This window comes from Patulibacter defluvii, from assembly GCF_034096925.1.
In the GTDB taxonomy this organism is placed as follows: domain Bacteria; phylum Actinomycetota; class Thermoleophilia; order Solirubrobacterales; family Solirubrobacteraceae; genus Patulibacter; species Patulibacter defluvii.
The window spans coordinates 1-50,097 of sequence record NZ_JAWZSQ010000031.1; the positions used below are offsets into that span (position 1 = coordinate 1).

Consider the following 50,097-nt stretch of genomic DNA (forward strand, 5'->3'; position numbering starts at 1 on the left):
CCGCCAGCGTCGCCGCGGCCGTGCTGGTGGCGATCGCGCTGCTGCCCGGCCGTCCGCCGGCGCTGGTCCTGATCGTGCTCGCCGCGGTCGGCGGGGCCGCGCTGCCGCCGGGCGTGGCGGCGGCGCGCGACGGGGCGGGCGGGGCTTGTTCGCCGAACGGCAGGACGCCGGGGGTCGCGTCGGCGGGACGCGCGGGTCCGCGGCCCGTCCCCGGGTCGACCGCCGGCGGCTCGGCCGCGGTCGGCGGCGCGGGAGCATCGCCCTCTCCCGTGGCCGGCTTCTCGCTGGCCGGTGTCTCTCCGCCGGGGGCGTCCGCGGCTGCAGTCTCCGGGGTCGCCGTCCGCTCCGGCGTCGCCTCGGCGTCCGCGGCCGCCGCCGGTCCCGCCGGCCCCCCGACCGGATCCTCCTCCGGCTCCGGTCCCAGCAGGTCGAAGAGCGACGCCTGGCCCGGGTCGTTGGCGCGGCGGCGGCTCACGGCAGCAGCCTCGCGATCGCCGGGTGGTCGCAGCGCTGCTCCTCGCCGTGGACACTGGTGCCGGGGAGCGGCGCGATCACGCCGCCGCGCAGGCCCGAGACCGCCGCTCGGGCCTGGGCGACCGCGACGGCGAGGATCTCCTCGAGCGCGTCGAGGTCGGCCGGACCGCGGCGCCGCACGCCGTCGAGGACGCCCCGCAGCTCGAGGCCCGCCGGCGGCCGGGCCGCGGGATCGATGCCGGTCCGGGGCGCCGTCGGCTGGTAGAGCGCGTAGGCCGGCGGGCCGCCGACGCCGGTGGCCACCGCGTAGAGGTAGAGCGCCGCCTGGAGGGTCGCCGTCTCCTCCCAGCGGCCCGCCGAGACGGCCCCGCCGCTGCCGAGCTTGTAATCCACCACCCCCAGGCCCTCGTCGCCGTCCGGGAGCGGCACCCGGTCGACGCGATCGATCCGGCCGACCGCCGTCGCGCCGTCGCCGAGGTCGATCGGGGGCAGGTCGCCGTCGTCGTCGATCCGCAGCTCGGCCGCGTGCAGCCGCGCCGCCGCGTAGCGATCCGGCAGCGCCCGCAGGACCGCCGCGATCCCGGCCTCGGCCCGCCGCAGCAGCACCCGCGCCCGGTGCTCGGGCAGGCCGACCACCGCCCGCGGGCCGGCCTCGTCGAGCGCCGCCCGCCCGGCCGCGACCAGCGCCTCGGGGTCGAGCTCGCCGTACGCCGCCCCCTCCCCCGCGACCGCGTCGAGCGCCTGCTGGAGGACCGCGTGGACGAGCAGGCCGTGACGCTGGGGCTCGGTCTCCGGCGCATCGTCGCGGGCCGCCGCCAGGTGCTCGACCAGCCAGCAGACCGGGCAGCGCGCCAGCCGTTCGACCTCGCGGACGGCGAACCGCGAACGATCGAGCAGGACCCGCCGGACCGTCTCGCGGCCGACGTCGTCGAGCGCCAGCCCCAGCGGCGCTGCCGCGGCCACGGCACGACGGGCGGGCCGGACGATCGCCGACGCCGGCCGGTGGACGGTCCGCGGGCGGGCGGGCGCCAGCGCCGCCTCGACGTCGGCCAGGAACGGCGCCGCCGGCAGCGGCTCGCCGGTCGCCGCGGCCGCCGGACGCGAGAGCAGCAGCCGGGTCGTCGGCCGCGCCACCAGCTCCAGGAACAGCATCCGCTCGGCCGCCAGCCGGTCCGCGGGCAGGTCGAGCGTGACGTTGCCGGCCGCCCGCAGCACCTCGCGCGCCTCGCGGTCGATCAACGGGTCGATCGGCTCCGGGGCCGGGAACGCCGCCTCGCGCAGGTCGGCCAGCGCCAGCACCGCCACGTGGCGCCCGCGGAGCGCACCCGGGGCGGCGATCTCCAGCCGCCCGGGACCCGGCCGCTCGCCGGTCGGCACCGGCAGCTCGGCCAGCTCGTCGAGCAGTTCGGCCGGGTCGGGCAGCAGTCCGTCGCCGAACCGGACCAGCCCCGCGATCTGCTCCAGGTGGTCGTGGATCCGGGCCGCGGCCCGCCGCTCGTCGTCGCGCTCGGCGGGCAGGATCCGCGACCCCATCAGCCGCTCCAGGTCCTCGATCGCCGGGACCAGCGCGGCCGTCAGCGCCAGGGTCGGATGGAGCGCGCCGCCGCCGGGCGCCCCGGCCAGCGTGGCGTCGGCCGCCCGCCGGCGGGCGGCCTCGATCATTCCCAGGCCGACCGGCCGCGGATCGACCCGCGCCGCGCGCTCGATCGCCGCCTCGATCCCGCCGATCGCGTCGCGACGGAGCCCGATCGCCAGCCGGTCGACCGCGTCGCTGCGCTCCGGATCGGCGGCGGCGTGGAGCACCATCAGGACGTCCTCGGCGTCGGCCGCGTCGGTCACCACCCGGCCGAGGGCGACCGCCGCTCGGCCGAGCGCGGTCCGACGGGCGGCCTGCTCGCGCGGGCGGGCGACCGGCACGCCCTGGGCCCGCAGCTCGCGCTCGATCCGGGCCCCGGCCGGCCCCTCGGCGTCGCGGACCGCGATCGCCACCTGGTGCCATTGGAGCGCGTGCTCGTCGACCACCCGGCGCAGCTCGGCGACCAGCGCCTCGGTCTCGCTGCGGGCGTCGCCGCCGGTGATCAGGACCACGTCATCGACGATCGCCGGCGCGTCGCCGGGCGCGGCCTCGGGGTCGGGGTCGGGGTCGGGGTCGGGGGGTTCGAACAGGCGCCGCTGGAGCCGGGCGCGGCCGCCGTCGTCGTCGCCGGCCGCGGCCAGGACCAGCTCGCGCGGGGCGATCTCGGCCACCCGCGAGCCCTCCAGCAGCGGGCTCCCGGCCCGCAGCGGCAGCAGGCCGGTGGTGCCGAGCCCGTCCGGCGGCAGCTGTGCGGCGACCACCCGCAGCTCGTCGACGATCGCCCGCCGGCCGGCGGTGGCGATCCGGCCGTCCTCGAACGGCAGCGAGACCACCACGTCGGCCGCCCGGGCGAGGGTCCGGACCAGCGCCAGCTGATCGTCGGTCAGGTCGTCGAAGCCGTAGAGGGCGACCGGCCGGCCCTGCCACCGCTCGGGCGCGGCGGCCAGCGCCCGGCGGACGGCCAGCGCGACCGCGCCCGGCGACCGCAACGGCCCCTCGCCGGCGGTCCCGTCGGCCCCGCGGCCGCGGTCGGCCTCGGCGTCGAGATCACGGGCCGCGCGGGCACCGGCGGCGGCGACCGCGTCGAGCACCTCGCGCAGGTCGGCCACGAGCATCCGGTCGACCCCGTGCTCGGCCGGGTCGAGTCGCTCCAGCTCGTCGTGCAGCAGCGCCGGGTCGACGCCGCGGGCGGCCAGCTCCTCGAGCAGCCCGTCGAGCCGCCGTCGCACCGCCGGCCGGCGCGCGGTGCCGCCGAGCGGACGGGCCGGCGCCAGCGGCGCCAGCGCGGCGGCCAGCATCCGGTCGCGGGCGACCGGGCCGAGGGTCGGCCGCGGCACCCCGACCGCGCGACGGACCAGGTCGGCCAGCCGCTTCGGCGTCACCACCGTCACCCCGACCGCGGCGCCGCCGCCGAGGTCGAGCAGCTCGCGCCGGTAGCGGTCGGCGTCGGGACCGGTCGGGACCACCAGCACCGGCGCCCGCGCCTCGAGCGCCCAGCGCCGGACCAGGCCCAGCACGACGCCCGCCTTGCGGGCGTTCGTCGGTCCGGTGACGAGTTGCAGCGTCACCGTTCGACCGTCTCAGGATTCGCGGACGGACCGCAGGGACCGTTGCAGCGCCCGGTCCTCGGTGGTCGAACGGCGGCGTGCAGGACCGTGGTCGTGGCCACGTTCCCCCGACCGCCCCCCGACCGCGCCTCAGGCGGCGGCCGCGTCCCCGTCGCCGTCGCCGCTGTCGCCGCTGCCCGCGGCGGGGGTCGGGGTCGGGGTCGGAGGCGTGGTCGAGGGATCGGTGATCGCGATCCCGTCGCCCTCGCCCGACGGCGCCCGCAGGCCCTCCTTGGCCCACGGCTCGTCGAACTCGACCCGCCACTTGCCCTCCTCCGTCTGGTGGAGGGCCAGGCGGGCGCGGAAGTTGCGGCCGGCGCGGCTCTTGAACCCGGTCACCGCCTTCGCCGTGCGGCCGGTCTTCACCAGCTCCTTGGCGACCGCGGGCGGCAGCGTCTTGCCGGCCTTGCTCTTCCAGATCACGAAGCCGCAGCCGGGATCGTCCTTCGACCAGCAGGAGAAGCCCTTGCGGTTCTCCGTGATGTGGCGGCCGCAGACCGGGCAGGGACCGAGGTCGGCCCGCGGGATCCGGACGTCCTTGAGCTTGTCGTCGAGCGCGCGGACGGTCTTCTCGGCGTAGTCGGCGATGCTCGCCATGAACGCCTGACGGGTGGTCTCGCCCGACTCGATCTGGGCCAGCTTGTGCTCCCAGTCGCCGGTCAGCGTCGGCGACGTCAGCCCCAGCTCGGGCACGTCGATCAGGCGGATGACGTTGAGGCCCTTCTCGGTCACGACCAGCGCCCGCGCGTCGCGCTCGACGTAGCCGACGTCGATCAGCCGCTCGATGATCGCGGCGCGGGTGGCCGGGGTGCCGATCCCCGAGTCCTTCATCGCCTCGCGCAGCTCCTCGTCGTCGACGAGCTGACCGGCGGTCTCCATCGCGCCCAGCAGCGACGCGTCGCTGAAGCGCCGCGGCGGCTTGGTGACCTTCTCCTCCGCCGCCGCCTCGAGCGTCTGGACGTCCTCGTCCTGGGCCAGCTTCGGCAGCGTCTGCTGGCGGCCCTCGTCCTCGTCGTCGGAGGAGCTGCCGCCGTCGGCGTCCTCGCCGTAGACGCCGCGCCAGCCCGGCACCAGCAGCACCCGGCCGCGGGTGCGGAACAGCTGCGGACCGACCTGCTCGGTCGTCTCGTTGCCCTCGTCGTCGCGCCGGACGACCGGGACGGTGACGTCGACCGTGGTCTCGATCCGGGTGTTCTCGAACTCGGCGTCGGGGTGGAAGACGGCGAGGAAGCGGCGCACGACGAGGTCGTAGATCCGCCGGTCGTCGTCGTTCATCCGCTCCAGCACGTGCTGGGCGTTGGTCGGGATGATCGCGTGGTGGTCGGCGACCTTGGCGTCGTTGACGACCCGGCCCAGCGGCAGCGAGGCCAGCCCGGTGACGTAGGCCGCGGCCTTGCGGTACTCCGGCCGGCCCCCGACCTCGCCCGCCGTCGGCTTGATCTCGGGGATCATGTCCGTCGTCAGGAAGCGGGAGCTGGTCCGCGGGTAGGTCAGCGCCTTGTGCTCCTCGTAGCAGCGCTGGGCGGCGGCGAGGGTGCGGCGGGCGGTGAAGCCGAAGCGGCTGCCGGCGTCGCGCTGGAGCGACGTCAGGTCGTAGAGCAGCGGCGCCCGCTCCTTGCGGCGGGTCTTGTCGAGCTTGGTGATCCGGCCCGGCTGCCCCTGGACGGCGGCGGCGATCGCCTCGGCCTCGGCGGCCGTCGCCAGCCGCGGCTGGGTCGGCGCGCCGCCGGGGGTCGGGCTCTGGTGCAGGCGACCCCAGTAGACGCGCTTGCCGGTCTCGTTCTCCGGCGCCTCGAAGCGGGCGTCGACCAGCCAGTACGGCTCGGGGACGAAGGCGCGGATCTCCTCCTCGCGGCGGGCCAGGATCGCCAGCGTCGGCGTCTGGACGCGGCCGAGCGAGACGGCGCCGTCGAAGCTGGAGCGGAGCCGGATCGTGGCGGCGCGGGTGGCGTTCATGCCGACCAGCCAGTCGGCCTCCGACCGCGACTGGGCGGCCTGGGCCAGCAGCTCGACCTCGTCGGAGGACCGCAGCTCGCCGAGCGCGCGGCGCATCGCGTCCTCGGTCATCGACGACAGCCACAGCCGCCGGGTCGGCTTCTTGCCGCCGGCCTTGGCGTAGACCCAGCGGAAGATCAGCTCGCCCTCGCGCCCGGCGTCGCAGGCGTTGATGACCTCGTCGACGTCGGCCCGCGAGAGCAGGTTGCGGATCACCGTCATCTGCTTCTTCGAGCCCTCGTCGCGCTCGACCAGCTGGAAGTGCTCGGGGACGATCGGCAGGTCGTCCATCCGCCAGCGCTTGAACTTCTTGTCGTAGGCGTCCGGCTCGGCCAGCTGCACCAGGTGGCCGATCGCCCACGTGATGACGTGCTCGGGCCCCTCCATCCAGCGGGCGTTCCGCTCGGCCCCGACCTTGCCGACCTGGAACGAGCCAGGCAGCACCTTGGCCAGGTCCTTGCCGACCGACGGCTTCTCCGCGATGACGAGCGTCTTACCCACCGGCGGAGCGTAGCGAGCCCGGCGCGGCGTGCCTGCGACGGTCGGTGCCAATGCTCCGCAGAACCTGCGCCAACTTCGTGTCAGTGGCTGCAGGGACCGGGGTCGACGGCCCGTCCGGAGCGGATCTCGGTCATCGCCGCGGCGACCACGTCGTTGGGGACCGCGTAGCCGCCGCGCTGGGCCGCGCGCACCGACGAGGCGAAGACCGTCCCGACCACCCGGCCGCGGGCGTCGACCAGCGGTCCGCCGCTGTTGCCCTGCTCGACGCGGCCGCGGAAGGGCAGCACCAGCCGGGTCACCGGTCCCTGGCCGTAGGCGTCCTCGCCGCGGACCGCCTGGCGGCTGGCGATCCGGGCGGCGCGGGCCTTGAAGGGGCCGGCGAGCGGGTAGCCGAGCAGCGCCGCCGCGGTCCCCCGGCGCGGGTCGCGGACCATCCGCAGCCGCCCCGCCTGGAGCCCGGGGACGGCGAGGATCGCGATGTCCTGCTGGGCGTCGACGTGGACCGGGATCGCGCGCAGGCGGTCGCCGCCGGCCTCGGGGGTGACGGTCGTCTCCTGCTCGCCGGCGATCACGTGCTGGTTGGTGACGACGTAGCCGCGGGCGACGACCCAGCCCGAGCCGACGACGCCGACCCCGCAGGCGGTGCCCTCGACCCGCACCACGCCGCGCCGGCCGCGGCGGACGCCGTCGCCGCGGAGGACGCCGGAGTCCGGCGCCGCGAGGGTCACCGACGGCCCGGCGAACCCCGGCAGCGGGTCGAAGCGGGCCAGCAGCGCCAGCGCGTCGTCGGCCGGCGGCAGGTTCCGGCGCAGCTCGCGGAGGACGGTCGAGCGGCGGATCTCCGAGCGCCAGTCGGACGGCAGGCTCGGGGTCTGGAGCGCGATCGCAGAGACCAGCCAGGCCGCCCCGACCACCAAAGCGACGGTGAAGACGGCGCCGAGCCCGGCGTCGAGCGCGACCCCGACCCGCCGCGGGCCCTCGCCCTGCAGCCGCCGCCGCAGCCGCTCCCCGACCTGCTGGAGCAGCCCGCCGAGCAGGATCCCGAGCACGGTGGCGGCGATCAGCGCCACGATCGGCGCGTTGACGTCCTCGCTGCCGCCGGGCAGCACCAGCGGCCCCAGGCGGACGCCGGCGAAGGCCCCGGCGGCGAAGCCCAGGAAGCCGAGCGCCGAGGCGAGGAAGCCCTGCGTCGCCCCACCGACCGCCGCCAGCAGGGCGGCGACGACCAGCGCCCAGTCGAGGACCGTCATCGCCGACGAACGCTACCCGGGAGATCGATCGCGGGGGCCGGGGACGGCCGCCGAGGGACACGTTCCTCCCGCTCAGCGACCGGAACGCCGCAGCGGAGCGCCCAGCGACCGGCCGGAGGGTCGACGGACACTAGTATGTACGCCCGAATGCCCGCCCCCGGACGCAGACGTCCTCCGCAACGGAGCACCGGCGGCGCGGCGCGCGGCCCCGCCCCTCGTGGGGCGGCCGCGACGCGGGCGACCGGCGCGCGCAGCGGCGGGCCGGCCCGCTCCGGCGGGACCCGCGGTCCGGGCGGCTCGCCGATCCGGCCGGCCGGCGGGGGCGGCGGTCGTCCGCCCGTCGGTCGCCGGGGCCGCGGACGCGGTCGCCGTCCGTGGCTGCCCTTCGCGCTGGTCGCCGTGGTGCTGGCCGCGGGGATCGGCGGCTACCTGGTCCTCGACGCCCGCGCCAGCCGCCAGGCCGAGCGCGACGCCGTCGACGGCTACCTGCGGGCCTGGGTCGCCCAGGACCCGGGGGCGATGTACGAGCACGTCTCCGACGACGTCCGCGAGCGGACGACCGAGAAGCGCTTCGCCCAGCTGGTCCGCGACCCGCTGACCACCGCCACCGTCCAGCAGCTGCGGGTCGGCGATCCGAAGCGCGACGGCCAGGCGTTCGACGTCCCGGTGGTGGTCCGCACGCGGCTGTTCGGGACGATCAGCGGCACGATCCGGCTGCCGCTGGTCGGCAGCGGCGACCAGGCCCGCGTCCGCTGGGCCAAGCGCCTGACCTTCCCCGGCCTGCGCGACGGCGAGCAGCTGAGCCGCACGACCGAGATGCCGGCCCGCGGCACGATCCTCGCCCGCGACGGCGAGACCCCGATCGCCGAGGGCGAGAGCCGCAGCTCGCCGCTGCCCAACCTGGCCCAGCAGGTCCGCGGTCAGGTCGACACCGCCAAGCCCGAGGACCTGCCGATGCTGCGCCGGCTCGGCGTGCCCGACGGGGCCAAGGTCGGCGTCAGCGGGCTGGAGCGGATCCTCAACCCGCAGCTGATCGGCAAGCCCGGCGGCTCGCTGAAGGCCGGCGACCGGGTCCTCAAGCGGGTCGCGCCGCAGAAGGCCGCCCCCGTCCGCAGCTCGATCTCGCTGCCGGTGGTGCGGGCCGCCGCCGAGGCCCAGCAGGACGCCCCCCACGGCGGCGGCGTGGTGGTCGTCAACAGCCGCACCGGCGAGGTGCTGGCCTTCCACGGGCTGGCCTGGAGCGTGCTCCAGCCGCCCGGCTCGACCATGAAGATCATCACCGCCGCGGCCGGGCTCGAGGACGGCGTCGCGAAGACGACCACCAGCTACCCCTACGCGACCGAGGCGCTGGGGATCCAGAACTCCAACCAGGAGTCGTGCGGCGGCACGCTCGTCCAGTCGTTCGCCCACTCCTGCAACTCCGTCTTCGCGCCGATGGCGGTCAAGCTCGGGTCGAAGCGGTTCGTCGAGATGGCCGAGCGGTTCGGCTTCAACCAGCCGCCCGGCGTGCTCGGCGCGCAGACCAGCCAGCTGCCGAAGGAGATCGGCGCCGGCGACCTCGCCCAGTCGGGGATCGGCCAGGCCCAGGTCCAGGCGACCGCGCTGCAGGTGGCCGTGATGGCGGCCACGATCGCCAACGGCGGCCGCAAGCCGCAGCTGACCTTCGTCCGCAGCACCAAGGCGGCCAGCGCCAAGCGGATCATCGAGCCGTCGACCGCCCGCGACATGCGCCAGCTGATGCTCGCGGTGATTGCCAGCGGGACCGGCAAGAAGGCCGCGGTCCCCGGCACCACGACCGCCGGCAAGACCGGCACCGCCGAGCTGCGCGCCACCCAGGGCGACCACTGCGAGGCCCAGGCCGCACCAGACGGCAGCGGCGAGGAGGCGCCGCCGGTCGACAGCGCCTGCGGCAACAAGGACGGCACCAACACCGACGCCTGGATGGCCGCCTTCGCCCCCGCCAACCGCAGCGGCCACGACCCGATCGCCGTCGGCGTGCTGCGGATCAGCAACTTCCAGGGCGGCGAGACGGCCGCCCCGGTGGCCAGCGCGGTCCTGAAGGCCGCGCTCGACGCGACCGGCGGCTGAGCGGCCGCCGCGCCGTCACTGGTCCTGGCCGGCCCACAGCCGGTCGACGATCTCGCCCAGCTGGCGGTCGGCCTCGGCCCGGTCGACCGCGAAGGTGAACGGCTGGCCGACCGGCGCGACGCCCGGCACCAGCCGGTCGAAGGTCAGCCCGCGCAGCAGCTCCAGGCTGCTCAGGTAGTCGCCCCGGTCACTGATCCCGTCGAGCAGCGCCGCCACCCAGCGGCCGCCGCGGACGAACACCGAGTCGCCGGTGAAGAGCACCCGCTCGCCGTCGCCGGCCCGCCACAGGTAGGCGGTCGCGCCGGCGGTGTGGCCGGGGATCGGGATCGCCTCCAGGTCGTCGCCGATCCGGTGGCGGTGGTCGAAGGTGGCGCCGACCCGAGCGGTCGCGGCGACCTCGGCCGCGTCGGCGGCGTGGACGACCAGCGGCGCGTCGAACGCCTGGCCGATCCGGTCGGCGGCGGTCGTCGCCTCATGGCTGTGGTTGAGGTACTGGCGGACGATGCCGCCGAGGGCGCGAACCTCGTCCCGCTGCGGCTCGATCGCCGACGCGCCGTAGAGCAGCAGGTTGCCGGCCTCGCGCTCGAGCAGGAAGGCCCGGGCCTGGAGCGGGACGCGCCCGAAGCCCAGGTCGAGCGGGGCCGAGGCGTGCAGGCCGGGGATCACGGTCTCGATCGTCGCGGTGGTCATGGCGCCACCGTAGGACTTCGACCATGGTTGAAGTCAAGCCCCGTCGCCGGCGGCCGCCCGCGCCAGCCGCGCGGACCGCTCGCGGACGTGGGCGAGGAACTCCGGCGGCCCCTCGATCCGGTAGTCGTGCTGGAGGAACGCCAGGTGCAGCGTCAGCCACTCGAGCGAGTCGCCGCGGGTCCGGATCCGGCACGAGCGGTCGTCGATCGGCTCGACCTCGCCGCGCATCCAGGCGACCTCGCGCGGGATCGCGTCGGCCGCGGCCTCCACCGTCACCACCGCCTCGTAGCGGGCCGGCATCGAGCGGATCGACGAGCGGACGTACTCGACCGCGTCGCCGGTCGGCGGCCGCCGCGGGGCGAACCGCGAGCCCGACCCGGCCGGGTCGCTGATCCGGTCGACGCGGAAGGTCCGCCAGTCCTGCCGGCGGGCGTCCCAGGCGGCCAGGTACCAGCGGCGCTGGAGCGAGACCAGCCGGTGCGGCTCGACCGTCCGGTCGCCGACCTCGCCGTCGCGGCGACGGTAGCCGAAGCGCAGCCGCTCCTGGTCGCGGCAGGCCTGGGCGATCACGGCCAGGACCGTGGCGTCGACCGCGCTCGGCGGGCCGACGCTGGGGGCGATCGCCGCCTGCAGGGCCGAGACCCGCCGCCGCAGCTTCGGCGGCAGCACCTGCTCCAGCTTGGCCAGGGCCCGGACCGAGGTCTCCTCGATCCCCGCCACCGAGCCGCCGGCCGCGGTCCGCAGGCCGACCGCGATCGCGACCGCGTCGTCGTCGTCGAGCAGCAGCGGCGGCAGCTGGCTGCCGGCCTGGAGCTGGTAGCCGCCGCCAGCCCCGCGGGCCGCGTCGACCGGGTAGCCGAGCTCGCGCAGGCGGTCGACGTCGCGCCGCAGGGTCCGCTCGCTGACGTCCAGCTCCGCCGCCAGCTCGGGACCGGCCCAGAAGCGGTGGGTCTGGAGCAGCGACAGCAGGCGCAGCATGCGGGAGCTGGGATCGGACATCGCGGGGCCTCGTGACGGTCGGGTGCGGAGGACGATCGGGATCGTGCCACGGATAGCGGTCAAGATCTGGCCGCAATCGCTCCTAGCGTCGCCGCCATGATCAACGCAGAGGGCCTGACCCGCCGCTTCCGGGTCGACGACGAGACGGTCGAGGCGGTGCGCGGCATCGACCTGCGGGTGGCCGAGGGCGAGCTGGTGGCGTTCCTCGGCCCGAACGGCGCCGGCAAGTCGACGACGCTGCGGATGCTGACGACGCTGCTGCCGCCGACCAGCGGCCGCGCGACCGTCGCCGGCCACGACATCGCCACCGCCCCCGACGAGGTCCGGCGCCGGATCGGCTACGTCGGCCAGGGCAACGGCGCCGGCCACAGCCAGCGGGTCCGCGACGAGCTGGTGACCCAGGGCCGCTGCTACGGGATGGCGGCGGCCGATTGCCAGCGCCGCGCCGACGAGCTGCTGGAGCAGCTGGAGCTGCGCGACCAGGCGCTGCGCAAGACCTCGATGCTCTCCGGCGGCCAGCGGCGGCGGCTCGACGTCGCGCTCGGGATCGTCCACCGGCCCGCGCTGCTGTTCCTCGACGAGCCGTCGACCGGGCTCGATCCGCAGAGCCGGGCGAACCTCTGGAGCCACATCCTGCGGCTGCGCGAGGAGACCGGGATGACGATCTTCCTCACCACCCACTACCTGGACGAGGCCGACAGCATGGCCGAGCGGGTGATGGTGATGGACCGCGGGCGCGTGATCGCCGACGACACCGCCGCCGGCCTCAAGCGGGCCCTGACCGCCCGCAGCGGCCACCAGCGGCCGACGCTCGACGACGTCTTCCTCGACCTGACCGGCCGCAGCCTGCGCGAGAGCTTCCTGCCCGCCGTCGCCGCCTGACCCCGTCCCGACCGGAGCCCGAACGATGTCCTCCACCCTCACCGCCTTGCCCTCCCCCGCCGCGTCGGGGTCGACCCGCACCAGCTACCTCGACGACGTGCGGACCGTCTTCCTGCGCGAGCTGCGGCCGCTGCTGCGCGAGCCGTTCACGCTCGTCTTCGGGATGATCCAGCCGCTCTTCTTCCTGGCCCTCTTCGGCCCGCTGCTGGTCAGCACCAGCGGCCTCGGCGAGGCGGCGACGCTGCAGTGGTTCGTGCCCGGGATCCTCGTGATGTCGGTCCTCTTCGCGACCTCGACGACCGGCGCCAACCTGCTCCAGGAGATCCAGACCGGCAGCCACGAGCGGATGCTGGTGACCCCGCTGCGGCGCTCGTCGCTGATCGTCGGGCGGGCGCTGAAGGAGATCGTCCCGGTGCTCGGCCAGGCGCTCCTGATCGTGCTGGTGGCGCTGCCGTTCGGCTTCGACCCGCACCCGACGGCGCTGCTCGGGCTGCTGCTGGTGGCGGCCTTCGGCGTCGGCCTCGGCGCGCTCTCCTACTCGCTGGCGCTGGTGGTGAAGGACCAGGACTGGATCTTCTGGATGGTCCAGCAGACGTTCCTCTTCCCGCTGATGCTGCTCTCGGGGATGCTGCTGCCGCTCGACGACGGCCCGGGCTGGCTGAAGGCGCTCTCCGACGCCAACCCGCTCAAGTACCTGGTCGACGCCGAGCGGGCGCTGTTCGCCGGCGACGTCGGGGTGGCGGCGGTCGCCTGGGGCGCGATCGCGGCGGTCGCGGTCGGCCTGGCCGGGCTGGCGCTCGGCGTGCGGACGATCCGGCGGTCGGCGGACGCCTGAGCCCAAGCGGTGGATGCCAGGTGCGCGTAGACCGAGGAGGTCGCCGCCGGGTAGCGAGAGCAGTACTCAGTACTGCCGAGCGCACCAGGTGGCGAGATCCGAAGCGTCTACGCGCGCCTGGCGCCGCCGCTAGACGTCGAGGTCGATCTCCGCCTCGCCGCCGTTCGGCCCCTTGATGTGGAGCACGAGGGGGCGGTTCTCCAGCGACGACTGCGGGATCTTGAAGAGCAGCAGCTCGCCCTGGGTGGTGCTGCTGCCGGCCGGGCTGTTCGGGGGCGGGAGCACGCCGCTGCCGCTGCCGACGTGGGCCGGGACCATCGCCTGCTTGTACAGGAACGGGTTCGGCGGGTTGCGCGGGTCCTGGGCCACGAACGGCTCGAACCGCTCGCCCTGGGTGTCGACGATCTCGAAGCCGTCGGGCTTGGCCGAGAGCAGCGGCTTCTTGGTGTCGTTGTAGGCGGCGATCCAGACGCCGAAGAAGACCTCGTCGTCGATCCGCGCCTGCGGGTTCTTCTTCAGCGCGGCCTCCTGCGGGGTCAGGCCGCGCAGGTACTCGCTGTCCTCCGGATCGACCTTCTCCGGGTCGCTCTTGGCCGCGACGTTCTCGAAGTCGCCGGGAGTCAGCTGGCGCGAGATCTGCACCTGGTACTTCAGGTACGGACCGCCCTCTGGTCCGACATCGACGAAGATCGCCTCCGTCTCGCCGTGGGTGACCACGTCCGTCTTGGTTCCACAGGCGGTGAGGGCGGTGGCCGACAATGCGACCGCCAGCAGAGGGATGAGCCGCTGACGCATGAGGCGGCAGTCTAGTTCAGGCGGAAGCCGGACGCCGGCTTCCTCGCCCCGCCGGCGATCGTCACCCGCTGACCGGTCTTGGCGGACTCGCGTCCCTCCTCCAGGATCGTCCGCAGACGGCCCAGGCCCTTGCGCAGCGCGGCACGGGTGACGAGGCCCTGGGTGGCGACCGCCTCCATCAGGCGGTCGGAGGGCAGCTTCGGCTCGGTCTCGACGGTGAAGGTGACCCGGACGCTGCCGCCGGTCTCCTCCTTGACGGTGATCTCGCCGTGGACGAGCGTGCGGTCGTACTTGCCCCCGCGGCCGACGAAGGCGATCCGGTACGGCGCCTCGACCTCGGTGAAGGTGACGTCGTAGTAGGCGAAGCGGTGGAACCGCAGCTTGGCCCGGAAGCGGGCGCCGGCGCCGCGGCCGATCGAGTCCTCGCGGGTCAGGTGCCAGTCGACCAGCCGGTGGCCGAGGAACTCGGGGTGGTTGGCGATGTCCTCGAGGTAGGCGAAGATCGCTTCCCGCGGGCGCTGGATGGAGATCGAGGCGCTGACCGGGTTCACGGGCCGCAGTCTAGCCGGCCCGCCGCCCGCTCAGACGGCCGCCGCGGGCCGCCCTCAGGCGACGTCGCGGTCGGCGGCCGGGCGCAGCCGCTGGGCGCGGATCTCCTCGCCGTGGCGGACCGGCACCGACGCGATCGGCTGCTCCTTGCGGAACGGCCGGCAGAGGGCGCAGAGCTTGCGCTCGCGGGCGTAGCGGTAGACGACCTCGCCGACCAGCGGCGTGCGGCCGCAGCGGTCGCAGCAGAGCCGCTCGGCGTGGAGCGACGAAACGCCCACCCGCAGCAGGTGGCGCTCGAGGTCGGGCTCGGAGATCGGTTCGCGGCGCAGCATCGGCCTGCCTTTCGCCGGCCGCCGCCGTTCTCCTCCTCGCGGGGTGGCCGTGCCCGCGGCGGCCCTAGACTTCCGGCCCATGGCCCACCGGATCGCCGTGCTGTCCCAGAAGGGCGGCACCGGGAAGACGACCACCGTCCGCACCCTCGCCGACGCCTTCCGCCGCGTGGGGCTGCGGGTGCTGGCGATCGACCTCGACCCGCAGGGCAACCTCTCGGACTACTTCGACCTGCCGCCGGACGTCGCGCCGACGATCGCCGACGTGCTCCAGGGCCGGGCGGTGGCGGCCGGGGCGGTCCACGACGGCGTGATCCCGGCCAACCTCCAGCTGGCCGAGGCGGAGCTGGCCCTGGCCGGCAAGATGGGTCGCGAGCTGACGCTGCGCAAGGTCCTGCGCGACGGCGACGACGGGCTCGACGTGATCCTGCTCGACTGCCCGCCGAACCTCGGCCTGCTGACGGTCAACGCGCTGGTCGCGGCCAGCCACGCGCTGATCGCCTGCGAGGCCCAGTACTTCGCCCTCCAGGGGGTCGAGCAGGCGCTGCAGGTGATCGAGCTGGCCCGCGACGGCCTCAACCCCGACCTCGAGTGGCTGGGGACGGTGGTGACCAAGGCCGACCTGCGTACCGTCCACTCGCGCGAGGCGGTCGACCAGTTGCGCGAGGCCCACCCGGGCAAGGTGCTCGACGCGGTGATCCGCTCCTCGATCGCCTACGCCGAGTCGGCCGAGCGCGCGGTCTCGATCCTCGACCACCGGCCGGAGCTGGGCGCCGACTACCTGGAGCTGGCGGCCGAAATCTGCGACCGGCTCGGCGAGGACCCCTCGCGGCGGCGGCTGCGACGGCTGGCCGCCGCGGCCCGCGGCTGATCCGCGACCGCGCGCGATCGACGACCGCGGGGGTACCGAACAGCGCGCGCTCGGCGGGCGTCAGGCGGGCGTCAGGCGTGACCGACGCCGACGCCGACCCGGGCGCCGTCGGCGGCGAACGGCGCGTGCAGCACCTGGGCCCAGCCGGCCGCGCGACCGGTGGCCGCGTCGACCACCGCCGGCGCGTCCTCGCTGCGGACCCACAGCATCACCGTCGGGCCCGCTCCGGAGACCGTTGCCCCGAGCGCGCCCAGCTCGGCGTGGTCGTCGATCAGCGCCGCCGAGCGCGGGAAGAGCGCCGCCCGGTGGGGCTGGTGGAGCACGTCGCGGAGGCTGTGGGCGACGACGTCGAGGTCGCCCCGCTCGAGCCCGAGCGCCAGCGCGGCGGCCCAGGCGACGTTCTTGGTCGCGTCCTCCAGCGGCACGTGCTGGGGCAGGACGGCGCGGGCGGCGGCGGTCCGGACCGCCTCGTCGGGAACGACGAAGACCGCCTCCAGGCCAGGCGGCGGGTCGATCCGGACGGTCCAGGTGCCGTCGCTGAGCACGAAGCCGCCGTGGAGCGCGGCGGAGACGTTGTCCGGGTGGCCCTCGACGTCGACGGCCAGCGGCAGCAGCGCCTCCGGGGTGGTGGTGCCGCCGTCGAGCGCCGCCGCCGCGGCCAGGCCGGCCACGATCGCGGTCGCGCTCGACCCGAGGCCGCCGGCCAGCGGCACGTCGGTGCGGATCCGGAAGGTCAGCCCGTCGGCCGGTCGTAGCCGCTCGAAGGCCTGCACGACGGCGTTGTCGCGGCCGGTCGGCAGCGGCAGGTCGTGCTCGACCGCGAAGCGCCCGGTCTCCTCGACCTCGAGGTGCATCCACAACCCGATCGCCGCGGCCATGCAGTCGAAGCCGGGGCCGAGGTTGGCGCTCGAGGCGGGGACGGAGACGCTGACGGTACGACCCATGCGACAGGCGACCTTACTGGACGCCCGCCGGCCGCCGCAGACCCCTCGGTCGCCGCCGTCGGCGGTTCGGATCCCGCTCGACGGCCCGCGACGGCGGGCCCGTGTGACAGCCTGGCGCGATGGCCCCTCCCCCGCGCCGCCCGCCGTCGCTGCTGCCGGTGATCGCCGTCCTGGCGCTCGCGCTGGCCGGGGCGCTGGTGCTGCTGGTGACCCGCGACGGCGGCGACGACGCGCCCCGCGCGGCCGCCACCGCGCCGACCCGCACGACCGCCGCGCGCCCGGCCGGCGACCGGGCGGCCGACCCGAAGCCCCGCGACCGGACCGCCGGCTGGCCGGTCCAGGGGGCGGCGGCGCGACGGGCGCGGGTGCCGATCCTGATGTACCACCTGGTGGCCGAGGCGAAGGCGGGCACGCCCTACCCCGAGCTGTGGGTGCCGCCGGCGCGCTTCCGCGAGCAGATCGCCGCGCTCCACGGGGCCGGCTTCACCGCGATCACGATGAACGAGCTGTGGAGCGCCTGGCACGACGGCGGTCGCCTGCCCCGGCGACCGGTCGTGCTGAGCTTCGACGACGGCGACATCTCGCAGGTGATGAACGCCGCCCCGGTGCTGGAGCGGCTGCGCTGGCCGGGGGTCCTGAACCTGGCGGTCAACCACCTGGGCAAGGACGGCCTGCCGATGTGGGGCGCGCGGCGGATGCTGCGCCAGGGCTGGGAGATCGACTCCCACACCACCACCCACCCCGACCTGACCACGCTCGGCGCCGAGGCGCTGCGGCGCGAGCTGGCCGGATCGCGACGGCTGCTGAAGCGCAAGTTGGGGGTCGACGCGCGCTTCTTCTGCTACCCCGCGGGCCGCAACGACACGACCGTCCGGGCGGCGGTGAAGGCGGCCGGCTACGCGGCGGCGACGACCGTCGAGCCCGGCCTCGCCGCGCCCGGCCAGGACCCGTACCTGCTGCCGCGGATCCGGGTCGAGCCGCAGACCACCGGCGCCCGGCTGGTCCAGCAGGCGCGGGGCACCGCCGCGGCCCCGGCCGGCGGCGGGGCGGCGTGAGTCCCTGGGTCGTATGGGGCGGCGATGGTACGGTGGACCCATGCAGGTCACCATCGATGCCGCCGGTCGGATCGTGGTTCCCAAGGCGCTCCGCGACGAGCTCGGTCTGACCCCGGGCAGCACGGTCGACGTCTCGCGCTACGGGCCGGGCCTGCAGCTGACCCCCGGCGGCCGGACGGCACGGCTGGTCGAGGAAGACGGCCTGCTCGTCGCGGAGAGCGACACGCCGATCGACGACGAGATCGTGCTCTCGTTGCTCGACGCCGGCCGTCGATGAGCCTGGTCGCGCTCGACACGAGCGTCGCGGTGCCCCTGCTGATGCGGTCGCACACGCACCACGCGATCGTTCGCGGGTGGTGGCAGCGGCGGAGGGCGGCGCTCGCGGGTCACGCCTTCGCGGAGACCTACTCGGTCTTGACGCGGCTTCCGGCCGACAGCCGCTTCACCGCCGACGATGCTGCTCGTCTGCTCTCCGGCAGCGGCCTGGAACCGCCACTGCTGCTCGACGGCGACACCAGCCTGCGTCTGCCGGAGATCCTCGCCGAACGCAACATCGGCGGCGGCGCGGTCTACGACGCCCTGGTGGCGCTCGCAGCCGTCCACCACGACGTCCCGCTCGCCACCCGCGACGCCAGGGCCCGGTCGACCTACGACCGGATCGGGGCGCGCGTCGTGTTCGTCGCCGGTCCGACCGGTCCGCCGACGCCGTAGCGCCGGCCGCCCCACCCCCTCAGCTGATCAGCACCTTCTCCAGCGCCTTCAGCGTCGGCTCGCAGGGGATCACCGGCGGCGACTCGTCGAGCGCGGTCTGCGGATCCTTGAGACCGTGGCCGGTCAGGACGCAGACGATCCGGCGGGCGTCGCCGGCGCCGTGCTTCAGCAGCCCCGCGACCGAGGTCGCCGAGGCCGGCTCGCAGAAGACGCCCTCCTCGCGGGCCAGGAAGCGGTAGGCGTCGAGGATCTCCTCGTCGGTGCAGTCGGCGACCTTGCCGCCGGAGCCGACCATCGCCCCCATCGCCTCCTCCCAGCGCGCCGGGTTGCCGATCCGGATCGCCGAGGCGATCGTCTCCGGCTCCGGCACCATCTCGCCGCGGACCAGCGGGTTGGCGCCGTGGGCCTGGAAGCCGAGCATCACCGGCGACGCCCCGCGCTCCTGGAAGCCCTTCCAGTAGGCGGTGATGTTGCCGGCGTTGCCGACCGGGATGCAGAGCGCGTCGAGCTGCCCGTCGAGGTCCTCGAGGATCTCGAAGGCGGCCGTCTTCTGGCCCTCGACGCGGAAGTCGTTGACCGAGTTGACCAGCGCGATCGGGTGGATCTCGCTGATCTGGCGGACGAGCTTCAGCGCCTCGTCGAAGTTGCCGCGCAGCGCGACCACCTGGGCGCCGTGCATCAGCGCCTGGGCCAGCTTGCCGGCGGCGATCTTGCCGTCCGGCACCAGCACCACGCCGCGGATCCCCGCGCGCGAGGCGTAGGCGGCGAGCGACGCCGCGGTGTTGCCGGTCGAGGCGCAGATCACGGCCTCGGCGCCCTCGCGGACGGCGGCCGAGACCGCGCAGGTCATCCCGCGGTCCTTGAACGAGCCGGTCGGGTTCAGGCCCTCGTACTTCAGGTGGACCTCGGCCCCGACCCGCTCGCTCAGCCGCGGGGCGTGGATCAGCGGGGTCGAGCCCTCGTTGAGGCTGACGATCGGGTCGCCGGGCGCGAACGGCAGCGCGTCGATGTAGCGCTCGATCAGCCCCATCCGGCGGATCGAGTCGGCGCCGGTCAGGCGCTGCGCGGGCGCGCCGGCCGCGGTCGGACCGCCGGGCGGCGCGTCGATCTGGCCGGTCATCCCGCGAACTCCTCGTCGATCACGCGGATCGCCCGCGGCGGCGCGGTCACGAAGTCCTTGGCGGCGATCAGCTGGACGGCGCCGTAGAAGCGCGACTCCAGCACCGGGTGGACGACCAGCACCAGCCGCGCGCCGGTCCCGGTGCCCTTCTGGACGACGCTCTTGACCGAGACGCCCTGGAGCCCGAGGACCTGCGCCACCTGGGCCAGCACGCCCGGTTTGTCGGCCACCTCGACGTGCAGGTAGAAGCTCGACGTGACGTCGTCGACGAAGCCGAGCGTGTTGCGGGTCGGCGGCGTCTGGGCCGGCGGGATCATCGCGCTGATCACGTCGCCGATCACCGCGGTCGCCGTCTGCGGGCCGCCGGCGCCGGGGCCGGAGAGCGTGATCTCGGTGATCGCCGGCGACTCGATCGTGACCGCGTTGAACGGCCCCTCGACGGCGGCCAGCGGGTGGCCCTTGTAGAGGAAGGCCGGGTGGACCCGGACGGCCAGCTCGTCGCCGATCCGCTCGGCGGTGCCGATCAGCCGCAGCGAGAGGTCGAGGTCGCGGGCGTACTCGATGTCCTCGGTCGTCAGGTGGGCGATCCCCTCGTAGGGGACGTCGCTCAGGTGGACCGGGGTGTCGAAGGCCAGCCGGGCGAGGATCGCCATCTTCGCCGCCGCGTCCTTGCCGGTGACGTCGTCGGTCGGGTCGGCCTCGGCGTAGCCCAGCCGCTGGGCCTCGGCCAGCGCCTGCTCGTAGGACGCGCCGGTGGCGGCCATCTGGGTGAGGATGAAGTTGGTGGTGCCGTTGACGATCCCGTGCAGCCGCTCGACCGGATGCCCGGTCAGCGACTCCTGGAGCACCCGGATCACCGGCACGACGCCGGCGACGGCGGCCTCGAACCGCAGCTGCACGCGATGCTCGCGGGCCAGCGCCCACAGCTCCTCGCCGTGCTCGGCCAGCAGCTGCTTGTTGGCGGTGACGACGTGCTTGCCGGCCTCGATCGCGCGCGTGACGTAGGTGCGGGCGTCGTCGGTGCCGCCCATCACCTCGACGATCAGGTCGCTGGCGGCGAGGATCTCGTCGAAGTCGCCGCGGCTGCGCGTGAGCACGCCGGAGACCTCGGGCCGCAGCCCGGTGACGTGGGCGATCGCGTCGGCGCTCTCGGGCAGCAGCTCGGCGACGGCGGAGCCGACGGTGCCGTGCCCGAGCAGGCCGACGCGGAACGGGGCAGGGGGGTCCGGCGTCATCGGACGCGGATCATGGCACGCGGCCGCGTGTGCGGACGTGCCGCCCGGACGGACGTCGAAGCCGGTCCCCGCCGGGGCGGCGCCGCGTCCGCCATCATCGGCGCCCCGCCATGCCGCCGATCGCCGCGATCCTCTCCGACCTCGACGGGACGCTCGTCGACTCCACGACCGCCGTCCTGCGGGTCTGGCACGGCTGGATGGCCGACCGTGGGATCGTGCCGCCGGATCACCATCCGCACGGGATCCCCGCCCGTGAGGTGGTGGCGATGCTCGCCCCCCACCTGGACCCGGTGGCCGAGGCGGACGAACTGGAGCGGCGCGAGATCGCCGACCTCGACGGCGTCGTCGCCCTGCCCGGCGCGCGCGAGCTGCTCGACCCGGCCGCCGCCGGCGGACGGCCGCCGGTGGCGATCGTCACCTCGTGCACCGTCCCGCTGGCGGCGGCGCGGCTGGGCGCCTGCGGGCTGCCGGCGCCGCCGCTGCTGGTGACCTCCGAGCGGACGGCGCGGGTCAAGCCGCACCCCGATCCGTACCTGATGGCCGCCCGCGAGCTGGGCGTCGACCCGGCGGCCTGCGTGGTGCTGGAGGACGCCCCGGCCGGGATCGCCGCCGGCCGGGCCGCGGGGATGCGGGTGGTCGCGGTCCGCGGGACCCACGAGGACGACGGCCCGCTGGCCGCCGCCGACGCGATCGTCGACGACGTCGCCGCGTTCCTCGCCGGGCTGTCGACGCCCGCCTGAGGCCCCGGGCCAGCCGCCTGCCGGTCTGCGACGATCGCCCGGTGACCGCCCTCGACCCCGCCTACGAGCTGTCGTGGGACCGCGACCGGCTCGACGTCGACGCGATCCACGCGGCGCTGTCGGACACCTACTGGGCCAGCGGCCGCGCCCGGGCCACGTTCGAGCGGGCGCTGGCCGGCTCGATCCCGGTCGGGATCTACGTCCGCGACGGCGGCGCCCAGGCCGCGTTCGCCCGGATCGTCAGCGACCGGGCGGTCTTCGCCTACCTCGGCGACGTGATCGTCCTGCCCGAGCACCGCGGGCGCGGCCTCGGCAAGGCACTGGTGGCGGCGATCCTCGCCCACCCGGAGCTGCAGGGCCTCACCCGCTGGCAGCTGGCCACGGTCGACGCCCAGGGGCTCTACGCGCAGTTCGGCTTCACCCCGGTCGCGCGGCCGGAGATCCACATGGAGCGGGCGCCGTCGTTCGACGACGTCTGAGCGGCACCGCTCAGACGTCGCGGGCCCAGAGCTCGTCGAGCCGCTCGCGGCGCACGACCACCCGCGAGCGCCCGCCGCCGACGAAGACCACCGGCGGCCGCGGCACGCCGTTGTAGGTGTTGGCCATCGCGTAGCCGTAGGCGCCGGTGACCGGGGTCACCAGCACGTCGCCCGGGCGCGGGTCGTCGAGCCGCGCGTCGGCGACGACCACGTCGCTCGACTCGCAGTGCTTGCCGACGACCTTGCAGCGGACGCCCTCGGCGCCGGCGGCGAGGAAGCGGTCGGCGACCTGGACCTCGTAGCGGGCGCCGTAGAGCATCGGCCGCAGGTTGTCGGCCATCCCGCCGTCGACGGCGACCCAGGTCGAGACGTTGCGCTTGACCGTCTGGACCGCGTAGAGCGTGACGCCGGCGCGGCCGACCAGCGAGCGGCCGGGCTCGTCGGCGATCCGGACCCGGTCGCCGATCAGCTCGCGGACGGCGCCGACCTTGACCCGCACGTACTCCTCGACCGTCGGCAGGCCGGCGGCCTGGTCGGCGGTGTAGGCGACGCCGAGGCCGCCGCCCAGGTTGACCTCGTCGACCGCGTCGGCCAGCGGCGCGATCGCCGCGACCGCGCGCCGGAAGACGTCCAGCTCCAGCAGCTGCGAGCCGATGTGGAAGTGCAGTCCCTCGAGCCGCAGCGCCGGCAGCGCCCGGATCCGGTCGATCGTCGTCCGGGTCTCGTCGAGCCCGAGCCCGAACTTGGAGTCGGCCTGGCCGGTCGAGATCCCGTCGTGGGTGTCGCCGCGGACGTCGGGCGTGACCCGGATCGAGACCGCCTGGACCCGGCCCCGCTCGGCGGCGATCCGGGCCAGCCGCTCGACGTCGTCGCCGTTGTCGATCACCACCTGGCGGAGGCCGTGGTCGACCGCCGCGGCCAGCTCCTCCTCGGACTTGGCGTTGCCGTGGAGGTGGATCCGCTCGGGCGCGAAGCCCGCGTTGAGGGCCAGCGCCAGCTCGCCGCCGGAGGCGACGTCGCAGCCCAGCCCCTCCTCCTCCAGCGTCCGCAGCACCGCCGTGCAGGGGCAGGCCTTGGAGGCGAAGGAGACATGGGCGCCGGGCGCGTGGCGGGCGAAGGCGTCGCGGTAGGCGCGGGCCTGCTGGCGCAGGTCGTCCTCGACCACGACGTAGGCCGGCGTCCCGTGCTCGTGGGCGAGCGCGATCGCGTCGCAGCCGCCGAGCAGCAGGCGGCCGCGCTCGTCGAGGGCGCTCCCGAGCGGATAGACGGCGAGCAGGTCGTCGGCCATGGGCGCGGGATGATCGCATTCCGGCGCATGCGTCGGCCGCAACCTCGCGCGGGCGGATGCGAGGGGTTCGTGGACCGAGCAGGTCGGGGCGGACGGTGCGAGAGCCGTACGCAGTACTGCCGAGCGCCGGCCGGCCCGAGATGCGACGCGTCCGCGGACGCCTCGGGCCGCCCGCTACTTCGTCGCGCCGAGCACGTTGCCGAGCAGGTCGCCGAGCCCGCGGACGGTCCCGCCGAGCGCGTCGCCGACGCCGTCGACCACCTGGCCGAGCAGCGTGTCCTTGCCGCCGAGCTTGTCGGAGAGCCCGTCGGTGGTGGCGTTGGCGGCGTCGGCGAGGCCGTGGGTGGTGTCCTTCAGCCCGTCGCCGAGGGTCGCCTGGCGCGACGTCGAGGGCGGCGCGGGGGTCGGCGTCGGCGTCGGCCGCGGGGTCGGGCGGCCCGCCCCGGGATCGGGCGTGCTCTCGACCGGGGTCCGCGACGGGGTCCGGGCCTGCTGCGATGCGCTCTCGCGCGCGGTCGACGGGCCACCGTCGCCGCCCTGCGACCCGCGACCGGGCGGGGCGCCGGTGGTCGTGGTGCCGCGGTCGCCGGTCGTGGTCGCGGCCGCCGTGGCACGGTCGGCGCGGCCGGTCAGGTCGCGGTCACCGCGGGCCACCAGGGTGGTGGCGGCGACCGGCTGCTGATCCTCGACCACCAGGGTCCGGTCGGGCGAGCCGGCCGGCAGGCTGACCACGCCGGCGCCCTCGAGGATGCCGGCGGCGCCCGCGGCGATCACCAGCGCGGCGACCACGGGAACGGCTCCCAGGCCAGCGCCGGGCACCGCGGAGCGAAGGACGCGGTCGAGGTCCACGGGATGAGGATCGGCGATCGAGCGGCGAAACCTGAGCGAGATCCAACGAACGTCCAGACGACTGGACGCCGGGCCCCGCGCCTGCAGTTGGCTCAGGCTGGATCCACCGGTGGTCGGTTGAGCCTCGGCGTGGAGGACCAAGACGGTGGTCGGGCCACAGGTGATGACGGTCGGTGACCATCAGATCCTGTGGCGTGGCCACCGTCGCCGGTCATCCGCGGCGAGGCGACCCGAGGATCGATGGATCCAGGCTCAGGCGGGGTGCCCCGCCGGGGCCGCGGGACCGCCGCCGCTACGGTGGCTGACGGCCAGCACGGTCGCGCCGACCACCAGCATCGCCACGCTGGTCAGCTGGGCCGTGGTCAGCCCGGCCGCGGTCTCGCTGTTGTGGCGCCAGAACTCGACCACGAACCGCTCGACCCCGGCGAAGACCAGGTAGAGGCCGAAGAGCGCTGCCGGCTTCAACCGGTCGCGCAGCTGCCACAGGACGAGCGCGGCCAGGCCCATCGCCAGCGTCTCGTAGATCGGGGTCGGCTGGACCTGCTCGTTGGTCGGCACCACGCCGTCCGGGTAGGCCATCGCCCACGGCAGGTCGGAGGCCTTGCCGTAGTCGCCGTCGCCCGAGATCTGGCAGCCGACGCGGCCGATCGCGTAGCCGAGCGCCAGCGCCGGCGCGGCCGCGCCCAGCATCGTCACGTTGAAGTGCCGCCGCCACTTGGCCCACGCCAGCACCGCCAGCGTCCCGCCGAGCGCGCCGCCGTACCAGGTCAGCCCGGCGCCGCCGAAGAGCGAGTCGAGGATCCCGCCGTCCTTGTCCGGGTCGTAGGCGTCGATCACCCAGTACAGGCGGGCGCCGACCAGACCGCCGACGAGCGCGGCCAGCAGCGCCTCGGCGGCGTGGTCGGCCGGCCAGCGCAGCTCGCGGAAGCGGCGCGTCAGCAGCGCTCCCGAGGCCAGGAACGCCAGCGCGAAGCAGAGCCCGAAGGTCTTGATCGGGATGCCGAACAGGTCGATCTCGGGCTGCACGGCGCGAAGGCTAGACCACCGGCGAGCGCGGCCGGACCGCCGGACGGTCCTACAGGTAGCCCATCGGGTCGCGCGGAACGCCGTTCACGCGCGTCTCGAAGTGGATGTGCGGCCCGGTGCTGTTGCCGGTGTTGCCGCTGGCGGCGATCACCTGGCCCTTGCTGACCCGCTGGCCGACGCGGACGCCGAGCCGCGAGTTGTGGCCATAGCAGGTCGACAGCCCGCCGCCGTGGTTGATGCAGATGTAGTTGCCGTAGCCGCCGACCCAGCCGGCGATCGCGACGGTGCCCGAATCGGCGGCGTGGACCGCGGTCCCGGTCGGGACGGCGATGTCGATGCCGGCGTGGAGCCGGCCCCAGCGGGTCCCGAACGGCGACGTGAACTGACCGTTGGCCGGCCAGACCAGCTGACCGCTGCCCTGCTTGACGCTGCCGCCGGCCGGCATCCCGGAGAGCTGGCCCTGGATCTTCGACTCCTCGCGCTCCATCGCGGCGAGGTTCTTCTCCAGCTGCTGGCGCTGCGAGCGGATCCCGACGAGCAGGTTCTCGCGCTTGTCGCGCTCGTTGTCGATCGACGAGCGGGCGCTGACCAGCTCGCCCTTGACCTGGGCGATCTCGTCGCGCCGGGCCTGGATCCGCTCGGTCGCGCTGCGCTGCCGCTGCTCCAGGGTCGAGAGCTTGTCCTCGGTCGCGACCGCCTCGTCCTTGGCGATCTTGACCGCGGCCATGATCCGCCGGTCCTGCTGGCCGATCCGGCGCAGGAACTCGCCGCGCTCGACCAGGTCGGCGAAGCCGTTGCTGTTGAGGACGACGCTGACCAGGTCGGGCTTGTCGGCCTGGTACAGCTCGACCAGCCGCGCGGCGAGCACCCGGCGGGCCTCGGCCAGGCGAGTCCGCAGCCGCGAGAGCCGGGCGCGCTCGGAGCGGAGGTCGGTCTGGGTGCGGGTCAGGAGCGCCTGGCTGCGGTCGAGGTCGCCCTGGACCCCGTCCTCGCGCCGCTGGAGCACGTCGATCCGGCCCTGGAGCTGGCGGATCCGGCCGGTCTGGCGGTCGATGTCGGCGGTCAGGACGCGCTCGCGGCCCTTGCGACGGTCGATCTTGCCCTTGGTGGTGCCGATCTTGCCCTGCAGCTGCTCGAGCTTCGAGGCCGCGTCGACCGGCGCGGGACCGGCCGAGAGCGCGAGCCCCGCGGTCACGAGCAGCGCGGTGCCGGCGGCGGGCAGCGCGCGGGAGCGGGAAGGCAGGTTTCGTGGCACGGCAGGCGAAAGGGGTTCTCGGAAGGTGCGTCCGACGGACCCGTCCCCGCGAACGACGCGAGCGGGAGCGTGCGGACGTGCAGACGGCCGGGCGGCGGCACCACGACCGATAGCGACCGTACGGGCGCCACCGCCGCCGGGGAAGCGGTGCAACGAGCGTTGCGCCGCCAGGAGCGCTGCAACGCGCCTTGCAGCCCACGCACGGGATAGCCCGTGCAGCCGCGGGATCGCGGGGTCTACGGCGTCCCCCGGCGGGTGGTCGGGCCGGCGGGGCCGGTGTGCGACCATGACGGCATGGCTCGCGGCGCTGCCTTCGGCAAGGACACCGGCCTCCAGGTCCGGATGATCGGGACGCTCTTCGGGCTGGGGTTGGTCTACGCGATCTTCGCCGCGGTGATCGTGGCGGCGACCAAGCAGGCGGCCGTGGTGGTCGTCGTGCTCGGCGTGCTGCTGCTGATCCAGACCCTGGCCGCCGACAAGCTGGCGCTGCACGCGATGCACGCGCGCGAGGTGACGCCGGAGGAGGCGCCCGAGCTGCACGCCCTGATCGACCGCCTCTGCCTGCAGGCCGACCTGCCGAAGCCGAAGGTCGCCGTCGCCGACGAGCGGATGCCGAACGCCTTCGCGATCGGGCGCTCGCAGAAGAACTCGACGGTCTGCGTCACCACCGGCCTGCTCGAGCTGCTGCCGCCGGCCGAGCTGGAGGGCGTGCTGGCCCACGAGCTGGCCCACGTCGCCCACCGCGACGTGCTGGTGATGACCCTGGCCAGCTTCTTCGCCTCGCTCGCCGCGATGATCGTCCAGAACGGGATCTGGTTCGGCGGCGGCCACGACGACGATGACGACGGCCCCGGCCTGCTGGCCGTGATCGCCGTCGCCGCCCTGGTCTACGCGATCTCGTTCCTGCTGCTGCGGGCCCTCTCCCGCTACCGCGAGTACGCCGCCGACCGCGGCGCGGCGATCGTCACCGGCCGCCCGAGCGCGCTGGCGGCGGCGCTGGTCCGGATCAGCGACGGGATCAAGCGGACGCCCGACCGCGACCTCCGCGAGGTCGGTGCGGTGCAGGCCTTCTACATCATCCCGCCGAGCGTCAAGAGCGCGGCCGGGGCGCTCTTCGCCACCCACCCGCCGACCGAGAAGCGGATCGCCGCCCTCCAGCGGATCGAGACCCAGCTGCAGAGCGGGCGCACCGTCTGATGGGGTTCCTCGACTCGCTCTTCGGCCGCACCAAGACGGTCAAGCAGGTCCGGCCGGACCGGCTGTTCGCGCTGACGACGGCCGCGCTCGACCTCCAGACCGCGCACGGGATCGTCAGCTCGGGCGAGGCGGCGATCGTCTTCCAGCCGCTGGCCACCGGCGACTTCACCCAGATCGCCGACGACGTCGAGTCGGTGCTGCGCGGGACCGGCGAGGAGACGGGGACCACGATCGAGCGCCGCGACGACGAGTTCGGCTACCGCTGGATGGTGCTCCGCGACCCCGACGTCGACGACCAGGTCGTGGGCGTCAACGCGGTGATGGAGTCGCTCCAGGCCGGCGGCTACGCCGACCGCGTGCTCTGTGCCGTCTTCGCCCTGCGCGAGGCCGGCGTCGACGCCGTCCCGCCGGCGACCACCGGCCGCGCCGTGCACCTGGTCTACCTGGCCAAGCGCGGGACCTGGTACCCGTTCGTGCCCCAGCCGGGGGCGACCAAGGAGCGCGACCGCGAGCGCGAGCTCCAGCTGCGGGCGGTGCTCGACCCGTTGATGCCGCTCGAACCGGAGCTGGATCGCTGGTATCCGCTCTGGGGGGCTCCGCTGGGCTGATCGGCCGGCCCGGTCCTGGTCTCAGCCGGGGAGGCCAAGGTGGTCCGCGGGGGTGCGGTGCGCCCTCGATCGGTCGCGGCCTCGGGGGCGAGTCGCTTGCCCCCGGGGTGCGGCTTTGGCCGCGAACGTTTCCGATCTCGGGCCCACCCCACCCCCGCTGGCTTGGCGACCGGGCCGTGGGCGGGGCGTGCTCGCGGAGGGCGGCGCGCTTCGGGGGGCGAACGTCGCATGGTCCGGGCTCCCACGGGACGGCATGCACGTCGACCACCTGGGGTGGCGGGGAACGTCACACGGGCGGAGGCGGCGCTGGGGTGCGTGACGTTCGTCCCCCCCAACGACCGCGGGGCGGCCGATGGCCGCCCCGCGCAACGTGCGTCGATCGAACGACGGCGACTCAGGCGTCGGCGGGGTCGGGCACCAGGCCCTCCCCGTTGAACTCCCGGCCGGCCTCCTCGAAGGTGAGGTCGTCCGGGGGCAGCAGCACGTCGCTGCCGATCAGCTCGTCGTCGGCGAGCGGGGCGCCCTGGGCGCGGACGAACGACAGCAGCGCGTCGAAGCGGTCGCGGTAGGCCGCCTCGTCGCCCGCCTCGACGGCCGCGACGACGGCGTCGTCGAGGTCGTTGAGCGGGCCGTGCTGGTCGTCGTCCAGGCGATACTGCTGATCGCCGAAGATCCGGACGATCACGCGCCCGCTCCCTGACCCGGCCCCGTGCCGCTCTCGCTCCCGGTGGCGGCGTCGGTCGGGGCGGCCGCCGGCTCCTCGCTGCCCGCGCCCAGCTCGGCCGGAGCGGGACCCTGGCCCAGCTCGGCCTTCAGGCGCGCCAGGTCGGAGTCGACCTCGGAGCTGGTCGACAGCTGCGCCAGCTGGCGATCGATGTCGTCCTGGCCGCTGCCGAGGGTGCCGAGGTCCTCGAAGGTCCCGGCCGCCTCCAGCTCGGCCACGGCGTCGGCCCGGGCCTTCATGTTCTCGGTCTTGTCGACGGCGCGCTGCATCGCCATCCCGACCTCGGCCATCGACTCGCCGACGCCGGTCGCGGCCTCGGAGATCCGGACCTGGGCCTCCGCGGCGTTGTACTGCGCCTTGATGACCTCCTTCTTGGTCCGGAACTGCTCGACCTTGGTCCGCAGCTTCTGCTCGCTGGCGATCAGCTGCTGCTGCTGGTTCTCCAGCTCCGCGACCTGGGTGTCGAGGCTCTGCATCTCGTTCTGGATCGCGCTCTTGCGCTCCAGGGCCGTCCGAGCCAGGGCCTCGTTGCCCGCCGCCAGCGCCTGACGCGCCTGCGTGTCGAGCTTGACGAGCGCCTGCTGGTGCTTCTCGGTCTGGAGCTGCAGGCGCTTCTTCGCGGTCACGACGTCCGCGATGCCCTTCTTGACGTTCTGCAGGTTCTCCAGCTGCTTCTGGTAGCTGTAGTCGAGCGTCTCGCCCGGGTCTTCGGCCTTGTCCAGAACGCGGGACAGCTTGGCCTTGATGACGGTGGACATGCGGCCGCCGAGGCCCATATCGGTCTCCACTTTCAACGTGTTCGGGAACTCGTCGACCACCCTATCGTCCCTGGCTCAAGCCGCCGTGAATTCCCGGCGGAGGTCCGAGAACGACGAAGGCCGCGCGGTGCGCGGCCTTCGCAAGCTCAGGGGTGAGGCGCGGCCCTACAAACCCGGCGGGTGGACGACCGCGAACTTCTTGGCGTCCTTGCGGTTGTTCGGACGCCACTGCGGGCCCTTGGCGCCGCCGCGGTCGTAGGCGGCCGAGGTGTCGAGCCGCAGCCCGGCGATCACGGCGTAGGCGTGACCCTGGTTGCCGTAGACCGAGATCCACTGGCCGAGACCCTCCTCGGCGTTCTTCCAGAGATCGTCGAACTCGTAGGAGGAGAGCGGGCTCTTCAGCAGCCCGGCGCCGATCAGCGCGTAGCTGACGGTGCCCGAGCAGTCGTAGCCGGTGTCCTCGACGCGGGCGTGGCCGCCGCCGTACTTGTACGGCTTGCCGACGATCTTGTTGGCGGCGATCACGGCCTGCTGGACCTGCGCCGGCGCCTTCAGCGGGACCCGCGCGAAGTACGCGGTGCGGCCGTCGAGCGTCTTGCCCTTGTAACGCTTGGCGCGGACGCCGTTGGTGACCCGCATCCCGGCCGGAACCTGGACCGCCCCGGGAGCCGCCGGCGGAGCCGGAGCCGTCTGGGCTGGCGTCTCGGTCGTCAGCCCACCGGTCGCCGGTGAAGCGGCTGACGCGGTGCCGACGAAACCGAACGCCGCAACAGCGGTCAGGGCCATGGCTCGAGTGAAGGGGCGCAAGGAACTGCTCTCTTTCGTCGGCCTACGGGGTTAGCTGACGGGCGAGCGCAGAAAGAGCCAGCGCTTCCACCGCTATCGCGGCGAATTTGCCCCAAGGAACTAGTGGTTCCCCCGCTTACCGAGACGTCACTCGGTAATTCGGCTCCGGGCAGCGTAACAGGAGTCCCGCAAGCTCGCACCCAACCCTGCAGCGCGTCCTGCAGCGGGGAGGAGTCCCGTCGCACGCGATCCAGCGTCGCCGGGTAGCGTTCGACGGCGATGTCTCCGCACCGGGCCCTCCCCCGCCGCCGAACGGCCCTCGTGGCCGCCTGCCTGGCGCTGACGGCGCTCGCCGGCTGCGGCGACGACGACCAGTCCGGGGGCTCGCCGTTCGGGGGCACGCCGAAGGCCGCGGAGGCCGCCGGGCCGACCGATCTCGGCTTCCCGGTCGTCGCCACCCGCAACACCACCCGCACCGCCAGCGACGACCCGGTCGCCGCCGCCGCCGCGATGGCGCGCGCGATCTACTCCGGCGGCGCGGCCGAGACGCAGGCGCGCGCGATCGCGCTCGTCGACAAGCGCGACTGGCGGGCCGCGCTGGCCGCCAGCTCGCTGATGGCGAAGCCGATCGGCGCCCCGATCCTCTTCAGCGACGGCACCCAGCTGCCGGAGATCACCCAGGACGCGCTGCGGACGCTGCGGCCGGCGGGCAGCGAGCCGGCCGGCGGCGCCCAGGTCTTCCGGGTCGGCGCGGTCGGCCGCCCGAGCGGCCTGCGGACCAACGACATCGACGGGCGCGACCCGGCCGAGCTGGCGCTGGCGATCGACCGCCTGACCGCCGCCGCCCGCCGCCGCGCCAGCGACAGCGTGCTGGTGGTCAGCGCCGAGCGGCCCGAGTTCGCGGTCCCGGCAGCCGCCTGGGCGGCGAAGTCCGGCGACCCGATCGCGTTCGTGACCAAGAACGGCCTGCCGGCGGCGACCAAGCGCCAGCTCGCCGACCACCCGCGCGCGACGATCTTCGTGCTCGGCCCCAGCAGCGTGATCCCGCCGGCGGTGACCAAGCAGCTGCGCCAGTACGGGACCGTCCGCCGGACCGGCGGCTCGGATCCGATCAGCAACGCGATCGGGTTCGCGAAGTACGGCTCGGGCGCGTTCGGCTGGCACATCACCGGCGCCGGCCACGGCTTCACCTTCGCCCGCGCCGACGCGCCGCTGCTGGGGATCACCCTGGCGCCGCTGGCCGCCACCGGCCTCCACGGGCCGCTGCTGCTGCTCGACAGCGCCGACAAGCTGCCGGAGCCGGTCCGCAACTTCCTGCTCGACTTCCAGCCCGGGATCCCCAGCACCGGCGACGCGTCCGACGGCTACTACAACCGCGGCTGGCTGGCCGGCAGCGCCAGCGCGATCTCGCCCCAGGTGCAGTCGCAGATCGACGCCCTGCTGGAGATCAGCCCCGTCAACGAGCGCGCCCCCGCCGAGACCGGCGACGCGCCGCAGCCCGGCGACGCCCAGGCCGACGGCGGCGGCAGCAACACGACCACCACCGGCGCGACCACGACCACCGGCCCGACCCCGCCCGGGCGGACCACGAAGAAGCCGGACGACGGGCGCTGAGCCCGGCGCCCCCGACGAGGATCCCATGAGCGAAGCCGAACGCCCCGACCGCCGCACCCGCGGGACCGCGGTCACGATCGACGACATCCGCGAGCTGACCGGGGCCGCGACGCCCCACTTCGCCCAGCAGATCCGCAACCGGGTCGCGCGCCTGATCGCCGACCTGCCGGCCGATCACCCGACCCGCCGCGTCGGCGAGGCCGAGATCGCGCGCCTGACCGCCCTCGGGCGCAGCGGCGAGCACCGCGGCCAGGCGGCCCAGCCGGGCATGCCGGTGATGCCGTCCGCCGCCGTCCCGGAGCAGTGACCGGTGGCGCCGGCGCAGCAGCGACTCCACCGTCTGCTGCTCCCGGCGCTGCGCGAGCGCGGGCCGGTCGTGGACGGCGGCTGGATCGAGCTGCTCGGACCCGGCCGGACGACCGCCGGCGGTCTCGGCGGCGCGCTGCTGCAGGCGCCCGGCGCGGAGCTGGCCCACCAGCGCCTGGCCCGGCCGCTGCTGCGGCGGGCGGCCAAGGGCCCGCTCGGCCCCGGCGCGACCGAGGAGACGCGGCTGCTGCGGGCGCTGCTCGGCGCCCGCCCCGGCGACACCGTCCTCGACCTCGGCTGCGGGCCGGGGCGCCTGACCCGGCGGCTGGTCGCCGACGTCGGCCCGGAGGGGCTGGTGATCGGGCTCGACGCCGCGCCATCGGCGCTGCGGCGGGCGATCCGCGACACGCCCCGCCGGCGGTTCCCGACCGTCGCCTACCTGCGGGCCGACGCCAGCGCGCTGCCGCTGGTCGACGACAGCGTCGACGGGATCGTCTGCTTCGCCGCCCTCGACCTGCTGCACGACCCCGAGGCGGCCCTCGCCGAGGCCGCCCGCGTGCTCCGACCCGGCGGCCGGATCGCGCTGCTGACCTCGGCCGCCCCGCCGCTGCCGCTGGCCGCCCCCGCGCTCCGCGCCGGCGGGCGACTCGGTGGCGTGCGGGTCTTCGGCACCGCCGAGCTGGCCACGCTGCTGCGCGAGCGCGGGTTCGCCGCGATCCGCCAGCGCCGCTTCGGCGTCGTCCAGCTGGTCGGCGCCCGGCTGGCCGACTGACCACCTTCCTCCCCGCCCTCTCCGAACGCGAGCCACGCATGACCGAGACCGTCGCCCCGCCCACCCCCGGCCCGACCCTGTGGTCGGTGATCCAGGACCTGCCGCTGCGGATCGAGGCGGTCGCGCTCGAACCGCTCGAGCGCGAGACGCCGTTCTTCCTCCGCCGCACGACCGTGGTCCGGCTGTCGGGCGGCGGCCACGACGGCGTCGGCGAGGACGTCACCTACGACCCCGACGCGCACCCGGCGTTCCAGGGCTGGGCCGGGCTGCAGGATCTGCGGGGGACGTGGACGATCGCCTCGCTGGCCGAGGCGCTGGCGACCGCCGAGCTGTTCCCGGAGCCGCCCGACCACGCCGTCTACCGCAGCTACCGTCGCTGGGCCTTCGAGTCGGCCGCGCTCGACCTGGCGCTGCGCCAGGCCGGCCGCGCGCTCGCCGACCTGGTCGAGCGGCCGGTCGCGGAGATGACCTTCGTCTCCAGCCGCGCCGTCGGCGACCCGCCCGACCCGGCCGTGATCGCCGACCTGCGGCGGCGCTCGCCGGGGCTGCGGATGAAGCTCGACCTGGGCGAGGCGTGGGACGCCGACGCGATCGCCGCGCTCGCCGCCACCGACGCGGTCGCGACCGTCGACCTGAAGGGCTGGTACCGGGGCACGACCGTCGACACCCCGGTCGACCCGGAGACCTACCGGCTGCTGCTGGAGGGGCTGCCGAACGCGCTCTTCGAGGACCCCGGCGTCACCGAGGAGACCCAGACGCTGCTGCTGGCCCACGCCCGGCGGGTGACCTGGGACGTGCCGCTGCGGACCGCGGCCGACCTCGACCTGCTGCCGTTCCCGCCGGTCGTGGTCAACGTCAAGCCCTCGCGGATCGGCAACCTGCGCGAGCTGTCGGCGGTCTACGCGCTCTGCGGCGAGCGCCAGATCGGCGTCTACTCCGGCGGCCAGACCGAGCTCGGCCCGGGCCGCGGCCAGGCCCAGCTGCTGGCGGCGCTCTTCCACCCCGACGGCCCCAACGACCTGGCTCCGACGGTCTTCAACGACGTCGAGCTGCCGGCCGAGCTGCCGTCGTCGCCGCTGCCGCTGGTGCCGGCGCCGCACGGCTTCCGGCTGGCCGGCGACTAGCGGCGGCCGGGGGCGGCCGGCATCGGCGGGGGTCCGGCCGCTAGCGTGCGGCCCGCGCCGTGGACCCCCCGGCCGGGGGGCGAGCGGTTGCGACTCCCGGTAGGCTCCCGCGCCTTCCGTCAGCCAAACCCTGGATGCAGATGTCTGAGACAGTCGCCATCGCCGGCTCCGGCACGATCGCCACGGGCCTGGCCGTCACGGCCGCCCGCCACTCCGACGTGATCCTCTGGGCCCGCTCCGAGGCCAGCGCCGCGCGCGCCAAGGCCGCGATCGAGAAGCAGGCCGCGAAGCTCGAGGTCGACGTCTCGAACGTCGCCGTCGTGACCGATCTGAAGGAGCTCGGCCGCGGCACGATCCTCGTCGAGGCCGTGGTCGAGGATCCGGCGACCAAGGCCGTCGTGCTCGGCGAGCTCGTCGCCGTCGCCGGCCCCGACGCGATCCTGGCCTCGACCACCTCGTCGCTCTCGATCGAGCAGCTGGCGCAGGCGACCAGCGCCGCCGAGCGGTTCGTCGGCCTGCACGTCTTCAACCCGGTGCCGAAGATGAAGCTCGTCGAGCTGGTCTTCCCGGCCGCCGCCAACGAGACGACGAAGGAGCGCACCCGCGCGCTCTGCGAGCAGTGGGAGAAGGTCGCCGTCGAGGTCCCGGACACCCCCGGCTTCGTCGTCAACAAGCTGCTCTTCCCGTACCTCTTCTCGGCCGTCGAGCTGAAGCAGGAGACCGGTCTCGACGCGAAGGCGATCGACACCTGCATGACGCTCGGCTCCGGCCAGCCGATGGGCCCGTTCGCGCTCCTCGACTTCGTCGGCCTCGACGTCTCGAAGGCGATCGGCGAGGTGATCGGCGCGCCGATCCCGGCCGAGCTGGAGCAGCTGGTCGCCGAGGGCAAGCTCGGTCGCAAGAGCGGCGAGGGTTTCCTCGACTGGAGCCGCTGAGCCCGCTCCGCGCAGGTCTTACCACCACGAGAGCGGTGCTTTAGCGCCGGTTGAGTGGCACGGGGCAGAGTGACGGCTGCGAACGACGCAACCAGTACCTCCTCCTCATAGAACACCCGTCGCGGCCCCCGGAGATCCGGGGGTCGCGGTCGTTCTGGGGCCGTTTCGGAGGACACGCCTCGGCCGGTTCCGGTCCGCGTCCCGGTCTTTGCGCACCCGATACGGACCGGACCCGGCCGAGAATACGAGCGACCCCGCAGAGCGAACTCTGCGGGGCCGTCGTGCGTGTGTGGTGGTAGGGAGTGCCGAAGCACTCCGTCCCGTCATATGTCGGCACGGTGCCGTCCCGGGCACCGGGCCGTGTTGTCCCGTCCAGCCGCACCAGGATCGGCTCGGACATCCCTCCTATCGGCAGGTTCGTGCCGGAGCTTGAGCCCGATTTCGCGAAATCGGGAAAGTTGGCGCGTTGACGCTCATTCCCCGGTCCAGCACACCGTGTCAAACCGGGGGACGGATGACCCGTCGGCGATCGCCGACGGCGTCGCTCAGCGGCCGTCGGCCGGGCGCTCCTGCAGCTCGTCGACGCGCTCGGCCAGCTCCAGGTCGTGGTCGGTGATCCCGCCCGCGCTGTGGGTCCGCAGCCGCAGCCCGACCTGGTTCCAGTCGTGGAGGTGGATGTCGGGGTGGTGGCCCTGGGCCTCGGCCAGGCCGCCGACCGCGTCGACGAACCGCAGCGCCGCGGCGAAGTCGGGGAACGACCACTCCCGCTCCAGTCCGCCGTCGCGCTCGCTCCACGCGCGGTCGGCGATCCACGCCGCCAGCCGTCCTCCGTCGATCAGGTCTGCCATAACCCCATGGTGGCCGATCGTCCGTCCGAGAACCAGCCCCGGGCCGCCGGCCCGCCTCCGCGGCGGATCGTCTCGCTGGTCCCGCACGCCACCGAGCTGCTGTTCGCGCTCGGCCTCGGCGATCGCGTGGTCGGGGTCACCCACGAGTGCGACGCGCCGGCCGCCGCGCTGGCGCTGCCCCACGTCACCGCCGACGTGCTGCCGCCCGGGCTCTCCGCGGCCGAGATCGACCGCGCCGTCCGCGAGCGGACCGCCCGCGGCGAGGCGATCTACCGGCTCGACGAGCAGCGGCTGGCCGAGCTCGACCCCGACCTGATCGTCACCCAGGAGCTGTGCCCGGTCTGCGCCGTCTCCTACGACGAGGTCGCGGCGGTCGCCCGCGAGCTGCCCCGCTGCCCGGACGTGATCGCTCTCGACCCCCACACCTTCGGCGAGACGCTGGGCGACGTGCGGACGCTGGCCGGGGCCTGCGACGTCAAGGACGCCGGCGTCGACCTGGTCGCCGAGATCAGCCGCCGCGTCGACGCGGTCCGGATCGCCGTCCGCGGCGTCGAGCGGCCGCGGGTGGTCGCCGTCGAGTGGTTCGACCCGGTCTTCACCGGCGGCCACTGGACGCCGCAGCTGATCGAGATGGCCGGCGGGACCGACCTCTGCGGGCTGCCCGGCGAGCGCAGCGAGACGACCACCTGGGAGGCGCTGCGGGCACTCGAGCCCGACGTCGTGGTCTGCATCCCCTGCGGCTACGACGGCGACCGCGCGCTGGTCGAGGCGAACGGCTTCGCCGACCGGCTGTGGTCGACCGGGGCCCGGCGGGTGGTCGCGCTCGACGCCTCGGCCTACTTCTCGCGCCCCGGTCCGCGGCTGGTCGCCGGGCTCGAGCTGCTGGCCCACGTGCTCCACCCCGAGCGCTTCCCGACCCCGCCGGACGTCGTCCACGAGGTCGCTCGCCCGACCGCCGGGGCGCGGGCCTGAGCGATGGTGGCGCGCCTGCGACCGATCCTCTACCTGCACAGCTCGGCCGGCCGCTACGGCGCCGACCGCCAGCTGACCGCGATGGTCCGCGGGCTCGACCACGGCAGCTTCCGGGCGCTGGTGGTGCTGGCCGAGGACGGCCCGCTGGCCGGCGACCTGCGCGACGTCGGCGCCGAGGTGGTGGTGCGGCCACTGGCCGTCCTGCGCCGCGAGCTGATGTCGCCCGCCGGGCTGGCGCGGGTGACCGCCTCGTTCGCCGCCGACGCCGGCGGGCTCGGACGGCTGGCCCGGATCCGCGACGTCGCGCTGGTCCACACCAACACCTCGGTCACGCTCGGCGGCGCCGCGACCGCCCGGATCGCCCGGATCCCCCACGTCTGGCACGTGCGCGAGATCTACACCGGCTTCGACCGCTGGTGGCCGGCCTACCGGCGGCTGCTGCTGAGCGCCGACGCGCTGCCGTGCGTCAGCGAGGCCGTCCGTGAGCAGTTCGACGGCGCCCAGCGGGCCGAGCGGGCGCGGATCGTGCCCGACGGCCTGGCGCTCGACGTCGAGCCGATCGACCGGGCCCAGGCGCGCCGCGAGCTGGACCTGCCGCAGGACGCCTTCGTGGTCGCGATGCTGGGCCGGATCTCCGCCTGGAAGGGCCAGGAGGTGCTGGTCGACGCGCTCGCCGCCCCGCCGCTGGCCGACGACCCCGGGACGCTGGCCGTGCTGGCCGGGTCGGCCTGGCGCGACGACCCGCGGCTGATGCGCGAGCTGTGGTCGCGGGCACGCGGTCACGGGGTCTCCAAGCGGGTCCGGCTGCCCGGCTTCGTCGACCGGGTCGGGCTGCTCTACGGTGCCGCCGACGTGGTCGTGGTGCCCTCGACCCGGCCCGACCCGCTGCCGAACGCGGCGCTCGAGGCGGCCGCCGCGGGCTGCTGCGTGGTCGCCGCCGACCACGGCGGGCTGCGCGAGATCCTCGACGGCGGCCGGACCGGCGTGCTGGTCCCCCCGGGCGACCCGGCCGCCCTGGCGCGGACGCTGGCCGAGCTGCGCGACGACCCCCAGCGGCGGGCCCGGCTCGGCGCGCTCGCCCGCGAGGACGCCCGCGCCCGCTTCGGCAGCGCCGCTCTCGCCGACCGGCTGCAGGACCTCTACGCCGAGCTCGTCACCTGACCGAGCGCGCGCCGCTTGCGACCGCGGCGGTACGAAGCGGCGCGCGCTCGGCCGGTGGCTAGACCCCGACGTTGCCGCACCAGCCGAAGCCGAGCGCGATCAGGCCGTCGAGCAGCGCCTGCTGGGCCAGGTTCAGCTGGTCGGCGGCGGTGGCGTCCTCGCCGCCGGCGCGGGCCGCGCCCGCGAGCGCGCCGGCCAGAGCCGCGGCCCGCTCGGCCGAGGCGACCGCCTCGACCCGGACCGGCGTCAGCCGCCCGGCCCCGGCCAGGTCGATCCCCTGGAGGGTGGTGGCGACCTGGGTCCAGATCCCGACCAGCCGGTCGAACTGGCCGGCGACGGTCGGCAGGTCGGTGGCGCGGCCGATCGTGCGGTAGACCCCGTCGACCGGCTGCCGGATCCGGAGGCAGGTGCGGTTGCCGACGTCGACCGTGGCGCGCGGCGCCGCCGGCCCGCCGAGGCAGGGCACGCCGAGGTCGCGGAGGGCCGGGAACGACTCCAGCAGCTGCAGCAGCGAGGGCAGCTGCGACGGGTCCGGAGCGTCGCGGCTGAGGTTGCCGCCGCTGACGGCGCGGAGGCCGCGGCGGAGCCCGTCGCGCAGCTCGGTGAGGGCGGCGCGCGGCTCGGCGACCCGGTCGGCGAGCCCGTCGGGGGCCCGCTGGAGCATGTCGAGGACCGACGAGACGCCGCGCAGGCGGGTGATCATCGCCTGCCGGTAACGGGCCGGGTCGACCGAGAGCGGCGTCAGCCGGGCGCTGGTCAGCGTGGCCGAGCAGCGGCGGGCGGTCTCCAGTCGCCAGGCGCCGACCCCGCCGGCGGCCGGGTCGGCCTTCCAGCGGCGGCCGCGGAGGCTCGCGCGGGAGACCTCCGGCCCGCCGGCGATCCGGACGACGGCGTCGCTGCCGTCGACGGTCGCCTCGAGCGGCTTGCCGCCGGTCCCGGCCAGCGGCTCGAGCGTGATCCGCAGCACCCGCACCGGCAGCGCGCCGCAGCTGCGCTCCGGCTGGGCCAGGTAGCCGGCGAGGGTGGCGAGGGCGCGGCGGGTGCGCGGGCCGACCGCCTGGCAGATCTCGCGCGCGCTCGGATCGGGCCGGACGACGGTCGCGGCCAGGTCGGCGACCGCCCGGACGGCGCCCGCGCGGGCCTCCTCGCTGCCCCGGTCCTCGCCCTTGAGCGCGAACGCGGCCACCGCGCCGACGAGCAGGACGACGACCACGACGGCCGCCGTCAGGGGGCCCCTTCGGGCCCCTCTCCCACTCCGCTGCGGCCCCCCCAGCCGTTCGCGGCGGTTCACCTGATGACGTTCCCGCTGTCCGTGATCCCGGTCTGGCCCGACATCAGCACCGACCCGACGACGGCGATCGCGCAGAGCCCGAGCAGCAGCGCCGGCGCCAGCCACGCGGGGCCGCGGCGGCGCGCGACCTCGTGCAGCACGACCGCGGCGAGGGCGCCGAAGACGAGCCCGCCGAGGTGGCCGCCGAAGCTGATGTTGGCGCCCGGCCGCAGCGACAGGACGACGTTGAAGATCAGCAGGAAGCCGATCTGGCTCTGAAGCGGGTTGATCCCCTGGCGGCGCATCTCGACCAGCGCGTAGCCCATCAGGCCGAAGACCGCGCCCGAGGCGCCGACGGTCGGCGTGGCGGTGGTCTGGATCAAGGCCCCGAGCGAGCCGCCGAGCAGCGCGGTCAGGTAGACGAGGCCGAAGCGGACGTTGCCCAGCCGCCGCTCGATCTCGGTCCCGAGCCAGTAGAGCAGCAGCATGTTGAAGCCGATGTGCAGCAGCCCCGAGTGGAGGAAGCCGCCGGTCACCAGCCGCCACAGCTCGCCGTCGTGGACGAGCGGCCCGAACAGCACCCCGTTGCGGTAGAGCCAGGTCGAGGTGCTGCTGTCGCTGACGCCGAACTCGCCGCCGGCCAGGAAGGCGATCACGCAGATCGCGATCACCGCGTAGGTGACCAGCGGTTCCGCCGTGCCGCCGAGGCTGCGTGACGTGTGGACCTTCGTGCGCTGCTTGGCGCACTCGGGGCAGCGCATGCCGACCGGGGTCGGGGTCATGCAGTCGGGGCAGATCGGACGCCCGCAGTTCGAGCACGCCACGCCGGTCTCGCGCGCCGGGTGGCGGTAACAGGTGGGCATCCGCGCGAAAGTAGCAGGCGGAGCGGGGAAATCCGCCGCCGGGTCAGCGGTTGCCGAACCGCTCGACCCCGCGCCGCAGCAGCTCGGCGGCCTCCTCGGCGGCCTTGTCGAGCGCCGCCGCGCGCTGGCGGTTGCGGCTCTTGCTGGCCTGGCGCCAGCGGAGCACGGCCAGGCCGGTGCCGGCGACGCCGCCGACGGCGACGGCCGCGGCCGGGCGGACCCAGTTGCGCGGGTCCTTCATCGCGGTCAGCTCCCAGCTCTCCAGCTCGTCGGCGGCCAGCTCGCTGAGGTTGCGGAGGGTGGTCTCGACCCGCGCGCCCAGCCGCTCCGGCGGGTCGACCGGGGAGAGCGCCTCGCGCAGGAGGGTCTCGATGTCGAACGTGCTCTGCGCCATCGTCAGGTCCCCGGGGTCGGGGTCGCGGCCACCAGGCCCTCCAGCTGCTTGATCGCGCGGTGGATCAGCACCTTGGTGGCGCCGTCCGAGCGGCCCATCGCGCGGGCGATCTCGCGGTTGTCCATCCCGAGGGCGAAGCGCATGATCAGTGCCTCACGGCGATCGTCGGGCAGGTCCTGGACGGCGGCGAGGATGCGTCCCAGCTCGTCGCGCTCCTCCACCAGGTCCTCGGTGGTGTGCGTCGCCCGCAGCACGGTCGTCGACTCGTCGTCGTCGATCGAGGTCTGGGGGCGGCGGGAGCGGTCGCGGAAGTGGTTCGCGGCGAGGTTGTGCGCGATCCGGATCAGCCACGGACGCAAGGGGCGTCCGTCCGATTCCGCGAGCGCGCGCTCGAAGTGCCGATAGGCCTGCAGGAACGTCTGCTCGGTGAGGTCCTCCGCGTCGTGGTGGTTCCCGACCCGGTAGTAGCAGTAGGAGTAGACGTCCCGCAGGTGCGCGCGGTAGAGCTCGGAGAACCGTTCGTCGAGCTCGGCCTTGTCCACGCGCTCACCCTACACGGGGGCGGTGGGGCGGCCTGCAGCCCGGCCACCAGGCCGGGCGCGCGCGTGCCTGGCGGGCGCTCAGCCTCCTGCCGACCGGGCCTCCCGCTGGTCGTGGTCGTCGGGCGCGGCGGCGAGGGCGCGGCGGTCGATCGCCGGCGCGAGTTCGGGGCGCAGCTTCTCGGGGTCGACGCCGATCCCGGTCTCGGCGACGTGGCCGCCGAGCGAGTTCCACTGCAGCTCGATGCAGGGCCAGATCCGGTCGGTGACGTTCTTGGCCAGCTCGCCGGTCGGCTGCTCGACGTGGGGGAAGGTGAGCGGGCGGCCGGCGCGGACGATCACCTTGTGGGGGCGGATCTTCCAGCCGGTGCGGATGTGGGTGGTGCCGTGGACGGCGAGCGGGACGACGGGGGCGCCGGTCTCCAGGGCCAGCCGGCCGACGCCGCGCTTCGGCGTGCCGAGGCCGCCGGGGCGGACGCGGGTGCCCTCGGGGAAGATCACCACGCAGTCGCCGCGCTCGAGGATCGCCTTGGCGGTCGACATCGCGTCGCCGTCGGCGTTGCCGCGGTCGATCGGGAAGGCGCCGAGGCTGTTCAGGAACCAGCGCTGGAGCGGGCGCCGGAAGAGCTCCTTCTTGGCCACGAAGTAGAGCGGCCGGCGGCTCATCGCCCCGAGGATGAAGGGGTCGAGGAAGCTCCGGTGGTTGGCGGCGAAGATCACCGGGCCGGAACTGGGGATGTGCTCGCGTCCAATCCGCGTCATCCGGAAGTAGACGTGGAAGAAGGGCTGGAAGAACGCACGCACGATCCAGTAGACGATCGGGTTGACGCCCTTGCCGGTGACGTTGTCGTGCAGCGCCAGCCGGCCGTCGCGATCGAGGTCCGGATCGACCGCCGTGCTCGTCGCGGCCACCGGCAGCGGCCGCGGGTCCTGCTCGGGGGAATCGGTCGGGGGGCCGGGATCGTGCGCCATCTCACCCAACGACCCCGCCCCCACCGCCCGGTTACAGCTCGGCCACATCCGCCGGACCGCCGGCCGGCCGCTACCCTGACGCGATCACGCCGGCGTAGCTCAGTTGGTAGAGCACCCGCCTTGTAAGCGGACGGTCAGCGGTTCGAGTCCGCTCGCCGGCTTTGGTCGGTCGGCGTCGGTCCGGGCGGCCGGCGTCTGCGCCGCGTTCCGCTCAGACCGGCGTCGTGTCCGCCACCCCCGGCTGCTTGCCGCGCCGCGGCGGGGTGCCGTCGGTCGGGCTGATCGGGGTCGGGGTGGTGCAATCGTCGAGGCCGAGCCGGGCCGCGGCGGCCTCGGCCCGGGCGGTCCGGAAGCCGGCCCGGTACGGGTCGGCGCTGCCGTTCCCGGTCGCGAGCAGCCGCGCCAGGCGACGGAGGCTGAGGGCGCTGGCCCGCAGGTCGGCCACCAGCACGCCGTGCAGCCGCCGCCAGCTGCGGCGCTCCGCGGCCGACGCCCGGCCGGCGTCGATCGGCAGGCCGCGGAGGGTCTGGGCCAACCGCCGCTGGCCGTCGCCGATCCGCCGCAGCGCGCGGGCCGCCGCAGCGGGCGACGACGCCCGCAGCAGCGCCCCGAACTGCGCGAACAGCCGCTCGTCGCTGCGGCGGCAGGCCGCCTGGGCGCGGTCGGCGTAGCTCGTGCCGTGCAGCGGATGGGTCCAGCAGACCACCCCGCCGTCCCGTCGCGCGCCGCGGACCCGCCGCAGCGCCCGGTCGAGCCGCCGGGCCAGCACCACCTGCGCCGTGCCCGGCGGCACGCCGTCGTTGACCATCCGCCGCACCGTGCGCTGCGCCCGGAGCGCCCGCTCGAGGCCGCCGACGAGGCCGCGGTGGGCGTCGCGCAGCACGGCCGGCGGACGCGCGCGCCGCGCCGCTCGCAGATAGGCGGCGAGCCGCTGCTCCTGGGCCTCGGCCGCCAGCAGCCAGCCGCCGGGGCTCGCCGTCGGCAGCGCCGCGCGCGCCGAATCGCGGCCGTAGGCGGCGCAGGCCAGCGACTGGCTCAGCCGCCAGCGGACCGCGCGGTCGCCGCCGGCCTCGACCCGCCAGCCGTCGCGCTCCCGCACCAGCGGCACCTCGGCGCGCCAGCCCGCGACGCGGCCGGTCGCCGCGCCCCCACGCGCCGGCGCGGTCAGCGCGCCCGGGGACCGCGAACCGGAGCCGAACGGCGCCAGCAGCTGGGCGGCCGTCTCCCGTTCGAGCGTCGCGCAGCGGCCGCCCGCCCGCAGCAGCCCGCCGAGCCGGTCGACGCGCGCGCGGGTGCCACGGGCCAACCGCCCGCACTCCTCGCCGGTCGCCCCCGGTCGCTCCAGCCAGCCGACGTGCGCGACGAGCAGGTCCCGCGGGGAACCGTCGGAAACGGCCGATCGGCCACCGCCGCCGCAGCCGACCAGGGCCACCGCCAGCAGCGCCGCGATGATCCGCCTCACACCGTCCCCCCGCACCCGACGCCGAGCTGCAGCATGCCGATCCGCATCCCGAACTCCGAGCGGCTGAACGATCCGCCCACGCGCTCGACGGCCCCGAAGTCGCCGCGGCGGCTGTAGACCACCAGATCGCGGAGGACGCCGCGGACGCCGGCGACGCGCTCCCGGACCCGACGCCGGACGGGACGCAGCTCGCGCGGGACGGGAAGCCGGTCGAGCGGCCGCACGAGCCGATCGAGCTGCCGCACCACGCGGTCCTGGAGCGCCCGCGCCTGCTCGAACGACCGGACCGTCGTCCGGTAGGCGCGTCGCAACCCCCGGACCCAGGCCCGGCACTCCCGACCGAGCTGTGCCCGGTACCGCTCGTTCTCGACCGCGCCGCTGTCGTAGCCCTCGCCCCGGAGCTGGAGGCACCCGCCGATCTCCGGGAAGACGACGCCGTTGAGCGCGACCGGGATCCGATTGGCCGCGCCGCGTGGCGGGTCGACGACGGCGCGACGCGGCCCGGAGGGCGAGGCCAGCGCCCGGACGACGCCCGCCATCCGGGTCGCGCGGGCGGCCGCCTCGCGGGCCCGCCGGACGATCGCCCGCCGCGCCGCCTTGCTGTCGCGCTCGGTCGGCCTGCCGGCCCGCACGACCTTGGCGAACCGCCGCAGCGCCCGCGCCTCGACCCGGTACATCCGCCGGAACGAGGCCACCGTCGCCCCCGGCACGCCGGCCCCGATCAGCCGCCGGGCGGTGATCCCGCAGGCCGTCGCCAGATCCATCTTCCAGGTCCACGAGGGATCCTCGGTCAGGTCCACGCGCCACGTCCCGTCCTCGCGACGGAGGGCGATCTCCGGCGCCCCGTCGACCGCCGCCACGCGCGCGCGGTCGCCGTCGAGCCGGACCGCGTCGGCCAGCCCTCGCCGTTCCTCGCCGGCCTCCGCCGTCGGCCCCAGCCGCCAGCCGCCGTTCTCGACCGCGGTGCGGCAGTCGTCGGCTCCGTCCAGGTACTGCGCGCGGGCCAGGGCTTCCAGGCGCGTCCGGGTCTTGCCGTCGAGCCCGCGGCAGACCGCGGCCTCGTCGACCCAGTCGCCCGTCGCCCCGGCCGCCGTCCGTGCCTGCCGGACCGCCGCGGCCACGTCGTCCTTCGTCCGCTCGTCGGCGGTGGCGATCCACCAGGCCCCGGTGCCGATCCCGGCCACCAGCGCGATGCCCAGGATCGCCAGCGCGATCCGCTTCCCTCGTCGTCCCATGCCCGTCCCCTCGGTCTCGGCGTCCCGGCCCGCGACGGTTCGCCCACGGACTGGACGCACGTACACACGCCGATGTGCCGGACTCTAGGGGACGGGCCCTGACCCGGCCCGGCCGTCGCCCCGCGCCTCCGCTCCCTAGCCTGCTCCTGGTGCGTCGACGCCGTCCCGTTCCGTCCGCCGAGGTCCACCCGCTGGTCCGCCTCTGGCGCTACGCGACCGCCTTCCGGCGGCGGATCGTGCTCGGGGTCGTGTCGTCGGTCCTCAACAAGCTCTTCGACATCGCGCCCGAGCTGCTGATCGGGGTCGCGATCGACGTGGTGGTCCGGACCGACGACAGCTTCGTGGCCCGGATCTTCGGGGTCGAGGACCGCGAGGACCAGCTGCTGGTGCTGGCCGCGATCACCGCGGTGGCGTGGATCCTGGAGTCGCTCAGCCAGTACGTCGCCGAGCGGATCTGGCGCGGGCTCTCGCAGGACCTCCAGCACGGGCTGCGGATGGACGCCTACCGCCACGTGCAGGACCTCGACCTGGCCTGGTTCGAGGACCGCGCCTCGGGCCGGCTGCTGACCATCCTCAACGACGACGTCAACCAGCTGGAGCGGTTCCTCGACGTCGGCGCCGACAAGATCATCATCACGATCACCAACGTGGTTGCCGTCGGCGCGGTCTTCGTGGTCATCTCGCCCCTGCTGGCGCTGATGGCCTTCCTGCCGATCCCGGTGATCATCGGCGGCTCGCTGCTCTTCCAACGACGGCTCGGCCCCCGTTACCGGGCGGTCCGCGAGAAGGCCGGCCGGGTCGGCGGGCTGATCGGCGGCAACCTCGGCGGGATCGCCACGATCAAGGCCTTCGGCGCCGAGCAGCGCGAGGCCGAGCGGGTCTCCGCCGCCTCGATCGACTACGCCGACGCCAACCGCCACGCGATCGTCCTCAGCTCGGCCTTCGTGCCCCTGATCCGGATGGCGATCCTGGTCGGGTTCATCCTCACGCTGGTCCTCGGCGGCCACGCCGCGCTCAACGGCGACCTGGAGATCGGCCTCTACTCGGTGCTCGTCTTCATGACCCAGCGGCTGCTCTGGCCGCTCACCTACCTGGGCGAGACGCTCGACCTGTACCAGCGCGGCGTCGCCTCGATCCGGCGGATCCTCGACCTGCTCGACACCCCGATCCGGATCCGCCCCGGCGCCCGCGAGCTGCCCGCCGACAGCCCCGGCGACGTCCGCTTCCAGGCCGTCTCCTTCAGCTACCGCGACCAGCCCGACGACGGCCCCGGCGACGTCCGCACCCGCGTCCTCGACCGCCTCGACCTGGACGTCCCGGCCGGCGAGACCCACGCGATCGTCGGCGCGACCGGCGCCGGCAAGTCGACCCTGGTCAAGCTGCTGCTGCGGCTCTACGACCCCGACTCCGGGACCGTCGCCGTCGACGGGATCGCCGCCGCCGAGCTGTCGCTCCAGAGCCTCCGCGGCGCGATCGGCTACGTCGGCCAGGACACCTTCCTCTTCGACGGCACCGTCGCCGACAACCTCCGCTACGGCGCCCCCGACGCCCCCGACGACGCGCTCCGCCGGGCGGCCGAGCTGGCCGAGGCCGACGGCTTCGTGCAGGCCCTGCCGCAGGGCTACGACACCCCCGTCGGCGAGCGCGGGATCAAGCTCTCCGGCGGCCAGCGGCAGCGGCTGACGATCGCCCGCGCGCTCGTCCGCGACCCCGCGATCCTGGTCCTCGACGAGGCCACCAGCGCAGTCGACAACGAGACCGAGGCCGCGATCCAGCGCTCGCTGCTGCGGGTCAGCCACGAGCGGACGACGATCGTGATCGCCCACCGGCTGTCGACGATCCGCCACGCCGACCGGATCCACGTGCTCCACGAGGGCCGGGTGGCCGAGGCCGGCACCCACGAGGAGCTGGTCGCGCTCGGCGGGCGCTACGCCGCGCTGTGGGCGGTCCAGACCGGCGAGATCGCGACCGCCTGAGCCGCCGCGCCGGCGCTACTCGTGCGGCGTGACGGCCGCCGGGTCGGCCCCGCCGGCCAGCGCCCGCTGCTGCTGCTCGCCGACCCAGGCGTCGACCTCGAGCCAGCGGTCGTAGAGCCAGTCGGTGCGCCCGGCCTCGTCGCCGGGCAGCTCGGCGGCCGGGTAGCGCCAGAAGCGGATCCGGACCTCGGTCCCGAGCAGCCCGCCGCGCCAGACGTCGCTGATGTGGACGAAGCCGTCGAAGCCGACGTGGCCGCAGAGAACGACATCGGCGTGCGGCGCGTCGGCGAGCACGGTCAGCGGCCCGCCGAGCCGCGGCGGCAGCAGGTGCTGGAAGCGCGCCGCCCGCTCGGCCAGCTCGGGCTGGCGCTCGGCGACGATCTCCTTCGCGCGCGCGAGCTTGCGCGGGGTCATCCGGGTGCCCTCGGGGTAGAGCAGGATCCCCTCGTCGTCGCCCAGGTCGACGGCCAGCTTGCGCAGCTGCTCCAGCTCGCGGGCGGTGTCGCCCGAGCCGCGGCGGACGAAGTAGGTCGGGATGATCTCGCCGCCGAGGTCGAGGGTCGGGATCATCCGCAGTTCGCGCTTGACCACGTAGCGCAGGCCGAGCCCGTGGGCGCGGCCGATGATCGCGTCCGGGAGCGTGTTGTCGATGATGCTGGCGTGGCGGATCAGGACGATCAGCGGCCCGTTGCCGGCCTGGTCGAGCCCCTCGACGGTGAACCGCAGGCCGAAGAGAACCCGGATCCCCGCCAGGTGCCACGACGACCAGCGGATCCGCAGCCGGTAGAGCCGCCAGCGGCGGCGGGCGCTGTCGCGGCCCGAGAGCTTGATCGCCAGCACCTGCAGCAGGCCCAGCAGGTCGCCGAGCAGGAACCACCAGAGCATCGCCAGCAGCCGCACGGCCATCCACGGCTTGCGGCGGCGCAGCCACAGCGCCAGGTCGACGATCGCGGCGCCGAGCAGCAGCAGCGGCGACAGCAGCGTGACGAGGAGGAAGGCGATCGTCTCCGCGACGATCCCCCGAAGGCGGCGGACGATCCGCGCCCCACGAGGCCCGTCGTCGGGCAGCAGCGGACCCATCGGCGGCAGCCTAGTGCGCGTCCGGCGGCGACGGGCTGCGGGGTCGGTCGCGCGCGGGCGGGTGGTCAGGCGCCGTCGACGGCGACCCAGGCGCCGGCGACCCGGCCGAGGATGATCTCGGTCCGGCGGTCGCCCTCGACGATCGCGAAGGTCGCGCGGTCGTCGTCGACGCCGGGCTGATCGTCGACCGAGACCAGCACCAGCTCGATCGCGTCGGGATCCGCGACGCCGCGGGAACGGGCGGCGTCGCGGGCGGCGGCCTCCAGGGCCGCGCGGTCCCAGCCCTCGTCGGCGGCGTGGGCCGCGGCGAGGGCGTTGTTCGCCTCGCGCACCCGCGCGAGGACCTGGTCGCGGCGGGCCAGAGCGCGCCGGCGCCCCGCCAGGAAGCCCGTGAGGGCGAGCAGCGCGATCAGGAGCAGCACCACGAGCAGCACGATCCCCACCACCGAGACGGCCAGTGGCACGTTGGCCGGAGTCACGGCGAGGGTGGAGGTCGAAAGCTCGATCAGCGGCATCGCGCCAAGAATCCTACGGCTTGCGCCGCTCAGGCGATCGCGGCGGGCACCCGCTCGCGCTCGTGCAGGAAGTCGCCGATCTTGCGCTTCACGCGCTGGAGGGCGTTGTCGACCCGCTTCGTGTCGGAGCCGAGGGTCTCGGAGATCTGCTCGTAGGTGCGGCCGCGCAGGTAGAGGGCGAGGACGCGCGACTCGAGGTCGCTCAGCAGCTCCGGCACCGAGGCGACCAGCGCCCGCAGCTCGTCGCGGTCGACGGCCAGGCGCGCGGGGTCGTGCTTGCCGGGGCCGGCGATGACCTCGTGCAGCGTGCTCTCGCCCTCGGACGCGCCGGGCGGCGGCGAGGAGAGCGAGACGGCGTCGTTGAGCAGCTTCGCCTTGTGGCGGTTGTCGGCCTTGATCGCGGTGATCATCCGCCGCGTGATGCAGAGCTCGGCGAAGTTGCGGAAGCTCGACTCGCGGTCGGTCCGGAAGTCGCGGATCGCCTCGTACAGGCCCATCAGGCCGTACTGGACGAGGTCGTCGCGGTCGCCACCGTTCAGGAAGAAGGACGAGGCCTTCATCCGGACGAAGCCCTGGTAGCGCTTGATCAGTCGATTGGTCGCCTGCTGGTCGCCGCGCTTCGCACGGGCGATCAGGAAGCCATCCTCAACCTCACGTCGAGCGTGAGTGTTGGTCTGCAGTTGTGCCACGAGATGCCTTTCCGTCCGCCTCCACGCGGACTTGAAGCCTCGTAGCGCGCGCCTCCCTCGGCGCTATGAGCAAGTACTAACGGTCGTTCCCTGTCGTCCTCGTCTGCCAAGGGCCCGGTCTCGACCTCAGGTCGACGGTGACGACGCGGCGACTTTCGCAGAAGTTATGTCGCGCTGTCAAGCCGATCTCGCTGTTGCAAGATCTCGTACAGCAGGACCGCGGTCGCGACGCCCACGTTGAGGCTCTCGATCCGCCCGCGGAGCGGCAGGGCGACCAGCTCGTCGCAGGTGGCGGCCACGCGCGGCCGCAGACCGCTCCCCTCGGCCCCCATCACGAGCACCACGGCGCCGCCGTAGTCGGGCTGGTCGTAGGGCAGCGGCGCACGGCCACCGGCGGTCGGCTCGCCGGCCGCGCCGTAGATCCAGGCGCCCGCCTGCTTGGCCTCGGTCAGCGCGTCGGCCAGGTTGCGGACCTGGGCGATCGGCAGGTGCTCGACCGCGCCCGCCGACGCCTTCGCCGCGACCGGGGTCACCTCGGCCGCGCGGTGCCGGCAGAGGATCAGGCCGGTCGCCCCGACGCACTCGGCGGTGCGGGCGATCGATCCCAGGTTGCGCGGATCCTGGACCTCGTCGAGCGCCACCAGCAGCGGCGCGTCGGGGGCCAGCAGGTCCTCCAGCTCGGCGTACGGGTAGGGATCGACGGCGGCGACCACGCCCTGGTGGTCGCCGGTCCCGGCCAGCGCGGTCAGCGCGTCGCCGTCGACCTGCTCGGCCCGCCCCGGCTCGATCCAGGACTCGGCCGCGAGCGTGGCGGCCGTCGCCCAGACCGCCCGCACCCGCCGCCGCCCGGCGCGCAGGGCCTCGTGGACCGCGTTGCGGCCGTAGAGCAGCTGCGCGTCGCGCGGGAGTCCCGAGGGCAGCGGCGGCGGACTCGCCTCGGCGGCTGCGCCGTGATCATCGTGGCGAGCGGACCAGCTATCGCGGGGACCGCGGCCGGGACCGCGACGGTCGTCGCGGGGCGTCCGGGCGCCGGAGCCGCCACGGCCCGCCGAGCCGTCGCGGGGGCCACGGGCGGCCGAGCGCGGACCGCCGGGGCGGCGCTGGTCGCCCCAGCCGCCGCGGTCGCGATCGCGGTCGCGGTCGCGGTCGCGGTC

At 75.0% G+C, this 50,097-nt stretch carries 49 protein-coding genes, 1 tRNA gene, 1 pseudogene and 1 riboswitch; of the genes and pseudogenes, 20 read left to right on the forward strand and 31 right to left on the reverse strand.

Going from position 1 to position 50,097, the window contains the following annotated elements; genetic code table 11:
* The 4 genes and pseudogenes from SH587_RS22095 to SH587_RS22110 form a co-directional block, all read right to left on the reverse strand.
* Window positions 1–475, reverse strand: a pseudogene (locus SH587_RS22095) (hypothetical protein); the annotation flags it as partial.
* Window positions 472–3,618 carry a PD-(D/E)XK nuclease family protein gene (locus SH587_RS22100; protein ID WP_320672826.1) on the reverse strand — a complete coding sequence of 1,049 codons (3,147 nt, stop codon included), beginning with the start codon at window positions 3,616–3,618 and terminating at the stop codon, window positions 472–474. The gene SH587_RS22100 and the pseudogene SH587_RS22095, both read right to left, overlap by 4 nt.
* A gap of 129 nt (window positions 3,619–3,747) precedes the next feature.
* Complete coding sequence (locus tag SH587_RS22105; protein WP_320672827.1) at window positions 3,748–6,153, reverse strand: type IA DNA topoisomerase; 2,406 nt, start codon at window positions 6,151–6,153, stop codon at window positions 3,748–3,750.
* A gap of 80 nt (window positions 6,154–6,233) precedes the next feature.
* Window positions 6,234–7,403: a MarP family serine protease gene (locus SH587_RS22110; RefSeq protein WP_320672828.1), complete on the reverse strand. Its 1,170-nt coding sequence runs from the start codon at window positions 7,401–7,403 to the stop codon at window positions 6,234–6,236.
* A 399-nt stretch (window positions 7,404–7,802) separates the two neighbouring features.
* Here SH587_RS22110 and SH587_RS22115 point away from each other — a divergent pair, with 399 nt between their 5' ends.
* Window positions 7,803–9,491 carry a penicillin-binding transpeptidase domain-containing protein gene (locus SH587_RS22115; RefSeq protein WP_320672829.1) on the forward strand — a complete coding sequence of 563 codons (1,689 nt, stop codon included), beginning with the start codon at window positions 7,803–7,805 and terminating at the stop codon, window positions 9,489–9,491.
* Window positions 9,492–9,506: 15 nt separating this feature from the next.
* Here SH587_RS22115 and SH587_RS22120 read toward each other — a convergent pair whose 3' ends face one another.
* The gene (locus SH587_RS22120; protein WP_320672830.1) at window positions 9,507–10,181 is read right to left on the reverse strand and encodes an MBL fold metallo-hydrolase; all 675 of its coding nucleotides are present in this window, start codon (window positions 10,179–10,181) and stop codon (window positions 9,507–9,509) included.
* Between the two features lie 33 nt (window positions 10,182–10,214).
* Window positions 10,215–11,180 (reverse strand): helix-turn-helix transcriptional regulator, encoded by a 966-nt coding sequence (locus SH587_RS22125; protein ID WP_320672831.1) that lies wholly within the window; start codon window positions 11,178–11,180, stop codon window positions 10,215–10,217.
* A gap of 96 nt (window positions 11,181–11,276) precedes the next feature.
* Between SH587_RS22125 and SH587_RS22130 the strand changes: the two genes are divergently transcribed.
* Both SH587_RS22130 and SH587_RS22135 read left to right on the forward strand, forming a co-directional pair.
* Window positions 11,277–12,062 carry an ABC transporter ATP-binding protein gene (locus SH587_RS22130; protein ID WP_320672832.1) on the forward strand — a complete coding sequence of 262 codons (786 nt, stop codon included), beginning with the start codon at window positions 11,277–11,279 and terminating at the stop codon, window positions 12,060–12,062.
* A gap of 25 nt (window positions 12,063–12,087) precedes the next feature.
* Window positions 12,088–12,897: an ABC transporter permease gene (locus SH587_RS22135; protein WP_320672833.1), complete on the forward strand. Its 810-nt coding sequence runs from the start codon at window positions 12,088–12,090 to the stop codon at window positions 12,895–12,897.
* Between the two features lie 129 nt (window positions 12,898–13,026).
* On the opposite strand, the gene SH587_RS22140 is transcribed toward SH587_RS22135, so the two are convergent.
* Genes SH587_RS22140 through SH587_RS22150 form a run of 3 tightly spaced genes read right to left on the reverse strand, consistent with a single transcriptional unit; the run spans window position 13,027 to window position 14,573 of the window.
* Window positions 13,027–13,692, reverse strand: coding sequence for a hypothetical protein (locus SH587_RS22140; RefSeq protein WP_320672834.1), 666 nt, complete (start codon window positions 13,690–13,692; stop codon window positions 13,027–13,029).
* Window positions 13,693–13,703: 11 nt separating this feature from the next.
* Window positions 13,704–14,243: an SRPBCC family protein gene (locus tag SH587_RS22145; protein WP_320672835.1), complete on the reverse strand. Its 540-nt coding sequence runs from the start codon at window positions 14,241–14,243 to the stop codon at window positions 13,704–13,706.
* Between the two features lie 54 nt (window positions 14,244–14,297).
* Window positions 14,298–14,573, reverse strand: coding sequence for a hypothetical protein (locus tag SH587_RS22150; RefSeq protein WP_320672836.1), 276 nt, complete (start codon window positions 14,571–14,573; stop codon window positions 14,298–14,300).
* 79 nt (window positions 14,574–14,652) lie between these two features.
* Between SH587_RS22150 and SH587_RS22155 the strand changes: the two genes are divergently transcribed.
* Window positions 14,653–15,441, forward strand: coding sequence for a ParA family protein (locus SH587_RS22155; protein ID WP_320672837.1), 789 nt, complete (start codon window positions 14,653–14,655; stop codon window positions 15,439–15,441).
* A 71-nt stretch (window positions 15,442–15,512) separates the two neighbouring features.
* Here the strand turns inward: SH587_RS22155 and thrB are convergent, their stop codons facing one another.
* Window positions 15,513–16,385 (reverse strand): homoserine kinase, encoded by an 873-nt coding sequence (gene thrB / locus SH587_RS22160; protein WP_320672838.1) that lies wholly within the window; start codon window positions 16,383–16,385, stop codon window positions 15,513–15,515.
* A 119-nt stretch (window positions 16,386–16,504) separates the two neighbouring features.
* Between thrB and SH587_RS22165 the strand changes: the two genes are divergently transcribed.
* Genes SH587_RS22165 through SH587_RS22175 form a run of 3 tightly spaced genes read left to right on the forward strand, consistent with a single transcriptional unit; the run spans window position 16,505 to window position 18,151 of the window.
* Window positions 16,505–17,440, forward strand: coding sequence for a polysaccharide deacetylase family protein (locus SH587_RS22165; RefSeq protein ID WP_320672839.1), 936 nt, complete (start codon window positions 16,505–16,507; stop codon window positions 17,438–17,440).
* 40 nt (window positions 17,441–17,480) lie between these two features.
* On the forward strand, window positions 17,481–17,717 hold the full coding sequence (locus tag SH587_RS22170; RefSeq protein ID WP_320672840.1) for an AbrB/MazE/SpoVT family DNA-binding domain-containing protein: 237 nt from the start codon (window positions 17,481–17,483) through the stop codon (window positions 17,715–17,717).
* A complete protein-coding gene (locus SH587_RS22175) occupies window positions 17,714–18,151 on the forward strand; it encodes a PIN domain-containing protein (protein WP_320672841.1) in 438 nt (145 codons plus the stop codon). Before SH587_RS22170 ends, SH587_RS22175 begins: the two co-directional genes overlap by 4 nt.
* 19 nt (window positions 18,152–18,170) lie before the next feature.
* Here SH587_RS22175 and thrC read toward each other — a convergent pair whose 3' ends face one another.
* The gene (gene thrC, locus SH587_RS22180) at window positions 18,171–19,271 is read right to left on the reverse strand and encodes a threonine synthase (RefSeq protein WP_320672842.1); all 1,101 of its coding nucleotides are present in this window, start codon (window positions 19,269–19,271) and stop codon (window positions 18,171–18,173) included.
* On the reverse strand, window positions 19,268–20,506 hold the full coding sequence (locus SH587_RS22185; RefSeq protein ID WP_320672843.1) for a homoserine dehydrogenase: 1,239 nt from the start codon (window positions 20,504–20,506) through the stop codon (window positions 19,268–19,270). Before SH587_RS22185 ends, thrC begins: the two co-directional genes overlap by 4 nt.
* 110 nt (window positions 20,507–20,616) lie before the next feature.
* Between SH587_RS22185 and SH587_RS22190 the strand changes: the two genes are divergently transcribed.
* Together SH587_RS22190 and SH587_RS22195 are read left to right on the forward strand one after the other, a co-directional pair.
* Window positions 20,617–21,246, forward strand: coding sequence for an HAD-IA family hydrolase (locus SH587_RS22190; RefSeq protein ID WP_320672844.1), 630 nt, complete (start codon window positions 20,617–20,619; stop codon window positions 21,244–21,246).
* A 41-nt stretch (window positions 21,247–21,287) separates the two neighbouring features.
* Window positions 21,288–21,725 carry a GNAT family N-acetyltransferase gene (locus SH587_RS22195; protein ID WP_320672845.1) on the forward strand — a complete coding sequence of 146 codons (438 nt, stop codon included), beginning with the start codon at window positions 21,288–21,290 and terminating at the stop codon, window positions 21,723–21,725.
* Between the two features lie 10 nt (window positions 21,726–21,735).
* Here the strand turns inward: SH587_RS22195 and lysA are convergent, their stop codons facing one another.
* The 4 genes from lysA to SH587_RS22215 all read right to left on the reverse strand — a co-directional run bounded on the left by lysA (window position 21,736) and on the right by SH587_RS22215 (window position 26,143).
* Window positions 21,736–23,013 (reverse strand): diaminopimelate decarboxylase, encoded by a 1,278-nt coding sequence (gene lysA / locus SH587_RS22200; protein ID WP_320672846.1) that lies wholly within the window; start codon window positions 23,011–23,013, stop codon window positions 21,736–21,738.
* A 174-nt stretch (window positions 23,014–23,187) separates the two neighbouring features.
* A complete protein-coding gene (locus tag SH587_RS22205; RefSeq protein ID WP_320672847.1) occupies window positions 23,188–23,832 on the reverse strand; it encodes a hypothetical protein in 645 nt (214 codons plus the stop codon).
* A 282-nt stretch (window positions 23,833–24,114) separates the two neighbouring features.
* The gene (locus SH587_RS22210; RefSeq protein ID WP_320672848.1) at window positions 24,115–24,888 is read right to left on the reverse strand and encodes a prolipoprotein diacylglyceryl transferase; all 774 of its coding nucleotides are present in this window, start codon (window positions 24,886–24,888) and stop codon (window positions 24,115–24,117) included.
* A 49-nt stretch (window positions 24,889–24,937) separates the two neighbouring features.
* Window positions 24,938–26,143: a murein hydrolase activator EnvC family protein gene (locus SH587_RS22215; protein WP_320672849.1), complete on the reverse strand. Its 1,206-nt coding sequence runs from the start codon at window positions 26,141–26,143 to the stop codon at window positions 24,938–24,940.
* 294 nt (window positions 26,144–26,437) lie between these two features.
* Between SH587_RS22215 and htpX the strand changes: the two genes are divergently transcribed.
* Window positions 26,438–27,340, forward strand: coding sequence for a zinc metalloprotease HtpX (gene htpX / locus SH587_RS22220; RefSeq protein WP_320672850.1), 903 nt, complete (start codon window positions 26,438–26,440; stop codon window positions 27,338–27,340).
* Complete coding sequence (gene pspAB / locus SH587_RS22225) at window positions 27,340–27,948, forward strand: PspA-associated protein PspAB (protein ID WP_320672851.1); 609 nt, start codon at window positions 27,340–27,342, stop codon at window positions 27,946–27,948. Before htpX ends, pspAB begins: the two co-directional genes overlap by 1 nt.
* A 394-nt stretch (window positions 27,949–28,342) precedes the next feature.
* Here pspAB and pspAA read toward each other — a convergent pair whose 3' ends face one another.
* From pspAA to SH587_RS22240, 3 genes are all read right to left on the reverse strand, one after another.
* The gene (gene pspAA / locus SH587_RS22230; RefSeq protein ID WP_320672852.1) at window positions 28,343–28,633 is read right to left on the reverse strand and encodes a PspA-associated protein PspAA; all 291 of its coding nucleotides are present in this window, start codon (window positions 28,631–28,633) and stop codon (window positions 28,343–28,345) included.
* Window positions 28,630–29,448 (reverse strand): PspA/IM30 family protein, encoded by an 819-nt coding sequence (locus SH587_RS22235; RefSeq protein ID WP_375341803.1) that lies wholly within the window; start codon window positions 29,446–29,448, stop codon window positions 28,630–28,632. Before SH587_RS22235 ends, pspAA begins: the two co-directional genes overlap by 4 nt.
* A gap of 147 nt (window positions 29,449–29,595) precedes the next feature.
* A complete protein-coding gene (locus tag SH587_RS22240; RefSeq protein WP_320672854.1) occupies window positions 29,596–30,069 on the reverse strand; it encodes a hypothetical protein in 474 nt (157 codons plus the stop codon).
* 172 nt (window positions 30,070–30,241) lie between these two features.
* A riboswitch (cyclic di-AMP (ydaO/yuaA leader) is annotated at window positions 30,242–30,391 on the reverse strand.
* A gap of 104 nt (window positions 30,392–30,495) precedes the next feature.
* Between SH587_RS22240 and SH587_RS22245 the strand changes: the two genes are divergently transcribed.
* From SH587_RS22245 to SH587_RS22265, 5 genes are all read left to right on the forward strand, one after another.
* Window positions 30,496–31,830 (forward strand): hypothetical protein, encoded by a 1,335-nt coding sequence (locus SH587_RS22245; protein WP_320672855.1) that lies wholly within the window; start codon window positions 30,496–30,498, stop codon window positions 31,828–31,830.
* 25 nt (window positions 31,831–31,855) lie between these two features.
* Entirely contained in the window at window positions 31,856–32,137 is a 282-nt protein-coding gene (locus SH587_RS22250; RefSeq protein WP_320672856.1) for a hypothetical protein, read from the forward strand.
* A gap of 3 nt (window positions 32,138–32,140) precedes the next feature.
* On the forward strand, window positions 32,141–32,908 hold the full coding sequence (locus SH587_RS22255) for a class I SAM-dependent methyltransferase (protein ID WP_320672857.1): 768 nt from the start codon (window positions 32,141–32,143) through the stop codon (window positions 32,906–32,908).
* A 38-nt stretch (window positions 32,909–32,946) separates the two neighbouring features.
* Window positions 32,947–34,032: a hypothetical protein gene (locus SH587_RS22260; RefSeq protein ID WP_320672858.1), complete on the forward strand. Its 1,086-nt coding sequence runs from the start codon at window positions 32,947–32,949 to the stop codon at window positions 34,030–34,032.
* A gap of 140 nt (window positions 34,033–34,172) precedes the next feature.
* The gene (locus SH587_RS22265) at window positions 34,173–34,967 is read left to right on the forward strand and encodes a 3-hydroxyacyl-CoA dehydrogenase family protein (RefSeq protein WP_320672859.1); all 795 of its coding nucleotides are present in this window, start codon (window positions 34,173–34,175) and stop codon (window positions 34,965–34,967) included.
* 545 nt (window positions 34,968–35,512) lie between these two features.
* On the opposite strand, the gene SH587_RS22270 is transcribed toward SH587_RS22265, so the two are convergent.
* Window positions 35,513–35,815: a 4a-hydroxytetrahydrobiopterin dehydratase gene (locus tag SH587_RS22270; protein WP_320672860.1), complete on the reverse strand. Its 303-nt coding sequence runs from the start codon at window positions 35,813–35,815 to the stop codon at window positions 35,513–35,515.
* Window positions 35,816–35,824: 9 nt separating this feature from the next.
* Between SH587_RS22270 and SH587_RS22275 the strand changes: the two genes are divergently transcribed.
* Complete coding sequence (locus SH587_RS22275; protein WP_320672861.1) at window positions 35,825–36,787, forward strand: ABC transporter substrate-binding protein; 963 nt, start codon at window positions 35,825–35,827, stop codon at window positions 36,785–36,787.
* A 6-nt stretch (window positions 36,788–36,793) separates the two neighbouring features.
* A complete protein-coding gene (locus tag SH587_RS22280; protein WP_320672862.1) occupies window positions 36,794–37,948 on the forward strand; it encodes a glycosyltransferase family 4 protein in 1,155 nt (384 codons plus the stop codon).
* A gap of 58 nt (window positions 37,949–38,006) precedes the next feature.
* Here SH587_RS22280 and SH587_RS22285 read toward each other — a convergent pair whose 3' ends face one another.
* The 5 genes from SH587_RS22285 to SH587_RS22305 all read right to left on the reverse strand — a co-directional run bounded on the left by SH587_RS22285 (window position 38,007) and on the right by SH587_RS22305 (window position 41,986).
* Window positions 38,007–39,161, reverse strand: a complete 1,155-nt coding sequence (locus tag SH587_RS22285) for a hypothetical protein (RefSeq protein ID WP_320672863.1) — start codon at window positions 39,159–39,161, stop codon at window positions 38,007–38,009.
* A gap of 74 nt (window positions 39,162–39,235) precedes the next feature.
* Window positions 39,236–40,081 carry a rhomboid family intramembrane serine protease gene (locus SH587_RS22290; protein WP_320672864.1) on the reverse strand — a complete coding sequence of 282 codons (846 nt, stop codon included), beginning with the start codon at window positions 40,079–40,081 and terminating at the stop codon, window positions 39,236–39,238.
* A 43-nt stretch (window positions 40,082–40,124) separates the two neighbouring features.
* The gene (locus SH587_RS22295) at window positions 40,125–40,475 is read right to left on the reverse strand and encodes a hypothetical protein (RefSeq protein ID WP_320672865.1); all 351 of its coding nucleotides are present in this window, start codon (window positions 40,473–40,475) and stop codon (window positions 40,125–40,127) included.
* A gap of 2 nt (window positions 40,476–40,477) precedes the next feature.
* The gene (locus SH587_RS22300) at window positions 40,478–41,017 is read right to left on the reverse strand and encodes an RNA polymerase sigma factor (RefSeq protein ID WP_320672866.1); all 540 of its coding nucleotides are present in this window, start codon (window positions 41,015–41,017) and stop codon (window positions 40,478–40,480) included.
* 78 nt (window positions 41,018–41,095) lie between these two features.
* Window positions 41,096–41,986 carry a lysophospholipid acyltransferase family protein gene (locus tag SH587_RS22305; RefSeq protein WP_320672867.1) on the reverse strand — a complete coding sequence of 297 codons (891 nt, stop codon included), beginning with the start codon at window positions 41,984–41,986 and terminating at the stop codon, window positions 41,096–41,098.
* 88 nt (window positions 41,987–42,074) lie between these two features.
* Between SH587_RS22305 and SH587_RS22310 the strand changes: the two genes are divergently transcribed.
* Window positions 42,075–42,147: transfer RNA gene (locus SH587_RS22310), tRNA-Thr, on the forward strand.
* Between the two features lie 50 nt (window positions 42,148–42,197).
* Here SH587_RS22310 and SH587_RS22315 read toward each other — a convergent pair.
* Window positions 42,198–43,448 (reverse strand): hypothetical protein, encoded by a 1,251-nt coding sequence (locus tag SH587_RS22315; RefSeq protein WP_320672868.1) that lies wholly within the window; start codon window positions 43,446–43,448, stop codon window positions 42,198–42,200.
* Window positions 43,445–44,683 carry a hypothetical protein gene (locus tag SH587_RS22320; RefSeq protein WP_320672869.1) on the reverse strand — a complete coding sequence of 413 codons (1,239 nt, stop codon included), beginning with the start codon at window positions 44,681–44,683 and terminating at the stop codon, window positions 43,445–43,447. Before SH587_RS22320 ends, SH587_RS22315 begins: the two co-directional genes overlap by 4 nt.
* 149 nt (window positions 44,684–44,832) lie before the next feature.
* Here SH587_RS22320 and SH587_RS22325 point away from each other — a divergent pair, with 149 nt between their 5' ends.
* Complete coding sequence (locus SH587_RS22325; RefSeq protein WP_320672870.1) at window positions 44,833–46,659, forward strand: ABC transporter ATP-binding protein; 1,827 nt, start codon at window positions 44,833–44,835, stop codon at window positions 46,657–46,659.
* Between the two features lie 15 nt (window positions 46,660–46,674).
* Here SH587_RS22325 and SH587_RS22330 read toward each other — a convergent pair whose 3' ends face one another.
* The 4 genes from SH587_RS22330 to rlmB all read right to left on the reverse strand — a co-directional run.
* On the reverse strand, window positions 46,675–47,739 hold the full coding sequence (locus tag SH587_RS22330) for a lysophospholipid acyltransferase family protein (protein WP_320672871.1): 1,065 nt from the start codon (window positions 47,737–47,739) through the stop codon (window positions 46,675–46,677).
* 65 nt (window positions 47,740–47,804) lie between these two features.
* Window positions 47,805–48,254, reverse strand: coding sequence for a hypothetical protein (locus SH587_RS22335; RefSeq protein ID WP_320672872.1), 450 nt, complete (start codon window positions 48,252–48,254; stop codon window positions 47,805–47,807).
* A gap of 29 nt (window positions 48,255–48,283) precedes the next feature.
* On the reverse strand, window positions 48,284–48,943 hold the full coding sequence (gene sigH / locus SH587_RS22340; RefSeq protein WP_320672873.1) for an RNA polymerase sporulation sigma factor SigH: 660 nt from the start codon (window positions 48,941–48,943) through the stop codon (window positions 48,284–48,286).
* Between the two features lie 164 nt (window positions 48,944–49,107).
* Window positions 49,108–50,097, reverse strand: a 990-nt coding sequence (gene rlmB, locus SH587_RS22345; RefSeq protein WP_320672874.1) for a 23S rRNA (guanosine(2251)-2'-O)-methyltransferase RlmB, incomplete at its 5' end; no start/stop codon positions are given.

Bases quoted from the DNA above. Each gene is read 5' to 3' on its own strand.
- SH587_RS22110 (WP_320672828.1), bottom strand. From the start codon at position 7,403: ATGACGGTCCTCGACTGGGCGCTGGTCGTCGCCGCCCTGCTGGCGGCG.
- SH587_RS22120 (WP_320672830.1), bottom strand. From the start codon at position 10,181: ATGACCACCGCGACGATCGAGACCGTGATCCCCGGCCTGCACGCCTCG.
- SH587_RS22125 (WP_320672831.1), bottom strand. From the start codon at position 11,180: ATGTCCGATCCCAGCTCCCGCATGCTGCGCCTGCTGTCGCTGCTCCAG.
- SH587_RS22130 (WP_320672832.1), top strand. From the start codon at position 11,277: ATGATCAACGCAGAGGGCCTGACCCGCCGCTTCCGGGTCGACGACGAG.
- SH587_RS22135 (WP_320672833.1), top strand. From the start codon at position 12,088: ATGTCCTCCACCCTCACCGCCTTGCCCTCCCCCGCCGCGTCGGGGTCG.
- SH587_RS22140 (WP_320672834.1), bottom strand. From the start codon at position 13,692: ATGCGTCAGCGGCTCATCCCTCTGCTGGCGGTCGCATTGTCGGCCACC.
- SH587_RS22150 (WP_320672836.1), bottom strand. From the start codon at position 14,573: ATGCTGCGCCGCGAACCGATCTCCGAGCCCGACCTCGAGCGCCACCTG.
- SH587_RS22155 (WP_320672837.1), top strand. From the start codon at position 14,653: ATGGCCCACCGGATCGCCGTGCTGTCCCAGAAGGGCGGCACCGGGAAG.
- thrB (WP_320672838.1), bottom strand. From the start codon at position 16,385: ATGGGTCGTACCGTCAGCGTCTCCGTCCCCGCCTCGAGCGCCAACCTC.
- SH587_RS22165 (WP_320672839.1), top strand. From the start codon at position 16,505: ATGGCCCCTCCCCCGCGCCGCCCGCCGTCGCTGCTGCCGGTGATCGCC.
- SH587_RS22170 (WP_320672840.1), top strand. From the start codon at position 17,481: ATGCAGGTCACCATCGATGCCGCCGGTCGGATCGTGGTTCCCAAGGCG.
- SH587_RS22175 (WP_320672841.1), top strand. From the start codon at position 17,714: ATGAGCCTGGTCGCGCTCGACACGAGCGTCGCGGTGCCCCTGCTGATG.
- thrC (WP_320672842.1), bottom strand. From the start codon at position 19,271: ATGACCGGCCAGATCGACGCGCCGCCCGGCGGTCCGACCGCGGCCGGC.
- SH587_RS22185 (WP_320672843.1), bottom strand. From the start codon at position 20,506: ATGACGCCGGACCCCCCTGCCCCGTTCCGCGTCGGCCTGCTCGGGCAC.
- SH587_RS22190 (WP_320672844.1), top strand. From the start codon at position 20,617: ATGCCGCCGATCGCCGCGATCCTCTCCGACCTCGACGGGACGCTCGTC.
- lysA (WP_320672846.1), bottom strand. From the start codon at position 23,013: ATGGCCGACGACCTGCTCGCCGTCTATCCGCTCGGGAGCGCCCTCGAC.
- htpX (WP_320672850.1), top strand. From the start codon at position 26,438: ATGGCTCGCGGCGCTGCCTTCGGCAAGGACACCGGCCTCCAGGTCCGG.
- pspAB (WP_320672851.1), top strand. From the start codon at position 27,340: ATGGGGTTCCTCGACTCGCTCTTCGGCCGCACCAAGACGGTCAAGCAG.
- SH587_RS22235 (WP_375341803.1), bottom strand. From the start codon at position 29,448: ATGGGCCTCGGCGGCCGCATGTCCACCGTCATCAAGGCCAAGCTGTCC.
- SH587_RS22240 (WP_320672854.1), bottom strand. From the start codon at position 30,069: ATGCGGGTCACCAACGGCGTCCGCGCCAAGCGTTACAAGGGCAAGACG.
- SH587_RS22245 (WP_320672855.1), top strand. From the start codon at position 30,496: ATGTCTCCGCACCGGGCCCTCCCCCGCCGCCGAACGGCCCTCGTGGCC.
- SH587_RS22250 (WP_320672856.1), top strand. From the start codon at position 31,856: ATGAGCGAAGCCGAACGCCCCGACCGCCGCACCCGCGGGACCGCGGTC.
- SH587_RS22260 (WP_320672858.1), top strand. From the start codon at position 32,947: ATGACCGAGACCGTCGCCCCGCCCACCCCCGGCCCGACCCTGTGGTCG.
- SH587_RS22265 (WP_320672859.1), top strand. From the start codon at position 34,173: ATGTCTGAGACAGTCGCCATCGCCGGCTCCGGCACGATCGCCACGGGC.
- SH587_RS22270 (WP_320672860.1), bottom strand. From the start codon at position 35,815: ATGGCAGACCTGATCGACGGAGGACGGCTGGCGGCGTGGATCGCCGAC.
- SH587_RS22290 (WP_320672864.1), bottom strand. From the start codon at position 40,081: ATGCCCACCTGTTACCGCCACCCGGCGCGCGAGACCGGCGTGGCGTGC.
- SH587_RS22295 (WP_320672865.1), bottom strand. From the start codon at position 40,475: ATGGCGCAGAGCACGTTCGACATCGAGACCCTCCTGCGCGAGGCGCTC.
- SH587_RS22305 (WP_320672867.1), bottom strand. From the start codon at position 41,986: ATGGCGCACGATCCCGGCCCCCCGACCGATTCCCCCGAGCAGGACCCG.
- SH587_RS22320 (WP_320672869.1), bottom strand. From the start codon at position 44,683: ATGGGACGACGAGGGAAGCGGATCGCGCTGGCGATCCTGGGCATCGCG.
- SH587_RS22330 (WP_320672871.1), bottom strand. From the start codon at position 47,739: ATGGGTCCGCTGCTGCCCGACGACGGGCCTCGTGGGGCGCGGATCGTC.
- SH587_RS22335 (WP_320672872.1), bottom strand. From the start codon at position 48,254: ATGCCGCTGATCGAGCTTTCGACCTCCACCCTCGCCGTGACTCCGGCC.